The sequence below is a fragment of the Pseudomonas lini genome (assembly GCF_001042905.1).
Taxonomy (GTDB): Bacteria; Pseudomonadota; Gammaproteobacteria; order Pseudomonadales; family Pseudomonadaceae; genus Aquipseudomonas; species Aquipseudomonas lini.
On the sequence record NZ_JYLB01000003.1, the window covers coordinates 399397 to 457067 of the forward strand.

The window sequence follows — 57671 nt, forward strand, 5'->3', positions numbered from 1 at the left end:
GACCGCAACCTGTTCCGCCGCCGCTACGCCTACGATGCCAACGGCAACCTTGCCGGTATCGACGACAGCCGCAAAGGCAACCGCAGCTATCACTACGATCCGCTCGATCGCCTGATCAACGTCCGTGGCACCACCCCGGAAAGCTTCGCCCACGACCCGGCGGGCAACCTCCTCGGCCAAGGCGACCAGCCAACCGCGAACCTGGCCAACATCAAAGGCAACCGCCTGCTCATGCAGGGCGACCGCCACTATGACTACGACGCCCACGGCAACCTGATCCGCGAACGTCGCGGCGCCGGCCAGAAACTCGTCACCGAGTACCGCTACGACTGCCAACATCGCCTGATCGTCGTGAGCCTGCCCGGCGGCAGCACCGCGAGCTACAAGTACGACGCCTTCGGCCGTCGTATCGCCAAAACCGTCGATGGCCACACCGCCGAGTTCCTGTGGCAAGGCGAACGCCTGATCGCCGAAAGCGCCGACAACCGCTATCGCAGCTACATCTACGAACCCGGCAGCTTCCGCCCACTGGCGATGCTCGATGGCGAAGGACCACTGAAAGCCACGCCGTTCTACTACCAACTCGACCACCTCGGCACCCCGCAGGAGCTCACCGACTACAGCGGCGAGATCATGTGGTCAGCGAAATACCGCGCCTACGGTAATCTCGCCGCACTCGACGTTGCCGAAATCGACAACCCGCTGCGCTTCCAGGGTCAGTATTTCGATGCGGAAACGGGCTTACATTACAACCGGCATCGCTACTACAATCCGGGGACTGGACGGTTTTTGACGCCGGATCCGATCAAGCTCGCGGGCGGGTTGAACAACTACCAGTACGTGCCTAACCCTACGGGGTGGGTGGATCCGTTGGGGTTGAGCAGCAAAGTGGCAAACTGCCCAAAAGTAAGGTCTATTGATCCCAATGAAGTGCGTTTCTCCCAGACGTCAGTTTCGTATAACAAGATGGACAGAGATGGAAATAATTATACGTATGATAATTTAGTCACTAGCATGAGAGAAAAAGGCTGGCAAGGTGATCCAATTGATGTCGTACGAATGCCAGATGGTCATCTAACCAGCATGGATAACACTCGTGTAAGGGCTGCACGTGAAGCAGGGATCAAAGTGGAAGCTAGAGAACGTGGATATAACGACGTAGTAACCGAACCAGAACAACAGCGCTTCGCCGTAAAAGGAAAAAAACCGGATACTTGGGGGCAGGCAATCGAGTTGCGAGTAGGTAAACAGTCACCTAAACGTTTCGGAAAAGAAACGCCTTACGGATCACATGAACTGCCAAAACTGAGTGGTAAAGAATGAGCTTTTATCTAAAAATTCAAAATAGACAGGACTTTTCCTACCCGGAAAACTTTATAACCACTATTAGCCTTAGCCCACCTATTGACATCGAGCCTTGGTGGTTTATTGCATTTGAGGATGGAGATGTAAACTATTGGTATCAAGCACTAAAAAAACTTTACCCAAAAAGAGATTTAATACCATTTGCAAAATTTAACGCTAACGACGACATTGCCTGCTTCGATGGTGACGATAGTTCCGGAGAGCCAAAAGTATTAATTATCCACGCTTATGCTTCAGAAGGCTGGGAGTTACACGGAACTTACAACAATTTCAACGAATGGTTCAGTGAGGCAATAAAGACTCACCAAAAATGGGAGAAAGAGGAGTAGTTAGCTACTCCAGCTCAACTTCAGTTATAAACTCTGGTGGCACACAAGTGGTCAACCACACATTATTTTCCGTCTTGAAGAATTTATATCCCTCAACATGCATTGAGCGACTACTGACTTTTAGTATGACTACCTTACCGTATCGCCGACCGACTTCCAGCGCTGAATCTTTATCTTGTGTCAAATGCACATGATGCCTTTCACCCGCATTTAGACCATGCTGACGGATAGAATCCAAGAAGCGTGTCGCTGTGCCATGATATAAAAACAAAGGAGGCTTAAACTCAACATAGTTTCGCCTAACTAGCTTTGTCGAATGCCCTTGTATTGCGCGAACCCTAAGCCCATCACTTGAAATTTCGAAGCGTTTCTTATCACTTAGCGAAACCAACTCTTGCACCTTTGAAGAGTTTATACAAACCCCTTTCTCAGCCGCGCCAGCGATTAGTTCAGCGACCACAGCCCATCCTTCCCTGTCCAACTCCAGCCCAATGCACTCAGGCTTATGACGTAATACATAGCTCAAAAACTTGCTTAAAGCATTGACCTCGTCGCTCACCCCCACCCCCTTAAACCTATTTAATTTTTAGACCAAAGCACCACATTCAAAAAAAACTTAACTCTGCATCAATATTAGCTTAACGCTAAAAACAATAACCCCATGAAACCTTTATACTTTAAGGTATTTTGCACCATATAAACCTAACGTCAATGGCAATACCCCGGAAAGCTTCGCCCACGACCCGGCGGGCAACCTCCTCGGCCAAGGCGACCAACCAACCGCGAACCTGGCCAACGTCAAAGGCAACCGCCTGCTGATGCAGGGCGACCGCCACTATGATTACGACGCCCACGGTAACCTGATCCGCGAACGTCGTGGCGCCGGGCAGAAACTCGTCACTGAGTACCGTTACGACTGCCAGCACCGCCTGATCGGCGTCAGCCTGCCCGGCGATAGCGGTTGTCGGCGCTTTCAGCGATCAGGCGTTCGCCTTGCCACAGGAATTCGGTGGTGTGGCCGTCCACGGTCTTGGCAATGCGGCGGCCGAAGGCGTCGTACTTGTAGCTTGCGATGCTGCCGCCCTTACATCTACGAACCGGGCAGCTTCCGTCCACTGGCGATGCTTGATGGCGAAGGCACACTCAAAGCCACGCCGTTCTACTACCAACTCGACCACCTCGGCACGCCGCAGGAACTCACCGACTACAGCGGCGAGATCATGTGGTCGGCGAAATACCGCGCCTACGGCAACCTCGCCACCCTCGATGTTGCCGAAATCGACAACCCGTTGCGGTTCCAGGGCCAGTATTTCGATGCGGAAACGGGCTTACATTACAACCGGCATCGCTACTACAATCCGGGGACTGGACGGTTCTGACGCCGGATCCGATCAAGCTTGCGGGTGGGTTGAACAACTACCAGTACGTGCCTAACCCTACGGGGTGGGTGGATCCGTTGGGGTTGAATGCAAATTGTCCGGGAAGCAAAGACAAGCCGCCTTCTGGTAAGCAAAGCGAGCCCACACCGCCCGAAGAGTCTCGTAATGGTGCTTTCAAACAAGCGAAGTCCGAAGCTGGAATCCCAAAAACCCAGCAACCCAGCAACCTGACGCCGTTTACGACCCCACGACAGGGAAAACACGTCAATACAAGTATGTGAGAATGACAGACAAGACCGGTGAAAGTATTTTGAACAACGAAGGAAAACCGATACTGACACGAGAGTACCAATACACGCGCGCTGACGGATCAAAGGTGATAGTTCAAGACCACTCTGCCGGGCATCAGTACAATGAACCTGGCAACAAAGGCGACCAGACTGCGCATCTTAATTTAAGACCGATTGAAAACACCAGAACGGGGAAAGTTCCAGGTGCAAAAGATCACTACTACTTTAAGGATTAAGAATGAAATTCTGGAACGATCTCGACGGCAGTACTTTTTTTAACCAGGTATTCACAACCCCCGTAGCCATTAGTACCATCGAGCTTTTCACAGTAAACATCGATAATAGTAGGCCAACTATCATACTGGAATTTGATATTTCCGAACTCCCTGATGCACCTCCTATAAAGTGGAAAAGGTCCGAATTTAATACTTGTCGCATCGGTCTAAATTGCGGCGGAATCAGCGATCTAAAAATAAAAAACATACCCACGAAAGAAAAATTAAACGTAACTATAAGCCAAAACAAAAATCTCTTTACCATTCACGCTTCCAATGAAGAATCACTAATAGAGTTCACAACAAAACTCCCACTCCTTTGCGGCCCTTCAGTATACATGAACGACAAGAGCCCAGAAGCCACCTAAGAAAAGGGGACAGATTTATTTTCTAAGCGTTCATGAAAATAAATCTGTCCCCTTTGGCTGTCAAATAACGACTGGCGAGTCCTCAGCGATCAGCTGAATTTTGGGTCGGAGGATCTGGCCATTTATCTCGTCCGTATAAAACCCGGAGACGCCCGATTCAAATACGAAATGCCGAACGGGAAAGAAAATGGTGCCTATCCAAAAGAGTGGGTTCCCGGCGGAGCAACGAAAAGCGGCACCAAAGAGGCGGCCCTAATAGGCTCTGAGAAAATACAGCATAATAAAAGTGTCGATGAATTATTAAGCCAATTTGAGGACTGGGAAAAACTTCAATGAAAACCAAATTTCAGATCGCACTAGAAAACAATGAGCCCTCGGAGTTTTTTAAAGGTCAAGGACAATATTTTTCCCGAGACCCTGATTGGGGAGATCACCTCTATATCAACAACTGGCAAGGTCTCTGCGGATATCTTAAATCTAAAGAAAGCCCAAACAAAATACTACTTGACGTATTCAGCAAGTATTTAACATCGCTGCAGAGTTGCTACCAAGATGCAGACTCCTTGCTGTTAAATATAAGCTGTTACTATCTAATGCGAAATGATACATCGTTCATGTCCGAAGACAGCTTTGACTTAATAGCGAGCCTTAGCGAAAGAAACAAAAAAACAATCGGCGAACTGTTCAAACTTCTACGCAGAGAGTACGCCAACCAAAATGCTGGCAAGCCTGTGATTAGTCTTGACCAATTTCTGTCTGAAATAAAGGCAAATGGTTGCAATTTTGATCTAGAAAAACTGTAGCTGACATCAAGAAAAAAGGCGAAGAAAAACTACAAAAAAGGGGGTAGGATATTTTCTACGCACTCATAAAAATATATCCGCTCCCTTTTTCCTACTTTTTCCTAAGAAGGCCGCGCTCATAGGCTCCGAGAAAGTCCAACATAACAACGATATCAATACCTTATTGAAGCAATTTGAAGGATGGGAGTAACTTCAATGAAAACAAAATATCAAATTGCACTGGAAAATGGAGAGCTCCCCGAGTTATTCAAAGGCTCCGGACAATATTTCTGGCGAGACCCCGACTGGGGAGTCCATCTTTACATTAACAACTGGCAAGGACTTTGTGGATTCCTGCAATCAAAGAGCGACCCCAACAAAACATTAGAGCTTTCATTTGCCGAATACTTACACTCACTTAAGAATGAATACAACGATGCTGAATCGCTAATATCCAACATCAGCAGCTATTACTCAATGCGCAAAGATTACGAGTTTATGTCAAACAGCAACTACGACCTGATAGAGCAATCAAACAACGGAGAAAAGACCATCATCGGCAGGCTATTCAGGCTACTTCGAAACGAATATGCAACCCAAAGCATAGGAAAGCCCGTTATAACCTTAGACGTCTTGCTATCTAGAATTCGGAACAATGGATGTTCAATCGACCTAGAAAAACTATAACTTAGGCTTCCTAGCAGCAGGAGCCGATAGAAAAGCAGAGAAGAACAGGGACAGATTTATTCCCGGAAAGCCTCAATGAAAACGTCGTTCGAAACAGCTTTAGATCAACATGAAATTTCCGAATTTTTCAAAGGACATGGTATCTATTTCGCTAGAGGATCCGAGTGGGACGATCATCTATACATAAGTAACTGGCAAGAAATGTGCAGTATACTTAAAACCCAAACGACCGCACAAAGTCTACTGACGACCATATTTGAAGAGTACGCAACATACCTCAACGAAAATTACGAAGATGCTGAAGGACTTCTTTCCAATATAGCGGCCTATTACATAGCAAAAAGCATGTTTCCATTTTTATCAACCGACAACTACGACCTAATTGAAAGCATTAACAACAAGAGCAAGGAAAACATAGGCCGCCTATTTAGATTCTTAAGAAAAGAATACGACGTAAAATATAAAGACCTACCAAAATATTCATTTGAACAAGAACTTCAAAAAATAAAAAGAAATGGCTGCACCATCGAACTCGAGGCTCTATAAACATTAAAACCAAAATAAAAAAACCACAAAGGCACCTATTGGTTTTTCACAAATTTATGCAAATTCTCCCCCACTTATTTTGGTAACGAAAACATCAGTTACTTTTTCCGTAAAAATAATCAAATGACGTTTTCTTCATAAAGGACAGGAGTCTGTCACTTGCTTTATTCCTATCTGGAAAACGCTATTCAGCATGCTGAGTTCACCCTCACCGAATTCTCTGATCAACGAGCATACTTCGGCTGTTGGTCGCTGATCGTTGAAGGTAATGGACACACCTATTCGATCGTCCACGAAGGACGAGACGGTTGGCTAATTTTCTATCGTCGGGATGTGTACGGAACGCTCACTGAGCTGGACAAGAAAGAATCGGCCTGTATGGACGACACAGATAAAGCGAGCCAATGCCTTATCTGGCTTTCTGACTATCCTCACTTTTTGGTGTTCAATGATCAGCAACTTTGAAAAAGCGCACAATAAAGACGAGTTCCCAGACTTCTTCAGAGGAACTGGCATTTACTTCACGAAAGACCCTGACTGGGACACCCAGCTAAACATCATTAACTGGCAAGGACTTTGCGGCTTTCTAAAAACACAAAAAAATCCAGAGTCAATACTAAAAAACGCGTTCAAAAAATACGTAACAACTATTAATAACACCTTAGAAGATGCAAACAACCTTTTCGAAAACATAGGTTGCTATTACTATATGCGGAAAAAATTTCCAGCCTTATCCGCAAATGGATTCGACCTAATCCGCGATATATCTAGCACCGAAAAGCAGACAATATCAAATTCCATGAAACTCCTGCGCCAAGAACTGAACAACGTCAACAGTGCACAAAACATCGAACTTTACAATCGGCGCATGACAAAGCTAATCAATGATGGCGGACCAACAGATCTAGAAAACTTGCAAACATACAAGTGATAGATTTACTTTCTATGCGCACAAAAACAGTTCCGTCCCCTTTCATCCACTTTTGCTTCAAAAAACCTGGAAAGTTTATAGCCATAAACGTCGGACCAAACGTACGCTTACAGAATCAAAAAAACAAACGTCATGCTATCTTTATCCATCCGGCCATCTGCACCAAATATTGAGGACAACACGTGAACAAACATCAAATCACTCTTTCAAACGGCTGGATCGCCGAATTTGAAAATCAAGGTGAATTCCGCATGTCGGCAGAAGGTTGGAATTTGGTTTTACAAGGACCACATCAGAAAAGCATCCAATACTTCAAAGACAAGATCGTCGTAGTGAACGATGACGATGGTACTCAGGCAAGATCATGTATTCGCCTTTCAAGCGACGGTGTTTACGGCTATTTGAGTACTGGACTGGATTATGGTTGGGTGATTGATTTTGCGCGGGGCATGATCGCGCCACATCGGGTAAGTATCTTTCACCGTCACGACGGTTACGATGAAAGCATCTCAATGTACGAACAGCCCGCCTTCAAACGTACGCGTGAGTATATAAGCGTGACAGGCAAACATATATATCTAACCTTCCCATTTACGAAGGATGAGGACTTCCCCAAGGTTTGGGAGGAATACCTGCTGATACGTAGACGTCAACTGGATGAACTTTATTTCAGGAACTGATTTGCCTGCATGACTCTGAAAATCAAAAAAATCTCAATGCAAACCAAATTTCAGATCGCATTAAAAATATAATGAAAACTTCTTAATCAACGAGACAGATTTACTGTTGACACACACATAAAAACAAATCCATCTTGGCGATCCAACACGCACCGAACGTTTCTGTACATTTATATTAACTGACAAGCATTGTCCCTTTGCCCCGCTGATGGACTTTTTCCCAAAACCGCCCCCCCAAAAAAACTGGCCATTCGGTCAACTAACACCTCATCGCCTCACCTGAAAACAGCAAAAAACAAAACAATGGTTTTCAACCAACCTTCAAACTATACTTCCGCGCGCAGTATGGAGGCTGTGATTTATGTTCAAACTCAGACGGAAAACATGGGCTTTACTCTTGGTCTACATCGTGGGTGTCAGTGGCTATATCTACTACCTCTACGTCGAGACTCAAGGAAATCTCACTGAAAACATTAATAACAAGCTGCTGCATGCAGCGCTGGGCACTTCGGCCATCCTCGGCGACCGTTACCATGACAATCTGACCGACAAACAGTCCAAATCGGAAGCGCAAGACTGGGATGCCATTCAGCGGCTCTCCAGGTTCAACGAGTCCATGGGAACCGCCTTTGTCTACAGCGTGGTCAAACGCGCGGGGAAGGCTTATCTGGTCAGCTCCAGCGCATCGAAAAAAGAAATTCAAGAGAAGAATTTCGTACGATTCTTCGATCCCTATCCAGATGCCAGTCAGGCTCTGCTCGACAGTTTTGAACGTACCAAACCCACATGGATCGACTACTCGGATCACTGGGGAGACTTTCGCGCCGTCTTCGTCCCAATGAAATCGCAGGACGGTACGATTTATGTCGCGGGCGCGGAGATGACGTTGGCGGACTACCACCGCCAACTTAATCAGGACTCCCTGAACCATATCATCCTGGCCATTCTGGTATTTCTCGCCTTCATCCTTTTACGCATGCGTGCTCATCTTCAGCAACTGCAAGTAAACGAACAGGTATTGAATCGAGCAAAAAATGCCGCCGAGGACGCTGATCGTTCAAAAACCAGATTTTTGGCCACCATGAGTCATGAAATCCGCACGCCCATGTACGGTGTTATCGGCGCGACCGAGTTGCTGGCGAGGTCGGCCCTGAACGCCGAGCAAAGCAGTCTGCTAAGAACGATTAATACAAGTGGACGAGCCCTGCTGTCTCTTATCGACAACATTCTCGACCTTGCAAAAATCGAAGCAGGCAAGCTTGAATTGAAGCCTCGTGTCTTCGAAATAAGAGCGCTGGTTTCATCCAGTATTGAAATGATCCGGCAAAACATTCAGGACAAGCCAATAGTACTTGAGGCCCAGGTATCACCAGACGTACCTCCCTTGGTCAAAACCGATACCAATTGCCTTCGCCAGATATTGATCAACTTGCTGGGCAATGCGGTTAAATTCACCGAAGCCGGAAAAATATCGCTCATGGTCACGACTAGCGGTTACGGCACTCGAGCCCGACTCGAATTCTCCATACGCGATACCGGCATAGGTATTCCCATGGAACGGCAAAACAGCCTGTTCAAGCCCTTTACTCAGTTTAAAGGACTGGCCAGTCAACGCTTTACCGGGAGTGGGCTCGGTCTTTCCATCTGCAAAAACCTGGTCGAGGCGCAGCAGGGGACTTTATCCTTTACCAGTCAGGCCGGGGTCGGATCGACGTTCTCCTTCTCACTCCCCATGGAGCTTTTTTCAGTCTCGGAACTACCCATCCGGGACGACCATGCATGGGTTGGTTTCGACTCATCTTTTGCCGAGGATTACCCGCTCGATATCCTGCTGGTAGAAAACCATCCCGTGAGTCAGAAAGTTGCCATGGCGATGTTACAAGAGCTGGGTTATGCACCCGACCTTGCGTCAGATGGCTTGGAGGCGGTCAATCAGTGCATGACTTCGACTCCAGATATCATTTTTATGGATATCAACATGCCTGTCATGGATGGGCTGGAGGCCATCCGTAAAATCCGCGAACTACCAATGGGCGATATTTGCTACATCGTTGCTTTCACCGCGAGTGCTTTTTCGAGCGAGATAGAGCGTTTCAGGGCCGCCGGTGCCAATGATATTTTGACCAAACCGGCAAATTTTCAAGCCTTGAGCCGAGTGCTTCAGCGTGCAGTCAACTACCGGCAGCAGCTCCAGGCCAGCACTCCGGTAATGGATACAATTTCGGGTTGAAATGGACTCAGGCTACAAACGCCATTACAACTCCCTGGTGGGGTGTCCAACGCCCCCTTTAACCCAGCCAATAAAAATGGGCGACTCCAAGGTCGCCCATTTTTTATATCCAAAACTTTTAAACACCGCCTCCCAAAGAAGGTGTTCGCCCAGTGTAATGGCCTGGCAATCCATGCACCGGTAAAGAGCCCTGACACCGGGCGAACGGGAAGGATTTTAATAGAATTTGGCCGATATGTCCTAGGTATAAACATGAAATTTATGCACGTAATATTTCGTAAGTCTTTGCTAAAAAAACGGATACAAACTTCCAAAACTCACCAGTTCGACCATTAAAACTGATTGTTCTTATACAACTATCCGCACAAGAACAATCAATCCGTACAAGTAATGATCAGCTTGGGTGCTGAGTGGTCACTTTCAGCACGTCGGTATAGGTCACCACAACGCTCTGCCCTACTTTCAGATCTTTCAATTTCGCCTGGACTTCAGGCTTTTCGACGTTGACGGTTTTGGATTGGCCGGCCGGGTTCTGGAAGGTCACCTGGTTTTTCTTCAGGTCGATGTGGGTGATTTTCAGCTGCACCTGCACCTGACGGTAGGCTTCGCCGCCGGGGTTGGGGTTGTCTTTGGTGGCGCGGATTTCGCCGGTGCGTTCGATGGAACCTGGCAGGCCTTTGTCAATGTCGGTATCGAGGTAGGCCGCGACCGAGCGGACGACTTCGATGTTGACCTGATCACCGACTTTCAGTTTGCCGAGGTTTTTGGCCTTGTCGCTGAGTTGTACATGGACCTGCCGACCTTCGGCGCCTTCAAGGACGACCTGGTGGTTGGCGGCGTCGACCGCCAGGACTTTGGTGACGACCTGATCGGCCTCCACGGCGGCGGCCAGTGGGATGTCGGCGGCGACGGCGCTGAGGCTGGCGGTGGACAGGAGGGTGGCGAGGGTGATGGCTTTGGTCAGTGCGTTGAGCTTCATAAGCGGTACGTTCCCTGTGATGGATGGCAGCAGACGGCTCTTAATCCAGGTTCGGGGCCGTCCGTGCCGATGAGCATAGACGCTGATCAGGGAGTGTCCGCAGTTTCTTGCGCGGTGGATTCGCCGAGCTCCTCAGGCTTCGGGATCGTCGACTTCGTGGGCGACGTTCACGGCGGGCGAGTCTTTGTGGGATTGATCGGCCTTGGTTTTGAGGATCTGCCATTGATCAAGGTCGATGGCGCCCTGCCCCAGCAGATCGTCGGCGATGCGCAACAATTCGCTGTAATGCACGTCGGGAGATTGCTGCCAATAGGCCTTGTCGTCGAACAGCCGCTGCCAAGTGGCAAGGGTGGGCGGTTTGAGGTCGTCGCTCATGGCGGGTTCCTGCCGATATTATTACGGTAGAGAGATGGAGGTCTCTCGGAGTTCCTGTGGGTTCGGCGCATTAAGAGCAGGATCAAAAGATCGCAGCCTTCGGCAGCTCCTACACCGACCGAGTACACCTGCGACATTGCGGCGTACGCATAACCGTAGGAGCTGCCGAAGGCTGCGATCTTTTGATCTTAATACCCGGTCATCTCCAGATACCCCTGCCCGCCATGGCTGCCGCTGAGTTGCACCGGCCCTTCCCAATAAGGAATGCGCAAGTCCATCCAGGCTTTGGGGTTGAGGGCGCCGATGGTGATATCGAGGTGCTTGCCGGGAATCTTGATCGACCAGCTCACGGGCATTGCTCGCCCAGCCACGTTGGCGGTGTCTTGGGGTGTGAGGCTGATGTCGTCAGCCTGTAATAACTGCGTCTGCCCATGGGCATCGATCCAGGTGCCGGTGAGGTATGGCGCGCCGTCCTTTTGCCGCATGCGATAGAGCATGACTTGGTCGCCGCTGTCCAGGTGCAGGGCGAACCAGTCCCAACCGGTCTGGTTGGCGGTCAGGGGTTGGCTGCTCCATTCGCGGTCAAGCCAGGCCGGGCCGCTGACGGTGTAGGTTTTGCCGTCGATTTCCAACGTGCCGCTGGCTTGGAAAAACGGCTGGCTGTAGTAGTACGACGCCTGGCCTTGTTCGGATTTCTGGCTGAAGCCTTTGTCGCCCTGAAGTACCAGCGGCCGTGTGGAAGTCAGTCGCAATTGGTAGTTGAAGGCCTTGTCGCGGGCGCTGAGTTGCAGGTCCGCCAGAGGATCTTCATCGGTGGCCTGACTGCTGAAATGCCAATCGTCGATCCATGCCTTGAACGGCGCCAGGCTCACGCCGGCCTGGCCGACGCCGCCTCGGGCGTAGCGTTCGGCGGCATGGTGCACCGTGGCGGAAGTCACGGCCGCATGGCCCAGCCAGATGGTTTGATTGCTCCAGCCAGATTGTTCGGGAGTCGCTTTCAAGGCGCTGCGGAACAGCGTCCATTGCGCGCCGAATTCCTGGCCCTGATCGTCCTTGAGGTTGGCGGTGACGTACCACCATTCGATGCGAAAGCCATCGTGTGGGCCGTGGTCTAGCGGAAAATTGAAGACTCGCCCGGGCACCACCGGGATAAATGCCTCGGCCTGATGGCCGAGGCCGGCGAAACCTTTTTCCGGCTCAGGCGAGTTGTCGCATCCGCTCAGCAGCGCCAGCAGCAACACGCCGACCTTAATCTTCATGAGCAAAGGTCCTCAGCAAATCCGCCGGTTGCGTGCGATACAGCGAGTACAACGGCCACGCCGACGCGAGCAATGTCGCAAGCAACGCCAGGCCCATCAACTGCAACAGTTGCAGCGGAAACACCCGTAACGGCAAGCGCCAGCCGAAGGCCTGAACGTTGATCACCGTGTCCAGGCACCACGCCAACGCGATGCCCAAGGGCAGCGCCAGCACCAGCGTCAGTACCGCCAGCAACCAGGTTTGCCCGAGGTTCAGCAGCATCAATTGGCGACGGGTTACGCCCAAAGCCCACAGGGGCGCAAGTTGCCCGAGGCGGCTCTGGCTTTGGGTCAGCAGGCTGATGAACAGCGCCACGCCCGCGACGCAAAGCGTCAGGCTGTTGAGCGCGGCGGTGGCGGCGAAGGTGCGTTCGAACACTTGCGTGGACCAGCCTTTAAGCCGGGCCTGATCGACGATGCGGCCTTCGTCCAGGGTGAAGCGGGCTTGCAGCGTGGTCAGGAACCCAGGGATCGATGCCGGTTCGATGCGCAGATTGAAACGGTTGGGCGTCAACTGCGGCCAGCCGCGCAGCAGGTGATTGATGTTGACCAGCAGGTGGCCCTTGGGATTGCCGTAGTCGGCGTAGATTCCGACGATCCGTGGCGACCATGGGCCATTCGGCGTCGGGATTGTCAGGTGATCACCGAGCCGTACCTTCAACCGCCGGGCCAGTTGCTCGCTGAGCATCAGCGCATCGTCCTTGGCCAGTCGCTCCCAAGGGTTGTCGCCCAAGGCTTCCAGCAGCGGCCAGTGCTGACGATAAGTCGGGTGATCGATCACGCCAAAGACCTCCGCCGGCCAGCCCTGCAACTGGATCGACACTTGCCAGTTCGGTAGCACCGCGGTGACTTGAGGTTGTTGTTTGAGCCAGGTGTGCAGCTCTCGAGCCTGGGCGGGATTTTGCGGATTAAGGTACAGCTCGGCGGTCAGCCGTTGTTCGAGCCAGTTGCTGAACGTCTGGCGGAAACCGGCGGTCATGCTGCCGGCGCCGATGTTTGCCGCCAGCGCCAACAGCAGCGCCATCAAGGCCAGGCTCAAGGCCGGCAGTTGCTGACGGCAGTCAGCGAGAAACCATTGGCCGAGCACCGAACGACTGCGCCCAAGCACCCAGTCGAGCACCCTATTCAACACCACCGGCAAGGCCAGTGCGGCGCCGATCAACACCGCGCCCATCAACACGAAGCCACTGCTCAGGCTGTCGCCGAAGCTTAAGGCCAATAACGCGATCCCCGCAGCCATCGAGGCGACCCAACCCTGGCGTCGCAACCAGCGCGCGTGGGCCTGATGCCAGGCTTGCGGATTGGCCAGCGCCAGCAACGGCAACCGCGCCGCCCGCAGCAAACTGTTGGCGCCGGCCAGCAAGGCGCCGAACAGGCTCAGGCCGATACCGCTGAACCACCACAGCACACTGAGGTTCAACTGCCCCGGCACTTCGGCGCCGTACAAGCCGCGCAGGCTGGCGGCGACGTCCGGTAACAGCACGCCGGCCAGCAGGTAGCCGCTGACGACGCCGGCGATACCACCGATCAGCGCCAGAGCACCCAGCTCGACGGCAAGGCAGGTAATCAACATGCGCGCACTGACTCCACAGGCGCGTAGGGTTCTGAGCAAGCTTCGGCGTTGCTCCAGCGCCAACCCGATCGCCGCGTGAACGATGAACAGGCCGACCACAAACGACAGAAAGCCCAAGGCATCGAGGTTCAGGTGGAAGCTCTCGGTCAGGCGCGCGAGATTGTTTTCTTCGCCGCTGCTTTTGAACTGAAGTTGGCCCTTGAACTCATCCGGCAGGGTCGCGGTGAAATCCTTGGGCAGCAGCAGGCGCGACAATTGATCCGGCATTTGCAGAATCTGCTGGGCGAAGCCGATGTCCACCAGCAACACACCGGGCGCCATGTCGGTCTGGGCTCGTAGCGGCGGCAAGGTGACTCCGCTCTGGGCCACCGGGGTTTGACCTTCGTGCAAGCCCAACGCCTGCAAGGTCTGCGGCGAGATCCAGGTGCTGCCCGGCGCGGTGAAAAACTCGACAACCTGCTCAATCGCCAACGACCGCCCGGCCACTGCGGAGCCGCTGGGCAATGACACCGGCTCAATGCCCATCAACTGTAAGCTCTGGTCTTCATGGCCCTTGAGCGTCACTCGGCCTCGCAACACGGGTGAAACCGGCCAACCCGCACGACGCAGGTCAACAAACAGTTGCTGAGCGAACACCCCACCGCTTGGCGCACGCAGGCTGGCTTGTGGTTCACCGCCGATCAACTGACTGGCCCGGGCGTAGCTTTCTCGCGCCTGGCTGTTCAGCGCTTGCACGCCGGTCAGCAGGCTGGTGGCGAGCCAGAGCCCGGTCAGCACACTGAAAAATTGCACCGGGTGCTGCCGCCAATGACTGAGCAGCGCCCGCAGCGTCTCGCGAAAAACCCGCACCTCAGCGCTCGTCCGCGCCAGCCAGACGGCCACCGTGCAGTACCACTTTGTCCGCCAACCGCGCGGCGACCCGTGGGCTGTGAGTGACCATCAACAAAGTCGTCGGGCTATCGTCGAGCAGTTCCAGCAACAACTTCAACACCTCATCGCTGGTGGCTTCATCGAGGCTGCCGGTGGGCTCGTCGGCCAACAGCAGTTTCGGTTGCGATGCCAGGGCGCGACCCAACGCAACCCGTTGCTGTTGCCCGCCGGACAGTTGCTCCGGATAGCGCCGCAGTAAATCTCCCAACCCCAGACGTTGCACCAGATGCGCCTGCCAACGCGGATCGTGGCGCCCGGCCAGACGCGCCTGAAACGCCAGATTGTCTTCAACGCGCAAACTGCCAATCAGGTTGAACTGCTGGAACACCAGACCGATTTCGGTCCGCCGCCAGTTCGCCAATTGGCTTTCGTTCATCTGCTCCAGCCGATGTTCACCGCTACGGATGCTGCCGCGATCGACCTTGTCCAGCCCGGCGATCAGGTGCAGCAAGGTGCTCTTGCCACTGCCCGACTCCCCCATCAGCGCCAGGCTGCTACCGGGCTTCAACGTGAGGTCGACGCCTTGCAGCACGGGCAACGGGCCTTGGGGGGTGGCGTAGCTTTTGAAGACGCCCTGGACGTGAAGCATGAAGGGGAAACTCTTTTGATGAGTGGGGGCAAGGGTAGAGAGTACACCCGATAATCTTTGGTTGAACGGTCTAATGCCATCGCGGGCAAGCCCGCTCCCACAGTGTCTGTGTCGTACACAAAACCTGTGAACATCACCGAAACTGTGGGAACGAGGCTTGCCCGCGATGAGGCCATATCAGCCCATCAAAATCTCACTGCCCCACCGCCACACTCGGCACCACCTGCCCCGGCGTCACAATGCTGTTCAGGTCAATATGCTTCCACTCAGGCTTGGCCCCCAACCGCGCATTGAAGCGATAGTTAAAGGTGAAATCGTCCCCCGTCGGCACACTTAACGGTTTGCCATACACCGCCTCGATCCCCGCCAGGTCATAACCCATCACCTGCAGCAACGTCGGGAAGATGTTGTAGTGACTGGAGCGATCCTTGTTGGCCGGCAACTGCGACAGCCAGTCCAGGGTCTTCAAACCGCTGCCCGAAATCACCACCAGGGGCACCAACCCTTCTTCCTCCACCGGATCACCACCGCAGTGAGTATTGAGCCCCGGGTTACCGCGCTCGTGCAGATCCTGCCCGTGATCCGAGGTGTAGATCAGCAGCGCATGACTCAAATCCGCCTGAGCGAAAACCCGTGCAAAGAACTCGCCGACATTCCACAACACAGTATTTTTGTAGGCATTGCGGTACAGCAACCAATCATCTGGCTGACCGTTGAAACCATCGCGTGTGCCCGTGTCCACCACTTCGACAAACTGCCCACGGGGCAATGTCGGGCGGTAAGCCATGAACGCGTCCGGGTATTTGTCGTGCACCGGAAAGTGCGCACCGACCTTGTTGATCACTACCAGCTGCGGCTCACCATCGTTGAGCAGTTCAATCAGCTTGGCCGCCGCGGCCATGTCGCGGTCGCGCACGCTGGTCCGATCGAACTGCACGAACTCGTCGATGTCCTTTTTCTCGGCAGCGTTCATCAGGTTCTGCAAGTTGCCACCGGTGCGTTGGGAGTCGATGTAGACAGTGCGCAACCCGGCCTTTTTTGCGTACTGCCAGATCGACGGCAGCGTGCTGTTGATCCGCATGTAGTCGGCGCGGGTGCCACCGTAGCGCAAGGTGACATTGGTGTCGGCGCTGCAATTGGCGATGGATGCCGCGTAGCCGTAATTGAAAATGTCCACGCCTGGGCGCGGTTCCTTGAGGTTGCTGTGCACACCGAACGGCGTGTTGATGTCCAGATAGTTGCCGGAAATGCTCTCGTCGATGATCAGCACGATGTCGTGCCCCACCGGCTGATCGATGCGCGTCAGGCTCACCGGCTCTCGCGGGCCGACGGTGTTGTGCAGCGCTTCATAAGTGAACAGATTCAAATAGGCCAGCGGCGTGTACATGATCGGCAAGCCACGGGCTCCCTCACCGGCCCGCACGAACAGTACTACGCTGAGCATCAGCACCCCGAGCACTGGCGCCGCCACCAACAGTGCACCCGGTAACGGCGCCCGTCGACGCGGTTTCAGCCCGATACCGAACAGCAGCAACAAACCACTGGCTGTCCCGCTGACGATTGCATCGCGGTACTGGTACGCCGCTTCTTGAATGAACCCACCGGAATACACCAGCGACACAAAACTGCTGTAGGTCATGTAACCGGCAGTCACTTGCGTATAGACGTCGAAGAACACCGCCGAGCCAAACATCGCCAACGCGAACAGATGACGGATCAGCGCCTGGCGGATGTACGCGGTCATGAACAGCGCCACCGTCAGTACGACGAACATTGCGCCATACAGCAACACCGGGTAACCGATGCCCAGAGCAGTGAGGCGATCAAGGTAGTCGTCGTAGTTTTTGAGTAAATACAGAACCAGCAACAGTTCCTTGAGGTATCGGATCATGGTGATTACAGCGTCTCCGTGGCCAAGGGATGATTGGCCATTTTCTGACACTAGCACCGAGCCTTCGAAGCGCAAGAAATGCCGGTTTTTTTCCTAAAGCGTCAAAAAAACGTTGCCTCAAATCTGACACACCCACCGGGCCGTAACCCTTGTATTACAGGGCTTACGACCGTTTATCGCATTCTTCGAATCCTCATAAACCCCTCAAAACCGCGGCAAATCCAGCAGCGGCAAGGACTTGATGGCAAATAGCCCGTGAAATCGGGGTTTTCCCGGTCGAGCTATCCGTCATTTTGCTGACTCGCTTTCCCATGGCTGGGCTATACCCCTTTTGACAGTCTCATTTCAGTTACATCCACCGTTTTACGAGGCACGCCAATATGGACGTGAGCGTATTTGGTACGGGTTACGTCGGTCTGATACAAGCTGCAGCATTGGCCGATGTCGGACATCGCGTGCTGTGCGTCGATATCGACCCCAACAAGATCAAGCAACTGCAACAAGCCGTGCCCCCGATCAGCGAACCGGGACTGTCCAGCACACTGGAAGACAACATCAAGGCCGGTCGCCTGCTCTTCTCCACTCAAGCCAGTGACGCGGTCGAACACGCCGAGCTGATTTTCATCGCGGTGGGTACACCCGCCGATGAAGACGGTTCCGCCGACCTCAGCCATGTGCTGAATGTCGCTCGGCAGATCGCCAGTTTCATGGAGTCCGATCGCACCCTGATCATCAAGTCCACCGTGCCGGTGGGCACCGCGGACCAGGTGGCGAGCGCCGCCAATGAAGAACTGCAACGCCGTGGCAAAGAGGCGTTGAACGTGCGGGTGGTGTCCAACCCGGAGTTTCTCAAGGAAGGCAGCGCCCTGGCCGATTGCATGCGCCCGGACCGGATCATCGTCGGCACCAATGACGATGAGGCGCGCAACCAATTGAGCGAACTCTATGCACCGTTCTGCCGCAACCGCGAAAAGCTCATGTTCATGGACAACCGCAGCGCCGAGCTGACCAAGTACGCGGCCAACGCAATGCTCGCCACCCGTATCAGTTTCATGAACGAACTGGCCAACCTCACCGAGTTGCTGGGGGCCGACATCGAAGCGGTGCGCAAAGGCATCGGCTCGGACCCTCGCATCGGCTACCACTTCATCTACCCCGGCTGCGGCTTCGGTGGTTCGTGCTTTCCCAAAGACCTGCGTGCCCTGCTGCACACCGCCGAACACAACGGCATGCCATTGCGTCTGCTGCGCAGCGTCACCGAAGTGAACGACAGCCAGCGGCACATTCTGTTCAGCAAACTGCAGGCGCTATTTCCCGAGGGACTGGTTGGCAAATCCATCGCGATTTGGGGCCTGGCCTTCAAGCCCAATACCGATGACATGCGCGAAGCCCCCAGCCGTTATCTGATGGAGGCGCTGTGGGCCGAAGGCGCGAGCGTGCAGGCTTACGATCCGGAAGCCATGTCCGAATGCCGGCGCATTTACGGCTACCGCGATGATCTGCACCTGTGCGCCACCCGCGACGACACCCTGGAAGATGCCGACGCGCTGGTGATTTGTACCGAGTGGAAGAATTTCCGTGTGGTCGATTTCGACCTGCTGGCGAGCAAATTGCGCGCGCGGGTGATCGTCGACGGGCGCAACCTCTATAACCCGGAACACGTGGCGGCGGCCGGTTTGCACTACAGCGGCATCGGGCTTCGGCACATCGCTCCCGAGGCGCCACAGCCATGAAACTACTCGTCACCGGAGCGGCCGGTTTCATTGGCGCCCATTGCGTGTTGCGGCTGTTGCGCGACGGGCATGAGGTATGCGGCCTGGATAATTTCAACGACTTCTACGACCCGCAACTCAAACACGACCGCGTGGATTGGGTGCGCAAGCAAGTCGGCGATTTCCAGCTCGCGAAAGTCGATGTGGCCGACGCCACGGCCCTCGACGCGCTGTTCGTTCGTGAGCAACCGGAGGTGGTGATTCACCTCGCGGCCCAGGCCGGGGTGCGTTACTCCCTGGAAAATCCCCGGGCCTACGTCGACAGCAATCTGAGCGGGTTCCTGAACATCCTCGAAAGCTGCCGCCACCACCCGGTCAAGCACTTGATCTATGCCTCGTCCAGTTCGGTGTACGGCGCCAACCAGCACACGCCTTACTCGGTCAAGGACTGCGTCGACCATCCGTTGTCGCTGTACGCCGCGACCAAAAAAGCCAATGAGCTGATGGCCCACAGCTACAGCCATCTGTTCGGCATTCCCTGCACCGGTTTGCGTTTTTTCACGGTGTACGGGCCTTGGGGCCGGCCAGACATGTCGCCGATCCAGTTCGCCCGGGCGATTGCCGAAGGTCAGCCGCTGAAGCTGTTCAACTACGGCCAGCACCAGCGTGATTTCACCTACATCGACGACATCATCGAGAGCATCGCCCGTCTGATCGAGCGCCCCCCCCAAGCAGCACCGGACTGGAACCGTGAACAACCGGACCCGGCCAGCAGCATGGCGCCGTGGCGCATTTACAACATTGGCGGACAACAGCCGGTGGAGCTCAAGGACTACCTGGCGCTGCTGGAAAAACACCTCGGACAAAAAGCCCTCGTCGAGTTGCTGCCCCTGCAACCGGGCGATGTGCTCAACACCTGCGCCGATGCCAGTGATCTGGCCCAGGCCACCGGTTTCCAGCCACGGATCGAGCTGGATGAAGGACTCGGACGATTCATCGCCTGGTTCCGTGACTACTACCCACTGCGCAACGCCCACTCGCCTCTCGCGAAAGGGCTTCAGCGGAGGACTCTATGACTGGACATGAAAAAGGCGTGTTGCTCAATCACATGCAGCGTGACAAACGCCTGGACCCCGAACACCGAATGCGCCTGGACACGGCGATCCACATGCAGGGGCGCGGCTGGATGACCGGTCGCGATGGCGGTCGGCCCTGGACCCTGTCGCGAACCAACCGGGTGGTTGCATGCCTCGGCGCGCTGGTGATTCTGCTGCTGATCTCCCCTGTGCTGCTGGGCCTGGCGCTGGTAATCAAGTTCAGCAGCCCGGGGCCAGTGATGTTCGTGCAGAAACGCACCGGCTACCGCGGCCGCCTGTTCGGCATGTACAAGTTCCGCACCATGGTGGCCAACGCCGAGGAACTCAAGGAGTCCCTGCGCCACCTGAACAAGCACGGTGCCGACGCCATCGATTTCAAGATCGATGACGACCCGCGGATTACCCCCATCGGTAGCTTCCTGCGGCGCAGCAGCCTCGATGAGTTGCCCAACCTGATCAATGTAGTCAGCGGCGATATGCGTTTAGTCGGTCCGCGACCGACCTCGTTCAACGCCTATCGCTACAAAGACAGCCACCTTGCACGTCTGAGCATCTACCCCGGCATGACCGGCCTGTGGCAGATATCCGGGCGCAGCAATATCGACTTCGACCAGCGCGTTGAGTTGGATCTCAGCTATATCGCCGAGCAGAGCCTGTTGCTTGATCTGAAGATCCTGTTGAAAACCCCCTTCAAAGTATTCAGCGGCCACGGAGCGAGTTAAATGGACGGTTCATCGAACAAAAGCCTGACCATCGCCAGCCCGAGCGAGTCCAACCTGACCTCGACCGTGCTCGACCTGGATCTGCGGATCCTCTTTCTGACCGCCGCCAATGCAGGCGCCGGCACCACCACCAGTGCCCTGGCGCTGGCCAGCCAACTGGCGTCGATGAGCAGCGGCCAAGTGCTGCTGGTGGACGCCAGCCACTCGGAGAGCAACCTCACGCAACAACTGGGGCTGACCAAAGAGCGAGGCTTTCGCGACCTCCTGTTCAACGCCTCCCCACCACTATTGCAGGACTGCCTGGTGAACGTCTCCAGCCTGCCCTTCCACATCCTGCCGAACGGGCGGCATATCCGCGGCGCCGAGCACCTGACGACTGAACAGCTGGCCCCGTTGCTCAACCAACTGGGCGATCGCTATCGCTTCGTGGTGATCGACGGCGACGCGGTGTATTCGGCCGCCGACACCTTGGTCATCAGCACCTTGGTGGACGGCGTGATCATGGTGGTGCGCGCCGAAGACACGCGCTGGGAAGTGGCCCAGGCCGCGGTCCAGCGCCTGACTCAGGCTGGCGCAAAACTGGTGGGCAGCGTCTTCAACCGGCGCAAGTACTACATGCCCAAATGGCTCTACAAAAACCTGTAAGCAACCGCAGAAAAGGATGACGCCATGAACGCCAAAATGCTTCTCCTGCTGTTGCTGCCGCTTGCAGGTTGCTCCAGCACCGAAACCCAGCATATGCCGGTGCAGATTCTCACGGCCGAGCCTGCCAATGCCCAGGCCACCGACATGCCCAGGGTCGAACAGACCTTGCGGCCCAAGGACGTGCTGGATGTGATTTATCACATCAGCACCAGTAGCTCGGGGGCTTACCGCATTCAGGCCGGTGACCAGGTCGCCCTGAACTTCACCGCGGCCAGCCAGCTCAACGGCACTCAACTGGTGCTGCCCGACGGCACCATCGAACTGCCGGGGGCCAATACCGCGGTGAAAATCGCCGGGCTGACGGCTGTCGAAGCGCGACAGGAGATCCAGCGCGCTTATGAGCGCAAATCCCTGTTTCAGCCCAATCGCAATCAGGTGACTGTGCTAGTCACCAGCCCGCTGAGCAACGAGCAAAATCTCAAAACCACCCTGAGCCAACCCGGTGCGGGCATGACCCGGGAGATCACCGTGGGCAACGACGGCTATGCGAGTTTCCCGGAAATCGGCTCCGTACCGCTGCAAGGCATGACGGTCAACCAACTGGAAACTTTCCTCAATCAACGTTATGCGCAATTGCCGGGACGGATGAAGGTCAACGTCATGCTCAAGTCCACGTCGGGTAATGAAATCTATGTGCTGGGTGAAGTCGCGCAACCGGGCTCCTACCCGATTCGCCGGCCGGTTTCGGTGCTCGAAGCGTTGACCCTGGCCCGTGGCACCAACGTCAAGGCGCGGCTCGATTCGGTGGTGATCATGCGCCGCACCGGCAACCATGTGCAGGCCGTGCACTACGACGTTGAAAAAGCCTTGTCCGGTGACGCCTCGCAGATTGCTTACCTGCAACCGGACGACATGCTCTACGTGCCCAAGACCAAACTGGCCAGCGCCGGTGAGCTCGCGCGGCAACTGGCGGACGTGGTGTTGTTCCAGGGGGTGGGCTTCGGATTCGCCTACCGCGTCGACAACAAAGACAGCGACAACTAACGCTCAGGTGACCGACCATGAACCCAAAGGAAAACTACCTGCATGAGTTCTTCAGGATTTTCTTCGCCAACAAAAAGTTGGTGAAGCGGGTCTTCCTGATCTTTGCAGTGATCGCCCTGATCTTGCCGCTGATGCTCAAACAGAGCTTCGATATCACCGCGCAGGTGATCGTGCAATCCAAAAAACTCTCCCAGGGAGACGCCACCACGTCCCTGACCCAAGGTGATGCCTCTTTCATTCCACCCTCACTGGCGGACATGGAAACCGAGAGCAATATCCTGCGCTCACCGGCCCTGATCCGTCAGACCATCAGCGACCTTATGGCCAAAGGCGAGTATGCGCCCAACACCGGGGTCCTCAGTAAACTGGTGACCGAACCGATCAAACGCTTTGTGACCACCCCCTTGCGTGAATACGTGGTCAATCCGGTGCGCGATGCGTTCGGGCTTGAGACCGATCCGGTGCGCAATACCGACCTGGATGTCTTCACCCAGCAGGCCACCGAAAACCTGAAAATCGAGACCTTACCGGGCTCCAACGTAATCTCCATTGTCTACAGCTTTGGCGATCCGGCCCAAGGCACCCGGTTTGTCGCGGCGCTGCTGCAAAACTACCTGGTCAACCGTCAGGAACTGCAATCGATCGAACTGCCGCAGAGCTTCTACGAAACCAAGAAGAAGCAATATCAGGTGCGTCTCGATGGCCTGGAAGGCAATCGACTGACGTTGCTCGAAGGGGTGGGTTCTTCCGATCCGAAGGAAGAAATCACCTTCCGCCTCAACGCCATCAACACCGAGGAGCAGGCCCTGAACCTGTATCAGGATCGCCTGTTGCAAAGCCAACGCTGGCTCGACTACCTGAAAACTGCCCTGACGGCCGCCACCAATACGTCCCGGCTCAGCGAGTACACCTTCCCCTACACCTTCACCACCACGGTGGACAACATTGCCTTCGAAGACCGGGAGATCAGACAGCTCGGTGAACAACTGACGACTCAGGTCAGCCGCTACATGAACGACCTGGCGATCTTCAAGCCGGGCAGTGAACCGATGCTGTTGACCCGCGAGCAAATTTCCCGCACCCGCCAGCAGTTCCTGAAAATCGTCAGCAACCGGATTCAGGAGCGGACCAACGACCTGGCGGTTGTCACCTCGGTGATCAACCAGAAAACCGCGCGCATCGCCGAGTTCAAGGACCGCATCCATCAGTTGCAAGTGGCTCAAAGCAAACTGGCGCAAATGGACACCGAGATCAATGCCCTGCACGCAGCGTTCTCCACCTATGCCCAGCGCTTTGCCGAAAGCAGCTCCGCCAGTTTGCTGAACAACGATATGTCCAACGCCCGGGTACTCAGCCCGCCGTACGAGCCGACCGATGCGGCGTTTCCCAAACCGATCCTGATCATTCCGTTCGGGATGCTGACCGGTCTGCTGCTGGCGATTGCCTTCGTCTACGTGCGTGAGTTCTTCGATCACCGCTTCAAACACCCAGCGCAAATCACCCATGAACTGGGCTTGCCGGTGCTGTTGGTGATCAACGAGCAAGACGTCATGCCGAACAACCCGCACAAAAACTGGACCGTTGATAGCTTCGTGCATTGGGTGCGCCATTGAACGGGCCGCTCAGCGCCAGCGCTCTGCCGATCATGCATTTGATCAGCAGCGGCGGCTTCTATGGGGCTGAGCGGATGCTGCTGGACCATTGCCTGGCGACGCCGGGGCAGCACCAAGTGCTGTTTCTCGATGCGCCGCCAGCGCTGATCGCGCGATTTCGCGAGGCTGGGGTCGACTGCCGCAGCTTCACGGGTTTGAGGCAATTGCTGCGTCATTTACGTCAGCGGCGGGCTGAACAACCGCTGATCAACACGCACAATTTCAAGGGTCTGTTATTTGGCTGGCTGGGCGCGACGCTGCTGGACTTGCCGTTGGTGATTACCCAGCACGGCTTCACCCCGCGCAGTCGCAAGCAACGCATTTATGGCTGGCTGAGTTTGCAATTATGTCGCACAGCGTCGGTGCATCGCGTGGTTTGCGTGGCCGAAAGCATCGCCGTGCTGCACCGCAAGGCCTGTATCCGGACGGAGAAACTGCAAGTGATTCCCAATGGTCTGCCAAAGGCCAGCGGCCTGCTCCCTCACAATGCCACACACCCGCGCTGGCTGGCGGGTTACGTCGGTCGGCTGAGTAACGAAAAAGGCCCGGACCTGTTTCTCGATGCCCTGATTCCGCTCTGTCAGCAATACCCGCAACTGGACGCCGTGATGCTCGGCGACGGCCCGGAACAGCAAACCATGCTGGCGCGGATCGCCGCTGCGGGCTTGCACGAACGCATCACCCTGCCGGGCTACCAGACCGACATGAACCGGTGGTGGCAGCAACTCGATGCGCTGGTGATCAGTTCGCGCACCGAGGGCACGCCGATGATTTTGCTGGAAGCGATGCAGGCCGGGGTGCCAGTGGTGGCGTTCAGCGTCGGCGGGATTCCCGATGTGCTGGAGGACCGGCACAACGGCCTGCTGGCGACACCCACCGACAGCGCCGCCCTCGCACGGCAGATCGATACGCTGCTGAATGAACCGGCACTGGCTCGCGAATTGATCGACAACGCAAGACGTACGCAATTGGACCGTTACGACCTGAAGGCTTTGGCCGAACGCTGGTCGCAGCTTTATATCCGTACTGCACGGGAGGCACGCGCGTGATCTTTCCGCTCTCGATCGTCAGTTTGCTCGCCCTGGTCTGCCTCGGTTTGCTGGCCAGTCCTTATCCGTATCTGGCGCCGGGCGCGGTGCTCGGGCTGGTGGCTGTCGCGGTGCTGTACCGAAAACCCGCCTGGGGTTTGTTGGGCATCGCGGCGCTGGTCCCGTTCGAAGGTTTCTTCAAGGGCAGCGCACTGTCGGGCACCAAGTTCATCGGGGCGTCACTGGCACTGATCCTGATGTTGCAACTGGCCATCCACCAGATTCCGTCCGAGCGCCTGCGCAGCAACATCTGGCGCTACCTGATCGGGTTCATGGCGTTGTACCTGTTGAGCATGATCATTACCGACAACCTGGACATGTCCCAGAGCCATCTTCGGGAACTGTCTGTCGGCCTGATTCTGTTTGTGATTACCTTGCTGATCGGCCGTGAGCTGAACCTCGATCTGTTCGCCCGGCTGGTGACCCTCAGCGTCAGCGCGACCTGCGCGCTGGCCATGCTCTCCGCCAAGTATCAGGACCAAGGCCGCGCCTCCGGGCTGCTGGAAGACCCGAACTCGTTTGCCCTGCTGATCGCCTTCGCCGTGCCATTGGCTCTGCTGCTGGTGATCCGCGGCCCGAACCTGCTACACCGATTGTTCTGGGGCGCCTGCTGCATTTTGCTGCTGGGCGGCATGACCAAAACCGATTCCCGTTCCGGGCTGGTGGTGCTGTTCCTCAGTTTGATGATCGGCGCCTGGCACTACCGCGCTCAGTTGCCACGCATCCGTCCGCGCCATCTGGGCTTTGCCATGCTTGGCCTGGTGCTCGTGATTCCGCTGGCCATTTACTCGATGCCGGCCGGTTATATCGCGCGCATCCAGTCCTTGAGCATCTTGAAGGCCGGTGCCAAGAGCCAGGACGAATCCCTTGGCCGCCGCGCGTCATACCTTGTGGTCGGCAGCCAGGTCATTCGTGAACATCCGTTACTCGGTTCCGGCCCCGGCACCTTCCCGCTGCAGTACGCCACTACCGGTTATGCCAAGGCGTTTTCCGCCAACCGCAAGCCGGGCGACCTGTATCGCCGCGCTCACAACACCTACCTGGAAATTTTCAGCGAAGTGGGGATTCCCGCCGGGCTGTTGTTCGTCAGCATGCTGGGTGTCGGGATGTACAACCTGGTCCGCGCCCGACACGCCTGGTTACTGCGACGCAACTGGGAACAGGCCGACCTGATCACGCACCTGGGCATGAGCTATCTGTCGCTGTTGCTGTTCTTGATGTTCCTCAGCGCACCGAATCACAAATACCTGTGGATCATGCTCGCCCTGACTTGCGTGTTGCGCCTCAAGGCTGAAGAACGTCCGCCGACGGAGACCAGGGCATGAGCCGCATCAGCCTCGTCATCCCGATGTACAACGAAGCCCGACACATCGGTCGTACGTTGCTCGCTGCGCAACGCGCCGCCAATGCCGCAGGGCTGGAATGCGAGTTGATCGTGGCCGACAACGGTTCCAAGGATCAAGGGCCGCACATTGCGCGGCAAATGGGCGCGCAGGTGCTGGTTCTGCCGGGCCTGCTGATCGGCGCGCTGCGCAATCGCGGCGCCGCCGTTGCCACAGGCGAATGGCTGGCCTTCATCGATGCCGACATCGAAATGCCCGAGGACTGGCTCACGCTGTTGTTGAGCATCCAGCCCGCCGTTCAGGTCGACGTCCTGGGACTGGACCTGCACACCCCGGCCGAAGCCCCGTGGTATGCCAATGCCTGGCAACGCCGCACGTTGCGCCCGAACGATGAAACGGTGAAAACAGTGCGATGGCTGCCCAGTTCCAACCTGTTGATGCGTCGTCCATGGTTCGACAAGGTCGGCGGCTTCAACGAAAACCTGCGCACCGGCGAAGACAAAGATTTCACCATGCGCCTTTCCCACTCTGGCGCACGCCTGCTGTCCGTCAACCAGAGCGTTGCCCTGCATTGGGGTTACGAGAGCAGTTGGCGCGAATGGATGGGCAAGGAGTTCTGGCGTCAGGGAAGTCACCTGCAATTACTGCGCAGCCACGGCATGAATCTGCGTTTACTGCGTTTCCCGATGCTGTCGATCATCGCCTGGGTGCTGGATTTCATGGCGCTATCCGCCCTGCTCAACGGTTCCCCTTCACTGGCGCTATTCATGCTGTTCATCACCAGCCTGCCAGCGCTCGCCCAGAGCCTGCGCCAGAGCCTGATACACCACGACCCTCGCCTGATGCTGCAACTCTGGGGCCTGCATTGGGTGCGTCTGCACCTGGCCGGTGCCGCGCTCATTCTGAGCCTGTGTCATTGGAATGCCAGGAGGCCGGCCCGTGGCTGAATTCATTTTCTGGTTGTGCCTGCTCTTGCCGGTGTATGCCTGGCTCGGCTACCCGCTGCTGCTGTCGCTGATCGCGCCGTTGTTCCGTGCGCGGCGTCATGCGCCACCCCCCCCCATGAATGTCAGCATCATCATCGCCGCGCACAACGAGGCCCGGCATATCGAAGAGAAGTTGCGCACCCTGCTCGCCCAGGATTATCAGGCGCGTTCGCTACAGATCATTCTGGCCAGCGACGGCTCCACCGACGACACCGTGGCCTGCGCCCACAAGGTCATCGACCCGCGCATCAGCGTGCTCGACCTGCCCCGTCAGGGCAAGGCAGCCACCTTGAATGCCGGCGTCGCCCTGAGCACGGGCGAGATTCTGGTGTTCACCGATGCCGACAACCAATGGTCGACCGACACCCTCGGCCAGTTGCTCGCGCCCCTGGCCGATCCAGAGGTCGGGGCCTGCGCCGGGCACATGCTGATCCCGGTGCCGGGCAAGGGCCTGAGCCTGGGCGACAGCCTTTATCGGCATTACGAAGGCTGGTTGCGCAAGGTGGAAAATCGCACCGGCTGCATGGTCTCCGCCGACGGTGCCCTGCTCGCGCTGCGCCGCGAGTTGTTCCAGCACGTGCCGGCGGAGGTCAACGATGACTTCTTTATCAGCACCTGCGCGCCGGTGGCGTTCAAACGCATCGTTTATGTGCCCCAAGCACAAGTGAGCGACCAGGGTGTCGACGAGATCGCCAAGCAATGGCGTCGTCGCCAGCGCGTCACCGTCGGCGGCCTGCAAAGCCTGGCCCAGCGTCGGGAGCTGCTGAACCCTTGGAGGTATGGCCTGTATGCGATTGCACTGATCAGCCACAAGCTGATTCGACGCCTGGCACCGATCCTGTTGCTGCCGTTGCTGCTGAGCAATTTCTGGCTGTGGAATGTACATGGCTTCTATCGCCTGAGCCTGATCGCGCAACTGCTCGGTTACGCGATGGCCATCGTCGGCCTGTTGGATGTGCAACACCGTTTGCCCAAACCTTTTCGCCTCGCCGCGTTTGTTCTGGTGACCCTTGCCGGGATGAGTATCGGTCTGTGGCAGTTCTTGCGCGGCCAGCGGTACGCGCAATGGAACCCCGAGCAAAATCGTTGAAAGGACCGCGCCATGGCGATCAAACAATTATTAAAACGCACCAGTGGCTGGCTTTATCTCAACTCGCCCGTAGGCCGTCACCAATTGCACGGCGCCGGAGTGATCCTGATGCTGCACCGGGTGCTGGCCAATGACCGCGCCGCCGACCTGCCCCATCGCAATGAATTGTGCGTCGGGCCGAAGGCCTTTGCACACTTGCTGGCCTGGCTGAAAAAACACTTCGATTGCGTGCCGCTGATGGAGATCTTGCAACCCGGCTCCGTCAGATCCGAACGGCCAAAAGTCGCGCTGACCTTCGACGACGGCTGGCGCGACAACGCGCTGAATGCCTTCCCCTTGCTAAAGAAGTATCAGGTGCCGGCGAGCATTTTTCTCTCCACCGATTTCATTGGCAGCCGGCAACGCTTCTGGTGGGAAAGCCTGGGAGAAACCCTGTGGCACAGCCACGGCGAAAAAGCCCGGGCGCATTTGATTGAATGCCTGCAACAGCTTGGGCGACCGTTGCCGGTGCTGCTTGATGATCTGGATGTGCAGCGCCGCAGCCTGGCGCTTTTGCATTTTCTGCAAAGCCTGAAATCCTTGGCCCCGGGCGAACTGAACCGGCTCACTGATCAATGCCCGGAGGAGTCGTTGCCCCAGGCTCTGGACTGGCATCAAGTACGCGCGCTGGAAGCCAGCGGGTTGATCCGCTTCGGCCCCCACGGCGCCAGCCACGCGATCTTCATCGGCCTTGACGATCAACGTCTGGACGAGGAAATCAGTCGCAGCCGCAACGCCCTGCACAACGGTTGCAACCGACCGCTGCCGGTCTACTGCTACCCCAATGGCGACCATGATGCGCGGATCCGCGAACACGTCGCCGATCATGATTTCCCGTTTGCCCTGGGTACCGCTCCCGGAATCTACCGTGGCATCAGCGATCCATTGGCCTTGCCGCGTATCGGCATCAGCCAGCGTACGGCGCGCAATCCGGAGTTGCTGTCCTGGCGCATCTACCGCGGAGCCCGGCCATGAGTCGCAATCGCTATTTCAAACACCTGGCCCTGAGCATGGGCACCAAACTGGCGATGATCGCCCTGCGGCTGCTGCGCAACGTATTGCTGGCGCGGATTTTGGGGCCTAGCGAGCGCGGTCTGTTTGCCTTGCTCAGTACCCTGCCCGATTTGATCAGCGCCGCCACCAGCGGCGGGCTGAATTCGGCGGTGGGGTATCAGGCGGCCAAGCAACGGCCCATGGGATTGTTGCTGAGCCAGGTGTTGGTGTTCGGCTGCCTGCTGGCGGGTTTGCTGACGTTGCTGGTGGTGGCGCTGGTGCGCGAGTTCGGTGGTGAGCTCGACATCACCACGCAACTGGGATTGCTCGCCTGGCTGTTATTGCTGGCGGTGCCGCTGACCGTGCTCAAGAGCGGTCTGCTGACCTTGCACAATGCGTCGGGCGGTGTGGTGGCATTCAATGCCTTGCGGCTGCTGGAATCCCTGGCACCACTGCTGCTGTTTCTGGCTTTGTTCTGGATGTGGAAAGACGCTGCGCTAGAAGCCGCGCTGATCAGTTGGCTGGCCGGCATCAGCCTTGTGGTGCTGGCCGGTTGGTACTGGCTCAAACGCGCTCAGCCCTTGGCGTTGCAATGGGACCGCGCCAGTCAGAATGAACTGCTGCGCTACAGCGCTCGCAGCCATCCGGACCTGCTGTTCCAGCAAGTGATTCTGCGCTCCGATTTCCTGTTCATCGGCGCCCTGCTCGGCAGCACCGCATTGGGTCATTACGCCATGGCCAGCGCCGCCGCCGAGTTGCTGCTGATCGTCCCGGAAGCGGTGACCACGCCGCTGATGAAACGCCTGCTGCAACAGGATGAAGGCATGGATCGCCTGACGCCGTTGGCCCTGCGCCTGACCGCCACGGTGATGCTCGGCGCGTGCCTGACCATGGCGGTGATCGGTGAATGGCTGATCGTCACGCTGTTTGGCGTTGCCTATCAGCCGGCTTACCCGGCGTTACTGGCGCTGCTGCCGGGGCTGTTCGGTCTTTGCTATGCGAGCATCCTGCGCCTGGACTTGCTGGGCAAAAATCGCCCCGGCACGATTTCACTATTGATGGGCCTCGGCGCGTTGCTGAACCTGGCCCTGAACCTGTTGCTGATCCCGATCTACGGCATCGTCGGCGCCGCAACGGCATCGTCCATCGCCTACCTGGCGGTAACCCTCGCGTTGCTGGTGATGTATTGCCGGTTGAGTGGCGTACCGGTCTGGCAAACCCTGATCATCCTGCCCAGCGATGTGGCTCCGATGCTGCAGATGCTGCAAAGGAAATCGGCATGAAACGCCTCATGCTGCTGTTGAGCCTGGGCCTCGGTTTGAGCGCCCAGGCGGCGCCCATGCGCTGGGCTGATATTCGCGACGGCAGCCTGTACCTGCAAACGGATCGCCCCGACACGCTGACTATTCGCTGGGTTCCGGCGTGGCAGGCCGATGCCAACGAAGAACGCCTGTACCTGCTCGACGGCAACGGCAACCTGAAGGGCGAGCGCCTGATCGCTGCCAGTGAAACCCGAGGCAAGCAGAGCTGGCCACTGGCGCCGAGTGCCGCCAGTTATCGACTGGAAATTCCGGGCTACAGTTTCCGCCGCTACACGATCGAACATGACGAGAGCACCGTGGCGTTGTTCGCCCCGGCCAAGGTGCATTTCAGTGCCGAAACCCGCGGTGGCGATGAGCTGTTTTTCAAGGTCGCGCCGGGGGAACACGCCGTACTGGGCGGTAAGTTTCACGGTGGGATCAACGCCCTGCAGGCCCAGCGCGTGAGCGACAACAAACAGCTGTCCCTGGCACTGAAACCTCATCGCGCCTATTGGCAGTTCGATCAGTTGGCATTGCCCGTCACTCAGGACGAACAGGTCTGGCGCCTGCGCCTGCAAGGCAGCGGCAAGGTCGCATTCTGGCTCGATGGCACGGCGAACTTGTTTGCCCAGAAACCGCAGCAACTCAAACCGCTGCGCGAGGACGATGGCCAGACCCGCCTGACCCTGCACAAAGAGATGCTCGGCCCCACCCCGAACCTGGGCATTTATTTGCCTTACGTGCTGCCCCCTCAATCCAGTTTCGCAGCGCTCGACGCCCTCAAGCCTCAGGCGGGCACCTATTACAGTTTCGTTGACGTCACCGCGCAAAATCCGCACCACGAAGATGCGTTCCGCCAGCTCTATCAGAACCGCTTCGGCATCACCCAAGACCTCACGCTATTGGCCGGCAGCAAGCGTCAGGCGGATTTGCGCGCCGACACTCAAAGCAACGCCGGTCTCGATGCCTGGCTCGCCGCCACTCGCGCCCTCGGCGGCACCGGTACGCATTACATCGCGTTCGCCGACGAGCCGAACCTCAACTATCCGAGCTATGCCGACTACCAGGCGATCTTCAACAGCATGGCTCGGCAAGTGCGCAGCGATCCGGCCAATGCCAAGGCGGGTGTGCGCATCGCCATGCCCGCCACTTCGCGCTTCATCAACGGCCCGTTCGCCGACAACGCCGTCGACAAGCGCGGTATCGATTGGGCACGGCGTCTGCTGGCCGAATCCGGTGAGCAGATCGACGCCCTCGCCTGGCACGAATGGATGATTCGCGACCTGCTGGCGACGCGGGTCTACCGCGACAGCGTGCGCCGTGCCGCCGACCTGGTGGGCCTCGATGCCAAGGGCCGGCCACGCAAGGCCTTGCTGCTGGATCAGACCAACCTGTCCAGCGGCTCGAGCCTGAGCCCCTATGATCAGGAAACCCATTTTGCCTCGATGTGGTGGACCTCGGTGGTCATCAACTCGGCGCAGGACGGGTTGCTGGACATGCTCAACTGGTTTCAGGCCGCCGACGAACCGACCTACCCCAAAGGCATGGTGCGGGTGCTGGGCGGCGATCGTTTCGAACTCAAGCCGGTGGGCCTGGCCCAGCAATTCATCCAGCAGCACTGGCTGAAAAACGTCATGCGCCTGGACAACGACGCCTTCGAAGTCGATGTGCTGGCCATGGCCACCGAACGTCAGCGAAGTTTACTGGGGGTCAACAAGGGGGTGCGCTTGCAGCGTATCGATCTGGCCGGGGCGACGTGCCCGCTGGCCAAGGGCGCGCTGGTGTACTTCGGTGCCGACAGCCGCAGCCGTAGCGCTCAATTCAACTGTCACGACGGTCGCGTCAGCTTCGACCTGCCGGGCGAAACCCTGTTCGCCTTGAGCTGGAGCGCCTCATGACTTCCGCTCGATTCGAATGGCGCACGACGTTGTGCGCCCCGGACTTTCCGGCAGCTGCCTATGAGGGGTTGCGCAGGCGCGTGACGGACCATACGCCGTTCAACACCCTCGCCTGGCTGTGCGCATCCGAACAGGCACTGACCGCCGGGGAACGCTTGCACGTTCTGCTTGGCTGGCAAGGTGATGAGTTGGCCTTGTGCCTGCCGCTGGTAGCGTCCGTGGAGCGCTTTGGACAGCTGCCATTTCGGGTCTTGCATCACCTCGGTTATCCCCTCGCCGATCGCCTGGCCCTACTCACCTGCCTCGATACCGACAGCATGCGCAAGGCGCTGGTGATCATCCGCCGCCACTTGCCCCATGCGATGCTGCAACTCAACGAATTGTCCGAACCCATCGGCGAAGAAAGCGCGCTGACCGCATGGATGGCCCACAGCTCGACCGGCGAGCGCCGCCTCAGTTGCCGGGTGCCGGTGCATTTGATCAGCGAGACCGACCGCCAGGAAGTGTCCGGCGACCCACGCTACAAACTGCGTAGGGCGCGTAAACGCATCTTGGCTTATGGCGCCCAGGTCCGACGCATAACCCCTGACGCAGCCACCATCGGGCCTTTATTGCAGGCCCTCAGCGAAGTCGAAGCGCAGAGCTGGAAAGGCGTCGAAGGCGTAGGGATCTTCACCAGCAGCCGTAGACAATGGACCAACCTGGCCTTCACCGCCCTCGCCGAACAGGGGCTGCTGCGGGTGGTGGTGCTGGAACTGGACGGGCGCTGCATCAGCTACCGGCTCGGCTTGCTGGAACAGGGCCGGCTGTTCGACTACAACCTGGCGTTCCTGCCCAAATACGCCGATCTGGGCAGCGGTCGTGTGCTGCTTGAAGAGTGGATTCGCTGGGGCCTGGACGACAACTGGCACTGGATCGACGCTTCGCGGGTCAGCCTGGAAAACTCCAGCCATCAACTTCAGGAACGCATGACCGGGCAACTGGAACACTGGCGCTGGAGCTTCTACTCCTGGCGTCCCAGCGGCCTCGCCTTGGGGCTGACCATGCGGCTCTGGCACCAGCTCAAGCCCTGGTTGAAAAAGTGGCAGGCCTGGCGTGCGGCGGCGCAGGTTGTTCCTGCTTCCACTCCTACACCCGCGCCCACCAAAAAAACCATGGAGGATGAACATGCCTCGCCAAGTCATAGTCAACGCTGACGATTTCGGCCTCAGCCTGAGCGAAAACGCGGTGATTCTCGGTGCCTTCCAGGCCGGGGTTATCAGCTCCGCCACCGCCATGGCCAACATGCCGGCCTTCGAGGAGGCCTGCGTCCTGGCCCGGCAGCCGTTGCTCCAGGGGAGAGTCGGGTTGCACTTCAACCTCACCTATGGCCGGCCGTTGAGCCCGTCGATTCTCACGCGTTCGACATTCTGCGACAGCCAGGGCGTGTTCAATCTCAACCTGCCCCGCCACAGTCTCTGGCTCAACCGCCATGATCGCGACGCGGTGCTGGAGGAACTCCAAGCCCAATGGCAACGCTGCCTGGATAACGGCCTTCTCCCAAGCCACATCGATTCCCATCAGCACGTGCACAACATCTGGCCCATCGGCGAAATCGTCGCGCGTTTCGCCGCCCACCAAGGGGTGCCCGTGCGACTGGCGCGCCATTTGGGAAAGAACCTGAGTGTGCCCAAGCGGGTATTCAAGACGCTGTTCAATCATCGATTGAACCGCTTGGCCGGCGCGACCGCCCAGTACGTATGCACCCCGGTAGACCTGCGCAACGTGGCGATGCCGATCGACGGCCTGTTGGAAATAGTTGTCCACCCGACCCATATCGGGGCCGATTTTGGCGATATCTATTTAAACCCCGAAGAGTCTCTGGCTCGCATGCTGGAGCTGCGTCTTCCGGGCATTCCGAGAGTGTCCTATGCCGTTGTGCCAAAGGCGTTCAAAGAGGGACCGCAGTACTCGACTGATCTACACACGGTGCAACCTTGATTTATCGCCATTGAAAACATTACCCACCCAACCCTGGCTTCAGCCTCGGAGGACTTCATGAGCGCCATCGACAAGCTTCACGAACGCATCAAACAAAAGGGCCTGCTCCACACGCTCCAGACGCTCTGGAAGCGCTATGTGTTCTTCCACCGAGAGCTGTTGTGGTTGGGGCGCGATCTGGTTACCCCGGTGGCACCGCACAATCTGCGACCCTACACAGGCTTGCGCCTGGTCATCATCACCCCGGAAAACGCCACGGCTTTCACCAAGTATTACGGTAACCGCGTCAAGGCCATGGCCGAAATCGCCGCCGAGGGTCATACCGGGCACATGTACGTGGACGAGGAAGGTGATGCCATCGGATTTATCTGGGGCAGCGCCAGGGACTACTTTGACCGGCACTATTACGGCTGCTGGTTCCGGGTCAATCCCGGTGAATTTTTCGAGTTCGGCGGTGAAATGATCCCTCAATACTTTGGCACCAGTCTGTCGGTGGACGCCCAGTTCAATCTCTGGAATGCGATGCGGGCCAAAGGGTGCAACAAGATCGTGGATGTTTGCGATACCCGCAACATCCAGGCCATGAAAATGCACATCCGCATGGACTACCAGGAACAGGGGCGCATCACCCACGTCTACGACCTGTTCGGCCGCTTTCGCTTCTTCCGCGAAACCTATTACAGCGGTTCGCGGCTGACTGAGTTGCGCAAACCTGCGCAGCCGACGACGACTGCGGCGCAGGCGTGATTTTGGCTGGTGGGAGCGATGGTTGTTGCTTGACTGCGGACCGTGTCGCCGCCATCGCGGGCAAGCCCGCTCCCACAGGTATCTGCTTTGACCAAAGGATTTGTGAACGACAGCGATCACTGTGGGAGCGGGCTTGCCCGCGATAGCGTCAGTCAGTGCAACTCATTTTTCAGATCCGAAACTCAGCGCTTCACCGCCACCAACGTGTAACACAACGGCAACTGCGCCTTTTGCTGCTGATACCGATCGTAGAGTTCTTCGCGGTTGGAATGCGGGTATTCCTTGAAGTGGCTGATCTGCAACCCCGCCTCAACGGCACCGGTGAAGATGGCGCCCAGGGTGTGGACGAACCAGTAAGACGCTGAGGCCGGCTGTTCGACTTTGCCTTCGTAGACGATCGGCTGGCTCTGGACGAAAGGTTCGCTGCGAAAATACGAGCTGTCCGGGCGATAGGGATCCGCTGATTCGGGGTCGAACATTTCCAGGAACGGGTGGGTTTCGTACACCACAAGCGCACCGCCGGGCTTGAGGGTTTGCGCGGCATGGCGCAAGAATTCGGAGATGTCCGGCATCCAGTTCAATACACCGATGGTGATCAGTGCCACGTCGAAGCGCTGGTGCAGTTCAGTCGGCAGGTGATGGATGTCAGCCTCGATGAATTCGGGCTCATGGGGCGAACGAGATGCCAGTTCCCGGGCCTGATCGAGAAAGGCCTGCGACTGGTCGACGCCCACGACACGACGGGCACCCAGCGCAAACAGCGAAAGACTTTCGCGTCCATTGTTGCAGCCCAGTTGCACCACATCCTTGCCATCGACGCCGACCTGTTGAAGCAACCCGCTGAGGGTGTCATCCAGGCAGGAAAAATCGCCTTGGCTCACAGCACTCAAACAGGCCTGCCACTCAGGGGTGTCTTTGTGGTGTGGGGCGGAGTCATTCCACGCATCGCGATTGCTGGCGATGGCTTTTTCTTTTGTCGGCATTTCCATTGCACGCTCCAGAATTCGGGCCTTTGATTAGCCGGCACGAGTCTAGATCAGCATCAGGAAAAACCACATCAGGGGTTTGTTGTGATCTTGTAATCACCGGTGGTGCGAACCCTCTTCGCGTTGATTCAACCGCTCACGCAAGAACTCGATCAACGCCTGCACCGGTCGCGAACTCTGGCGATGTTGCGGGTAGACGGCCGACAAGGTCAGCGGCCCGGGGCGCCAATCATCCAGCACCGGCACGAGTCGGCCGTCCTCCAGGGCCGAACCGACGATGAAGGTCGGCAGGTACGTGATTCCCATGCCGGCGATGGCCGCATCCTTGAGCAACTCACCATTGTTGACCCGCATCCGCCCAGTGACGTTAACGCTCAGCGGCTTGCCCCGTCCCTCGAAACGCCATTGCACCTGACGACCGTGGCCGTAAGGAAGGCAATCGTGGGTATGCACATCCTCGGGTTTAAGGGGCATGCCGCGCTCGGCCAGATACGCCGGACTGGCGCAGTACACCCGCTCGATGGAGGCGAGGCGTCGGGCGATCAGTGTCGAGTCTTCCAGCACGCCGATGCGCAATGCCAGATCGTAGCTCTCGCCGAGCAAGTCCACTGGCCGATCGCTCAGGTCGACTTCCACGGTGACCTCGCGATAACGCTGCAAAAATACCGGCAGCAGACTGCCCAGATGTGCGACCGCAAATGACAGCGGCGCGCTCAAGCGAATGGTGCCACGAGGCTCGGTGGTCTGGCCGGCGATGCCCTGCTCCACTTGCTCGACTTCGCTGAGCAGGCGCAGGGCCGATTCGTAATAACTCTGCCCCAGTGGCGTGACGTCCAACCGCCGGGTCGAACGGTTGAGCAGGCGCACGCCGAGGCGCTCTTCCAGTTGCATCAGGCGGCGGCTGACGAACTGCTTGGACAACCCTAATTGATCGGCCGCCGCAGTGAAGCTGCCAGAGTCCATGACCTGGCAAAAAATACGCATATCCTCGAACGGGTTCATTGTCGCGCTCTGGTGGACAGTAAAACGCTTTATAACTGCTTTTTGCGTTTCCGGCGCCCCAAATTCTAAAGATCAAAAGATCGCAGGCTTCGCCAGCTCCTACGGGGGAATTGTGTACCGCCCGGTCGATGGCGGTGCATACCATCATGTAGGAGCTGGCGAAGCCTGCGATCTTTTAAAGCTGCCGACCGAAACCGGCAGCCGTACCCCTTACTTCGCTGTGAACGTCGTGTAGCTGTTGATCAGGTTGCGGTAGTTCGGAATGCGCTGCGATAGCAGGTTGGCCAGGCCTTCCATGTCGTTGCGCCAGTCGCCCTGCAACTCGCACGCCACCGAGAACCAGTTCATCAGTTGTGCACCGGCCGCCGCCATGCGCGCCCAGGAAGCTTGTTGCACGGTGGTGTTGAAGGTGCCGGAAGCGTCGGTCACCACGAACACCTCAAAACCTTCAGCCAGCGCCGACAGGGTCGGGAATGCCACACACACGTCAGTCACTACACCGGCAATGATCAGTTGCTTGCGGCCAGTGGCCTTCACGGCTTTGACGAAGTCTTCATTGTCCCAGGCGTTGATCTGGCCCGGGCGCGCAATAAACGGAGCGTGCGGGAACTGCTCCTTGAGTTCCGGCACGATCGGGCCGTTCGGACCGCTGTCGAAACTGGTGGTGAGGATGGTTGGCAGGTCGAAGAACTTGGCGATGTCGCCCAAGGCCAACACGTTGTTCTTGAATTCGTTGGGCGAGAAATCCTGCACCAACGAGATCAGGCCGGTCTGGTGATCGACCAGCAGCACAACGGCGTCGTCTTTGTTCAGTCGTTTGTAAGGAACGTTGCTCATGTGAAACTCCTCGGATGGTGATGAGGTGAAGCGTCGACCACGATGGCCGACGTCTTGTTGCAAAACTCAGAACGCGAAGCAGGAACAGCCGAAGGCGCCCCAGAAACCGGCGAAGTCACTCACCGGCACGTTCGACATACGGGCCTTCTCATGGCTGTGGGTATGCACGGCGCACGGGCCGCTGCACTGGTGAACTTGCGCCTGCATCGGCGCGTTCGGCCGCCAGTGCCCCGGAACCTTCGCCACCGGTGACCAGTCCGGCAGCACCGGCACGCTGGGAGGCCCCAGTTTTTCGAAGTCGCCGGCGGCGTACACCACCTTGCCGCCGACTACGGTCAACACCGACTCGATCCACTTGATGGCCTCTTCCTCGACACTGAAAAAGTCCGCGCTCAATGCCGCCACGTCAGCCAGTTGACCGACCTTGATCTGGCCTTTCTTGCCCTGTTCGGACGAAAACCAGGCACTGCCATGGGTGAACAGTTCCAGCGCGGTCTGGCGCGTCAAGCCTTCCTCGTATAGCGCCAGGCCACCCACCGTGCGCCCGCTGACCATCCAGTACAGCGAGGTCCACGGGTTATAGCTGGACACCCGCGTGGCGTCAGTGCCGGCGCCAACCGGTACACCTTCTGCCAACATGCGCTTAATCGGCGGCGTGGCTTCGGCGGCCTTGGCGCCGTAACGCTCGACGAAGTACTCGCCCTGGAACGCCATGCGATCCTGAATCGCGATACCACCGCCCAGCGCCCTCACCCGCTCGATGTTCTGCGGGGTGATGGTTTCGGCGTGGTCGAAGAACCATGGCAAACCATTGAAGGGAATGTCGCGGTTGACCTTCTCGAATACGTCGAGCATGCGGCTGATGGATTCGTTGTAGGTCGCATGCAAACGGAATGGCCAGCGCTGCTCGACGAGGTGGCGGACTACCGGTTCCAGTTCGTCTTCCATGGTTTGCGGCAAGTCCGGACGCGGTTCGAGGAAGTCTTCGAAATCCGCCGCCGAGAACACCAGCATTTCCCCGGCGCCGTTGTGCCGCAGGAAGTCGTCGCCCTGATGCAGCTTGACGCTGCCGGTCCAGTTCTTGAAATCGGTGAGTTCTTCCTTGGGCTTCTGGGTGAACAGGTTGTAGGCGATGCGGATGGTCAGTTGCTGGTCCTTGGCCAACTGCTCGATCACCGCGTAGTCGTCCGGGTAATTCTGGAAACCACCGCCGGCATCGATGGCACTGGTCAGGCCGAGGCGGTTGAGTTCGCGCATGAACTGGCGGGTCGAGTTGACTTGATATTCCAGCGGCAACTTCGGCCCTTTGGCCAGGGTCGAGTACAGAATCATCGCGTTCGGCCGCGCCACCAGCATGCCGGTCGGCTCACCGTTGGCATCGCGCACAATCTCACCGCCCGGCGGGTTCGGTGTGTTGCGGGTGTAACCGGCGACGCGCAATGCGGCGCGGTTGAGCAAGGCGCGGTCGTACAAATGCAGCACGAACACCGGCGTATCGGGGGCGGCCTGGTTGAGTTCTTCCAGGGTCGGCATGCGTTTTTCGGCAAACTGAAATTCGTTCCAGCCACCTACCACCCGAACCCACTGCGGCGTCGGCGTGCGGTCGGCCTGATCCTTGAGCATGCGCAAGGCATCAGCCAGGGACGGCACACCTTCCCAGCGCAATTCGAGGTTGTAGTTCAAACCACCGCGGATCAGGTGCAGGTGCGAGTCGTTGAGGCCGGGGATGACGCAACGGCCCTTGAGGTCGATGACTTGGGTGCCCGAACCGCGCAGGGCCATGGCTTCGGCATCGGTGCCGACCGCGACGAAACGGCCGTCGCTGATCGCCACGGCACTGGCGAGGGGTTTTTCCCGGTCAACGGTATGAAACTGGCCATTGAACAGAATCAGATCGGCGTTCATCGCGTTTCCTTAAGGCTGTGTGGAATGGGACCGGCCGGCTTCCAGCCACGGCGCGAACAGGCGCGTGGCCAGCGGCATAAAGACGTACACCACCGACAGCACAATGGTCAGGGTGATCAGGAAAGTGGCGACCACGTAGTTGGACAGGAAGGCATTGAGCTGCAACAGCGGCCCCCAGAGCAGCGGCACCAGCAAGGTGTGCGGCAGGATCACCAACAACGTCACCACGGCCTGCTTCCAGCGCGGCGGTGGCAAACCAGCCTCAGCCAGCGGTGAGAACCAGAATTCATTGACCGGGTTGACCTCGGTCTGGTCGCCGTCGGCCAGCATCGGCGCGGCTTCGTCGACCAGTGCCTGGCGTTGCGGCGAGTCGAGCCAGCGCTGCATTGCCTCGGTCGAGCAAAAACGCAGCACGCAGGTGAACATGTGAAGGCCACCGTTCTTGCCGCGAATCACATCCACGCCCAAATGCCCGTCGCTCTGCCCCGCGACACTGACGATGTTGCGCAGCCAGGCCTCATAAGGGACTTCAAAACCGGCCTTGATCCGGTGCTTGACGATCAGGGTCACGACTTCTTCGAATCGATTGGAATCAGGCATAACGGAAGGCTCCGGCGAAACGGATATTGAGCGCCAGCCGACCGGGCCCGGCGATGAAGATGCTGGTGAAAAGGATCAACAGCAGCCAGCCAAACTGCCCTTCGGCCACACTCCATTGCGGATGCACAATCAACAGCGCCACCAGCAGCACAAACAGAATAGGCAAGCACGCCAGCCGCGCCAGCACACCGGCGACAATCAGCAACGGGCACAGTACTTCGGCGAAAATCGCCAAGCTCAGGGTGAGGTGGGCACCAAGGTGGAAAGGATCTTCGATCAGTTGCAGCTGCGCACTGAAGTCCAGCAGCTTGGGCAAGCCGTGAACCCACAGCAGAAACAGACCGCCACTGACCCGCAAAAACAGCAGCCCGACATCCCGCGCCTGTTCATCCCGTTGCGAAGCGTTCATGGCTCACCCTTGTTCAATCACTGGCCTGAATAGTGCCGCCAAGGGGTGGGGAAAAATTGAATGTACGTGCTCTCTTTGCGAGTGCATTGAACGCCCAAACGACACAAAACCCTGTGGGAGCGGGCTTGCTCGCGAAAGCGGTGGGTCAGGCAACATCAATGTTTACTGTGCCGCCGTCTTCGCGAGCAAGCCCGCTCCCACAGGGTTTTGTGCGTGTTCACTACTGCTCAGGCACAAAAAACGGCCCGAAGGCCGTTTCGTATTGAATCCGGTCAGACGGCCGGGGCTGCCTTCAATTCCAGACTATCCAGCGCCCGACTCACAGCCAGTTCACCCAGCATGATGAGCTGCGCGACGCCCAGTATCGTATTGCGCTGCGGCCCCTCCAGAAACCCGGCACAGTCACTGGCGATCACCTTGGCCGAGGCAAAGGATTCGCTGGCATTGGCCAGTAGCTCTTCGATGTCGATGCCTGGGGCAACGGTATAAATCGTGCTCGGTTTGCGCGCAGTCTTGGAGGCGGACGGTTTGAGGTAGTGATCGAGAGCACGCTCGGCGGCTTCGTTGAGTTTTTTGGGATCGAGGGGATCGTAGGGGGATGTTGGATCGGTTTGCGGCGGGTTCGGTGTTGGTTTGAACATAGTGAATCTCCTTTGGACAATAGCACCACCAGAACCTGTCGCTAAACAAATGAGGGTGGCGACTGTATGCAGGTTAGCGAACCGGTCAAAGGCACCCGGTAGACCCGAGGGTCTCCCGCATACAGCCACCATAACGCAATTGCAGACGTCAAAAGTCGGCAATAAAGTCTGGCACTGATGCACTTTGATTAGTCCGAGTCGCTAAACCCGATCGCTGATTGGCAGCGATGCGGAAACGATAAAGACCAAACCCAAAGCGCACAAGCCGGCGGATTCTGGCGTAGTCGTAGGCAACGGCGCAAGGATCTGTAGCTTTCAGGAAGTAACGCTAAACACTATTAAACACAGCCGTCGAATCAACACACATTCCCCTGTGGGAGCGGGCTTGCTCGCGAATAGGGTGTGTCATTCAACAGTGATGTCGACTGACCCGACGCCATCGCGGGCAAGCCCGCTCCCACAGGGCCTGCGGCGTTTTGAGACCTGTATTTGCAGCCTTAAACCACCGGAATATCCAGCGCCACCGACATGAACTGACTGATCCGCGACCTTAACCAGCGCTCCGCCGGATCATTGTCGTGCACCCCGCTCCAGGCCATCGACAATTGCGCAGCATCGATGGGAAACGGTGGATCTTCGGCGCGCAAGGCGCATCCCTCAACCAACGCGCAGGCCGCGTAATCGGGGACAGTGGCGATCATCTCGGTGCCGGCGAGCAACGCGCGTAACCCACTGAATTGCGGCACCCCAAGTACAACGCGTCGCGTGCGCCCGACCTTGGCCAAATCCACATCGATGTTGCCGGTCAGGTCACCGGAAAACGACACCATCGCATGGGGCCGCGCACAGTAATCGTCCAGGGTCAGTGGTTCTGGCCGGTTGTCGCCGCGCAGTACTTTGCAGGGGATGTCGCGCAGCTTCTTGCGTTTGGCGTTGGCCGGCAGATCGGTGGTGTAGCTGACGCCTACCGAGATTTCGCCGGAGGCCAGCAATGCCGGCATCAGCAGATAATTGGCTCGGCGCACCACGACCACGATTCCCGGCGCCTCTTCTTGCAGTTGCCGGAGCAACGGAGGAAACAGACCAAACTCGGCATCGTCCGACAGCCCGATGCGAAATACATCGCAGCTGGTCGTCGGGTCGAACTCCTTGGCACGGCTGACCGCCCCCGAGATGGTGTCCATCGCCGGTTGCAGCTCCTTGAGAATCGCCAACGCCCGTGCCGTCGGCTCCATCCCGCGACCGTTGCGCAGCAACAACGGATCGTCGAACAAATCACGCAACCGCCCCAGTGCGGCGCTCACCGCGGGTTGGCCCATGAAGAGTTTTTCGGCGACACGGGTCAGGTTCTTTTCGAACATCAGGGCTTCGAAAATCACCAGCAAGTTCATGTCGACGCGGCGCAGATCGTTACGGTTCATGGGCAGGGTTCCTTTGGTGTTCAGCCAGGCGCGAGTCTGTCGGACTTTACTCGATCATCGGCACTTTCGCCGCTCGTTTGTAAGGCCCGTACTCGATGGGTACCCACTGGAAATGCTTGTCCACTGCGGTGATATGGCCGACACCCGGAAACGGCAAATGCGCCGCCGTGACCCAGATCTTGCTGGCCGCCGCATCGCTGAAAACTTTGGCGCGACTCTTGATCGCTTGTTGGCTGTCGACGTCGAAACGAATCGATACCTCGGGATGCTCGAACTGCACCGCCAGGTTATGCACCAGATCGCCCATGAACAGAATACTCTGGCCTTGGGAGTTGAACCGATACGTGGTACTGCCCGGTGTGTGCCCGGCCTCCAGCTCGGCATCGACAACGCCCGGCACTGGCGACTGCCCGGCAGCAAAGGTCTTGAAACGGCCGGCCGCGATATACGGCGCGGTGGAGTCCTGAGCGATCTTGAAAAACTCCTTGGCACCGGCCGGCGCCTTGACCATCGCCTGAGGGTCAAGCCAGTAATCGGCTTCGGCCTTGGCCGCATAGACCGTTGCATTGGCGAACACCGGTTTTTGCTGCCCGTCCACCAACCCGCACACATGATCCAGATGCAAGTGCGTGAGCAGGATGGTATCGACCTGTTCTGGCTGATAACCGGCGGCTTTGATGTTCGCCGACAGCTGACCCGCCGTGGCACCGATGCACTGCCCCGCCCCGGTATCCACCAGGATCAATTGTTTGCCGGTGTTCACCAGAAACGCATTGAAGGCGGTTTGCACCCCCGGTGTTTCAATCGAACGACGAGCCAGTAACGCGCGGATCTGGTTTTGAGTCAGACCGTCGAGCAGTTTGGGCGACAGGTCGTTGTAGCCATCAAACAACGCCGTCACCTCGTAGTCGCCCACCGCGAGCCGGTAATAACCGGGCACCTGAGTGTTCACCTGAGCCGGTGCCTGGGCCAGGCTGGTGCCAGACATCACCGCCAATGCCAAGCCAAGTCCGCCAAGCATGCAAACGTGGGAATGCTTCATGAGATCACCCTTGATCGAGCCAGAAAATTCGGCCCTGTCCAGGCCGCTACACGTCGTCAATCTTGCACGGCCCTGCGTTGGCGCGATTGCAGCGATGTGCTCAGTTGAGGCTTTTTCACGCTTGGCCTGACCGCGGAATTAACAACGTTTAACTCGCAAGCCAAAGCTCCCGCGACCAAGAATGAAGCCCTCTGCGCAGACCTTTTTTTCAGAGGGAACGTGCTGACTTACCGTGCAGCGCACCCGCGCGCGCCCTCCGACACGGACATTGGCCATGGCTCACTTTCAGCAAAACGCGATCAGCGCGTCCTCCACTGAAACGCGAAAAAAACCCACTGGCGGGCTCAGCCCCTGGCGTGAAAATCTGGCCAAGCAGTTGATCCTCGATCACCTCGGTGAAACCCTGGAAGTGACTGAACTGGCACGGGCGTGCGCCCTGTCGCGCAGTCATTTTTCCCGTGCGTTCAAGTGCAGCACCGGCCTCTCGCCGCAGGACTGGATTCGCCGGGAACGCATCGCCCGGGCCAAGCAGTTGATCCAGAACACCGACCTGACCCTGACGCAAATCAGCCTGGAATGCGGCTTCTGCGATCAGGCTCATTTTTCCCATATCTTCACCCGCAGCGAAGGCGTTTCTCCGTTTGCCTGGCGGTGTCGGACCGTGCGCGCTCTGCCCTCTCTCAACAGCAAAAGATCGCAGCCTTCGCCAGCGCCTACAGGAGTTCACTTAACCCTGTAGGCGCTGGCGCAGCCTGCGATCTTTTGATCTCGATCAGCCCTTGATGAACGCCAGCAGATCTTCGTTGAGTTGATCCTTGTGGGTGTCGGTCAGGCCGTGGGGTGCTCCCGGGTAGACTTTCAATGTGGAGCCCTTGACCAGTTTCGCCGCGGCGATGCCGGCGGCTTCGATCGGCACGACCTGGTCGTCGTCGCCATGCACCACCAGGGTCGGCACGTCGAACTTCTTCAGGTCTTCGGTAAAGTCGGTTTCGGAGAACGCCTTGATGCAGTCATACGCGTTCTTGTGGCCGGACATCATGCCCTGCAGCCAGAACCAGTCGATCATGCCTTGGGACGGCTTGGCACCTGGGCGATTGAAGCCAAAGAACGGACCGCTGGCCAGATCCTTGTACAGCTGCGAACGGTCGACCAGGGACGCCTGACGAATACCATCGAACACTTCCAGCGGCAAGCCGCCGGGGTTGGTCTCGGTCTTGAGCATCAACGGCGGCACCGAGGAAATCAGCCCGGCCTTGGCCACCCGACCGGTGCCGTGGCGACCGATGTAGCGCGCCACTTCGCCACCGCCGGTGGAGAAGCCGAACAGCACGGCGTTTTGCAGATCCAGATGCTCGATCAGTTGCGCCAGGTCATCGGCGTAAGTGTCCATTTCATTGCCGAACCATGGCTGGCTCGAACGACCGTGACCACGGCGATCATGGGCAATGACCCGGTAGCCTTTGGAAGCCAGGAAGATCATCTGTGACTCCCAGCTGTCGGCGTTCAATGGCCAACCGTGGCTGAAGACGATCGGCTGACCGGTGCCCCAGTCCTTGTAGTAAATCTCGGTACCGTCTCGAGTGGTAAAGGTACTCATGGTGATGTCTCCTCATGCATGGATTTTGCGGCGGTTAATAAGAGGTGCGGGCCATTCGTTCGGCCAGGCGTGCCACCCGCTCGCCTAGATGCGCGGCGGTGCGGCGGTCTTCGGGCGGCGGTGCAAGGTCGGGAGATTGTTCGACGTTCGACTGCGCCATGGCTCCCAGCGAACTGCCGAGCCGATTCAACTGCCCATCGAACAGGCCCATGCTGCTGCGCGCCGGCAGCAGGTCGAGGCCGACCCAGATCATCGAGTGCTGGGCGGCGAACACGGTCATCTGCAGCAAGGTGTTGAGCTTGTCGCCGCACAGGCAGCCGGAATTGGTAAACCCGGCGGCGAGTTTGTCGCGCCAGGGCTGGGCCAGGTAAAACGATGCGGTGGCTTCCATGAAACCCTTGAAGGCCGACGAGGCACTGCCCATGTAAGTCGGGGCGCCAAAGATGATTGCATCAGCACGGTGCAAACGTTCCCAGTGCTCATCCACTTCCTCGACCGGAATCAGCCGACAGGTGCTGCCCAGGTGCCGTTCCACACCCTGGCCCACGGCTTCGGCCATGACCCGGGTGTGCCCGTAGCCACTGTGATAGACCACCACCACGTTGCTCATTCCGGTTCCTCCAGAAGTGTTCATCCTTTTTTCGGCACGCTTTTTGTTGCAAGAAGGTCAGTGCCTTCGGTTGAACTTGAAGGGATGGATTTTTGAGCGTAGACCGGATGCAGGACGAGTTAAACGTTGTTAATTTTCAATGGTGCGCCAATGGATTTCGCTGCGCCTTCAGCGGCATCGCGCCCAATAAATACGGGACCGGCCGGCACTGGCCTGAATGCAGCGACCGATACGCGCTGCCACCAGGTGCTCAACGCTGCGTTGCGCTGCCGAAAAAACCTGAGGAATATGCCCGGATACCGCGTGATAGACGGCTGCAAGCAGGAGTGACCCGTTGACCCTTTCTCCCGAACAGGCCATCCATTTCGGCCCTTACCGGATCTACCCCGGACAACGCCTGGTGATGGAGGCCGACCAGCCCTTGCGCCTGGGTCGGCGCGCCATGGACATTCTGTTGATCCTGCTGGAACACGCCGGGCAGGTGGTGAGCAAGCAGCAACTGATCGCTCGGGTCTGGCCCAAAAGCGTGGTGGAAGACATCAACCTGAGGGTGCACATGGCGGCGCTGCGCAAAGCCCTCGGTGACGGTCAGGCCGGCCAGCGCTACATCGTCACCGTTGCCCAGCGCGGGTACAGTTTTGTCGCGCCGTTCTCTGTGGAGCACGTCGAGCAAAGCCCGAAAAGCGCCGCAAATGGACCGAGCCGGCATAACCTGCCGATCCGTCGGACCCGCATGATCGGCCGCCAGGCTCTGGTCGACAGCCTGATGGCGCAACTGGCGCGGCAGCGTTTCATCACCCTCGTGGGCCCCGGCGGAATCGGCAAGACCACGGTGGCACTGCGCGTTGCCGAACAATTGATCGGCCGCTACCGAGACGGCATTCGCCTGCTGGACCTGGCACCGATCAACGACCCTTCAATGATCACCACGCACCTGGCAGCGCTGCTAAATTTGTCCTTGCACGACGCCGAACCCATGAACGGTCTCGCCAGGCTCCTGCGCGAACGGCAGATGCTGCTAGTCATCGACAATTGCGAACACCTAATCGACGCCATTGCGTTACTCAGCGAAAGCATCCTGCGCGCGGCGCCCCAGGTGCATATTCTGGCCACCAGCCGCGAGAGCCTGCGGGCCGAAGGTGAGTTCGTGCAGCGCCTGGAATCACTGGACTGCCCGCCGCCCATCGCCGTGCTCGACCGCGCCCAGGCCCTGACGTTTTCGGCGCTGCAGTTATTTGTCGAGCGGGCGATGGCCAGCCACGACTGCTTCGAACTGAGCGAAGCCGAACTGCCGCTGGCGATTGAAATCTGCCGGCGGCTGGACGGCATACCGCTGGCCATCGAACTGGCGGCAGCGCAAGTGGGCAGCCTGGGATTGAGTGGGTTGCTGTCGCAACTGCAAGGCAGCTTTCGCCTGCTCACCCAAGGCTGCCAAACGAATTTTGGCCGCCATCAAACCCTGCGCGCGACACTGGATTGGAGCTTTGAACTGCTCAGCGCCTGCGAGCAAACCTGCCTGCGTCGATTGAGCCTGTTCCGGGGCGGTTTCACGCTGGAATCTGCCGCCGCCGTGATTGTCGGCCAGCACATCGAGCCCGGGATGGTGTTTTCCTCGATCACCCAATTGGTCGCAAAGTCATTGCTGAACGTGGAAGTCGGCGACGAAGAAGTGTTCTACCGTCTGCTCGACACCACACGTGGCTATGCACTGGAAAAACTCGCCCAGGCCCAAGAACTGCCGGATACCCGCCAGCGCCATGCCGAACGCTGCCTCGTGTTGATGCAGCAAGCCCAGAACGACTGGGAGCAGATCTCGAGCGAGCGCTGGACCGAGCGTTACGCCCGCAGCCTGGGAGATATTCGTTCTGCACTCGATTGGGGCTTGAACGCTCAAGGACCACAGCCCTTGGCGATCCGTCTCGCCGCGACCTCGACGCCGCTCTGGCAGGAACTGTCGCTGCTCAAGGAGCACGGCGTGTATGTGCGCAAAGCGTTGGCCTTGCTCGAAGCGACGCATCAGCCCTGCCCGCGTGTGACCATAACCCTCAAGCTTGCCCTCGGCAGCTCCTGCTACCACACCCTGGGCAGTAGCGCCGAAGCGGTCGAAGCGTTCGTCAGCGCCAAACACCTGGCTGAACGCTGCAACGATGTGGCCGGTCAGCTCAAAGCGATTTCCGGGCACTTGGCGGTTGATCTCAGTTGCGGCCACTACCAACAGGCCCTGGAGCAGAGCCGACAATTCGAGCGGTTGGGGTTGCACGGTGACGCGGTGTTGGCCCTCAGCACCCAACGCTTGCGGGTTCTGGCCCTGCACTTTGCCGGGGATCAGCCTCTGGCGCGGGAGAATGTCGAACAGGTCATTCAATGCCTGGCCCAGAGCGGTCACCTCAACCGCTTCAGCTACTGCTTTGGTGTGCATTACGATCAGAGCGTCGCAGCCCTGACGATTCTGGCGCGCATTCTCTGGTTGCAAGGACACCCGGAAAAAGCCTGGCGCACTGCACGACAGGCGCTCGACATCGCGATGCAGATCAATCATGGCACGTCCATCTGCTATACCCTGGCGCTGGCCGGTTGCCTGATCGCTCATTACAACGGCGACACCCCGGTCGCCCGCGAGCTCCTGAACCTGCTGCTTGAGCAGGCGAAGAAACACTCGGTGCTGCTGTTCTACACGTGGGCCAAACATTACGCGCAGGTGATCGACGTTGCCCAGATGCCCGCGTCCCCGCGACCAGACACCGGGTTGATCAAGGAAATCATGGTCACACTGGACAGCCGTTTCATCGATGATGCGTTGCTGGAACGGGCCGAAAATGGCGCGGCGGGCTGGAGCACGGCGGAGATTCTGCGGGCCCGGGCCGACGCGTTACTGGCAGGAGATTGCCCGAGCAGCATCGGCGCGGCCGAGGCGGTGCTGCTCAAGGCGTTAGCCGTAGCAAAAACCCAGGGAGCGCTGGCCTGGGAACTGCGCAGCGCGACATCACTGGCCCAGTTGTGGCAGCGTCAGGGCCATTTCCGGCAAGCCCATGAGCTACTGGCGCCGATTTACCAGCGTTTCACCGAAGGCTTCGCCACACCGGACCTGACAAAAGTCCGGCGGTTACTCGACGAGTTGCAGCGCGACCTGCCCGATTGATGCCCAGTGGGCCCGGCTGATGTAGCGTTCATAACGCAGTTCGAAGGCGCGCAAGTAACCGCTGTGTTCGAGCTTCTCCAGGGCGTAGGCGCGCGTGGTATTGAGGAAACGGTAGCGGGTCACGCCGTTACCCTGCTCCACCGACAGCAGCGATTTATTCGCCAGACTCTCCACCACGTTGACCAGGCTTGCGGGCAGCAGCATCGCGCCACTGATCACGCCAATCGCCGCATCCAGGGTGAACGCCATCTTGAACACCGCCAGCCGCTGCAACACGATCTGCTCCAACGGGCTCAGCTGTTCATAGCTCCAGTCCAAGGCAGCTTTCAGACTCTGATGCCGTGGCAGAGCGGTGCGTCGGCCTTGAGTCAACAACTGCAAACAGTTGCCAAGTTGCGCTTGCAGCCCCACCAGCGCCAACGCATCGATCTGCGCCGCCGCCAGTTCAATGGCCAAGGGCAAGCCGTCGAGCCGCCGACAGATTTCGCGCACGGCCTTGAGATCCTGTTGGCGCAGGGTAAACCCTTGCTGACGGGCTCGGGCGCGGCTGACCAACAGTTGCACCGCCGAATAATCCATGGCCTCGGCCACGCTGTATATCGCTGAGGCTGGCGGCACCGCCAGGGCCGGTAAACGCATCAGCGTTTCCCCCGCCGCTTGCAGTGGTTCGCGACTGGTGGCCAGGATCGATAGCCGTGGCGCCGAGGCCAGCAGATTATCCACCACTGCTCGACAGCATTCGAGCAGGTGATCGCAATTGTCGAGCACCACCAAGGCATGCCGTTGCCCCAGCAGTGTCCCGCCGACATCCAGTTCCAGCGTGCGCGACAGATGCTTGACGAGTTGCGCCGGGTCATCGATGGCCGCCAGATCAACCCTCCAGACACCATCCTGATAGTGCTGCAACAGCAACTCGGCCACGCGCAACGCCACGGTAGTTTTGCCAATGCCGGCGGGCCCCATCAGGGTCATGAGACGTCGAACCGGCAACTGCCGGACCACACTGCCGATGATCGAGTCGCGACCGGTCACCGGGGTGAGCCGCGCAGGCAGATTGTGTTGAGGCTTGTGCTCCGTCTCGACGGGTACCAGCGTGCCTGTCCGGTCGCGTTGTACCGGGGCGATGAAGCTGTAGCCGCGCTGGGGAATATTGACGATGTAGCGCTGCCCGTTCTGGCCATCGCCAAGTGCCCGACGCAGCGCGGCAATGTGCACGCGCAGGTTGATTTCCTCCACCACCGAGGTCGGCCAGACGTGAGCAATCAGGGACTCCTTGCTCACCACTGAGCCGGCGCGTTCGACCAACACCTGCAAAATATCCAGGGCTCGTCCGCCCATGCGCAGTGAGCGATCACCCTCCAGGATCAATCGCTGACGCAGGTGAAACGCGTAGGGCCCGAACCGCAGCACCGCATCGCTATTTATACTTCTGAGGCTGTTCATGCACGTTCATGCGCTGAAAACCTGGCCCGGCTCAAGGTACCGCAAAACCCATCGCGCCCATCCATCCAGGTTCCCGCACCTCCATGGCAAAGAGTTCACGGGTATCTTGGCAGGCATGGGTGTCGGTACAACGGCCACGGGAGGAGCGTCACGGCCATCACGGTGCGCGTGACGGACAACGCCCCTCTAACTGAACTGTTCGCGGTATTGAGTGGGGGTCAGGCCGAGCTTTTCACTGAACAGAAAACGCATATGCCGCACACTGCCAAAGCCACTTTTATAGGCCACGGTCTTGAGCGGCAGGTCGCTGGTTTCCAGCAGATTCCTGGCGCAATCGATGCGCGCGCTTTGCAGAAACTCCATCGGTGTCATGTTCACTTCCCGGGCGAAAACCCGGGCGAAGTGCCGCGCACTCATGTTCACCAGACTGGCCATGCGTTCGATGCTGAACGCTTCATCGAGGTGTTCGAGCACATGGTTCTGCACCCGGGTGATCGGCGTTTCATGGGGCGCGACCGCCGCCATCAAGGGGCTGAACTGCGCCTGCCCGCCCTGGCGTTTCATCACCACCAGCAACACCTTGGCGACATCCTGAGCGACTTTTTTGCCATGGTCTTCGGCAACCACCGCGAGCGCCAGATCGATGCCAGCCGTGACACCGCCGGAGGTGATGAGATTGCGGTCCTGCACGAAAATCTGATCGGTCTCGACAGTGGCCTTGGGAAAGCCTTTGATCAGGCGTTCGGTGTAATGCCAGTGAGTGGTCACGCGATAACCGTCCAGCAACCCGGCATGCCCGAGCACGAACGCGCCGGTGCAGATCGACCCATAACAGTTTGCGCGGTTGACGGCGCCCTGAAGCCATTCGAGCAGCGGTGGATGTTTTTCGTTGTAGGCTCCCGGCCCACCTGGCACCAGTAACAAGTCATAGCGCTCGTTCGCCTGATCGATGTGCAAATCGGCCTGAACCTTGACGCCGTTTGAGGCTCGCAGCGCACCCGGCTCGGTGCCGATGGTCGACAGCTCGTAACGGTCCGCCGAATCCAGATAACGATTGGCGATCGAAAACACCTCCATGGGACCGGCCATGTCGAGCAGAAGAAAGTCGGGGAACAGCACCATTGCCACGGTTTTCATGGATTGGACATCACTGATATCAGAGAAGAAGGAACATAGCGTCAGCAGCGCTGAGCATTATGGCCAAATGTAACAACAAGAATACGTGAACTCGCGTCAAAAACTGTCAACTTGAAAGAGACAGTATTTCAATTTCCATCTACTTATTGCACCAAACGGTAAACATTAACCTTCTCCTCACTCGGACGAATTCATGTCCTGACAGGAGATTTCATCATGCTGACCCTTCGTAAAGCTTCGGATCGCGGCGCGGCCAATCACGGTTGGCTGAAGTCATTCCATACCTTCTCCTTCGCCAATTACCGCAACCCGCGGGAGCAGGGTTTTTCCGACCTGCTGGTGATCAACGACGACCGCGTGGCGGCCGGCAAAGGTTTTGGCCAGCACCCGCACCGCGACATGGAGATTTTTTCCTATGTGCTCGAAGGGGCTCTGGAACACAAGGACACCCTGGGCACCGGTTCGGTGATCCGTCCCGGCGATGTGCAATTGATGAGCGCCGGCAGCGGCGTTGCACACAGTGAATACAATCACTCCACAACACGCCCGGTGCACTTCCTGCAAATCTGGATCGTGCCGGAGGTCAGCGGCGCCAAACCGCGTTACCAGCAAGAGCACTTCAGCACGCAGAAAAAACGCGGGCGCTTGCAGCTGATCATCTCCCCTGACGGGGCCAACGGTTCGCTGAAAGTTCGGCAGGATGCGCGAGTGTATGCCGGCCTGATCGATGGCAAGGAAAGCGCCACGCTGGAACTGGCCAGCAATCGCTACGCCTATGTGCATGTGGCGCGTGGCAGTGTCGAGTTGAACGGCGTGCAGTTGCAGGAAGGTGATGGTGTGCGGGTGCGTGAGGAGCAAGTGCTGACCTTGAGCAATGGCGTGGATGCCGAGGTTTTGGTGTTTGATTTACGGCCGCAGGAGTTGCCGAAGATGCCATAAAGTCTGATGAGCACTAAAGCCCTCCCTGTGGGAGCGGGCTTGCTCGCGAAGGCGGTGTGTCATTCAACATTAATATTGGCTGACCCGACGCCTTCGCGAGCAAGCCCGCTCCCACAGGGGATTGAGGCGCTACCGATAACCACGAGCCTGCACGTTGAACAACTGCGCATAGCGCCCGCCCGCAGCGACCAGGCTGTCGTGATCGCCTCGCTCAAGAATCGCCCCCTGGTCCAGCACGATGATGTGGTCGGCATTGCGCACGCTGGAGAAGCGGTGAGAAATCAGCAACGTCATGCGGCCTTCGGTGTGTTGACTGAAATGCTCGAACACCGCCGCTTCCGCCGCCGGGTCCAGGGCTGAGGTCGGCTCATCCAGAATCAGGATATCGGCGTCGCGGCGCATGTAGGCACGAGACAAGGCGATCTTTTGCCATTGCCCACCGGACAGCTCCTGCCCACCGGCAAACCACCGGCCCAACTGCGTCGCGTAACCGCGATCCAGACGCTCGATGAAGGGCGCAGCCATGCCCTCGGCGGCCGCTTGCTGCCAACGTGCTTGATCGTTGAACGCCAACGTATCGCCCACACCGATGTTCTCGCCCACGGAGAACTGATAGCGAATGTAGTCCTGGAAGATCACGCCGATGCGCCGTCTCAGCGCCTCTTCGTCCCAGGACTGCAAATCGCTGCCGTCCAGCAAAATACGGCCCTGATCGGGGCGATACAGCCGAGTCAGCAACTTGATCAGCGTGGTTTTCCCCGAACCGTTTTCCCCTACCAGGGCGACGCTGCGGCCCGGCAGCAGGTGCAGATCGATGCCCTGCAAAGCGGCGTGGCTCGCCCCCGGATAACGGAAACCAACGTTCTCGAAACGCAAACCATCGCCGGGCATCGCGCCCACGGTAAGACTTCCGCTATCGGCAATAACCGGTTCGGCCAAATACTCGTAGAGGCTCGACAGGTAAAGGCCATCCTCGTAGAGACCACTGATCGCGCTCAAGCTGCTGCTCACGGCCGCCTGCCCCTGCTTGAACAGCACCAGGTACATGGTCATTTGCCCAAGGCTGATGTTGCCGTGAACGGTATCGACCACGACCCAGGCATAGGCCAGATAAAACGCAGCGGTGCCCAGCAGCCCCAGTACAAAACCCCAGCCATCGCGACGCAGCGTCAGGCGCCGGTCTTCGGCATAGAGACGAGCAAACGTGTCCCGATAACGCTTCAACAGCAGCGGCGCGAAGCCGAACAGCTTTACCTCTTTGATATAGCCCTCATGGGAGAGCAGCGTCTCGATGTAATTCTGCTGCCGACTCTCCGGCGCCCGGCGCGTGAACAGGCGAAAGGCATCCCCGGAAAAGTGCGCCTCGGCAAAGAACACCGGCAACGCCCCAACTACCAGCAGCACCAGCGCCCACGGCGAAAAATGCACCAGCAAGACACCGAAGCTGATCAACACGATCAGGTTCTGGATCAGCCCCAGCGACTTCATCACCAGCGCCAGCGGCCGGGTCGATGCCTCGCGCCGCACCCGTACCAGCTTGTCGTAGAACTCCGAATTCTCGAACTGAACCAACGATAACGTCTGGGCCTTCTCCAGTATCATCGTATTGACCTTCTGCCCCAACTGCACCCGCAACAGCGACTGCTGAACCGACAGTGCGCGCTGTGTCCCGGACAGCAATGCAAGCACGCCCGCTTCGAACAACACATATCGCACAACCGGCCATAACGGCGCACTGCCCTGCTGCGTGTGCAACTGCATGGCGTTGACTACGGCGTCGACAATCCGCTGCCCCAACCAAGCCGCCAGCGCCGGCAACACACCGGCAATCAGGGTCGCCAGCACCAACCCCAGAAACAGCCCACGGGATGTTCCCCAGACCAGCAACAAGGCACGTCTCGCCTGGTCGAGCAAAGAGGCAAAACGGGTCAGGACAGGCATAGGGCGATGGACTCGGTGGCGGACGTCAGAGGAGCGCGGCAGGTTCTACAGTACGTGGAATGAGCCATCCACTCTACGGGGACAGGACGCGATAAAGCTGGCCACGCCCATCGTAAAAACATCTAAAAAAACACCCTCACTCGCTACGTTTTAGCGCTTTGATATGGGGAGTCAATGCCCATCGGGATTCGAGGACGAACCTGAACGTCCAGCCGATGTGCCCTCTCCATAATCGGGAGCAAAACATGAAAATCAATCCCTACTTGATCTTCAACGGTGAATGCAAGGCCGCCTTCACGTTCTACGCCAAAAGCCTGCCAGGCCAGATAGAAGTAATGATGACCTTCGGCGAAACTCCGGCTCGCGACCATGTTCCAACGGACTGCCATGACCTGATCATTCATACGCGCCTGCTGGTCGCAGACCAGGCAATCATGGGGTCGGACACCACACCTGATCGCCCCACCACTGGCATGAGCGGTTGTTCGGTTTCGTTGAATGTCGACAGTGTGGCGGAGGCAGAGCGGGTGTTTGCTGCATTGGCGGAAGGCGGCAGTATTCAAATGCCGCTGGAGGCGACATTCTGGGCGGCTCGTTTCGGGATGCTGGTCGATCGGTTTGGTGTGGCGTGGATGATTAATTGCGAAAAGGATCAGTGACAGGGCTCCCCCCGGTTAGTACATAAATTTACTGGCGCTTTAATATCAACTTTGGGAATTTTTTTTCAATAGCCAAACAGAATTACTACACATCACGAATCCCCCCAGACACAAATATTACGAATATAATGCCAAAACACTCAATTAATATAGTCCTCCTCTCATTCGCCCTAAAAAGAGGCAGTCGCTGTACTGATCGCCTCCCCAACGTGCACCTACATCACCCTAGAACACAGTGGAATATCCTTATAAATCAACTCAAATTTTCAAAAATGCGGGCATCCGCACAGTTCATACGCAAGACTTCCTCAGTTGTGCTTCGTTCTGCAGCCAGATGGGCAATTAGCCATCGCGCCTGTATTGCTTATAGAAAAGTCAACCTAAAGAGTCTAGTCCGACTGAAAGGGGCGTACCAACTAAGCCCGATATCACAAAAACAAATGGGCCTAAGCCTCGGCATTTGCCTATGTCATTGAATCAGCTAAAACTACCGAGGATGGAGTGACGTGTGTTCACGACGGGAAATGTTATAAAAAGTCAGATAACGTCAGTATTTTGTGTATTAAGATTGCAACGCCAGCACATATGAGTAATTCACATGATGAGTACTGAGAGCAAAATCGAAAATAGCCAGAGGGGTATTCTCGCTATTGGGCGCACTTGGCGCTCGACAGAGAAACTTCGACAATTATTTGTACCCAATCTCACACATGTTTATACATTAGATTATCCAAACCCGCCAAGCCTGGATATCGAAACACAAACACTCGATACCGTACTGATCGATATTGAAAGCCCCTCGATACTTAATGACTGCCTGGCGCTGATCAAGAAGTTACGCACGAATCCGACAGAACTGGCCATTATTGTTGCAATCAACTATCGCTCTCCGCACGCTAAAATTGAATGCTACCTGGCCGGAGCCGACCACTGCATCAATGTACCTAACGATCAGGATGAAAAAGCCAGGTTACTCTCAGAGTTGCTCGAAACTCCTGAATGGCAACCCAGTGTCAAGTTGACCCTGGACCAAACATGCCTGCACTTATATAACGATGAATACAAACTGGATCTGGCCTATCAGGAAATGAAAGCCCTGGATGCACTTATTAACGCAGAAGGCAATATCCTGCACCATGATAGTATGGCCGAATCCATGGGTTTGAATATAAAACTCTACGACTCACGCGTCTTGGAGAAATCCATAAGCCGGCTTCGAAATAAAATCAAAAAACACTTTGGCATTAACATCATTCACAGTGTTCGTGGTTATGGCTATCGACTGCTTCGAGGAGTCGTATCAGTCAATCAAACAAACTTTCACTCTTAAAGGACTAGGTCATGGAGCCCAGCAGGCAAGCTATCGTGCACGAAAACTTCGCATTGGTATTCTTCAGGCAATCGATTCTGAAACGAAACGATGAACTGTTCGGCAGCGAAATTTATGCCAAAGCGACCAAACAGGAAGCACCGCTGAACAAGGGGTATCAACAACTGCATTCCGATCATCCACTGGCGACTTATTACGA

General features: G+C 57.7%; 54 protein-coding genes and 1 pseudogene (2 of these 55 only partly in view). 34 read left to right on the forward strand and 21 right to left on the reverse strand.

Going from position 1 to position 57671, the window contains the following annotated elements; genetic code table 11:
- A protein-coding gene (locus tag TU81_RS10495) for an RHS repeat-associated core domain-containing protein (protein WP_048394962.1) crosses the window boundary here: on the forward strand, nt 1–1323 show its 3' portion. It extends 3360 nt beyond the left edge of the window; only the last 1323 of its 4683 coding nucleotides appear in the window; its start codon lies beyond the left edge, outside the window; it ends in the stop codon at nt 1321–1323.
- On the forward strand, nt 1320–1694 hold the full coding sequence (locus TU81_RS10500; protein WP_048394964.1) for an SMI1/KNR4 family protein: 375 nt from the start codon (nt 1320–1322) through the stop codon (nt 1692–1694). Before TU81_RS10495 ends, TU81_RS10500 begins: the two co-directional genes overlap by 4 nt.
- Nucleotides 1695–1698: 4 nt before the next feature.
- Here TU81_RS10500 and TU81_RS29500 read toward each other — a convergent pair whose 3' ends face one another.
- On the reverse strand, nt 1699–2253 hold the full coding sequence (locus tag TU81_RS29500; protein WP_082157832.1) for an RNA 2'-phosphotransferase: 555 nt from the start codon (nt 2251–2253) through the stop codon (nt 1699–1701).
- A 145-nt stretch (nt 2254–2398) separates the two neighbouring features.
- Here TU81_RS29500 and TU81_RS31010 point away from each other — a divergent pair.
- The 10 genes and pseudogenes from TU81_RS31010 to TU81_RS10555 form a co-directional block, all read left to right on the forward strand.
- Nucleotides 2399–3599 (forward strand): annotated as a pseudogene (locus tag TU81_RS31010) (RHS repeat-associated core domain-containing protein); the annotation flags it as partial.
- A 2-nt stretch (nt 3600–3601) separates the two neighbouring features.
- Nucleotides 3602–4006 carry an Imm50 family immunity protein gene (locus TU81_RS10520; protein ID WP_048394972.1) on the forward strand — a complete coding sequence of 135 codons (405 nt, stop codon included), beginning with the start codon at nt 3602–3604 and terminating at the stop codon, nt 4004–4006.
- A 168-nt stretch (nt 4007–4174) separates the two neighbouring features.
- Nucleotides 4175–4342: a hypothetical protein gene (locus tag TU81_RS30290; protein ID WP_156877867.1), complete on the forward strand. Its 168-nt coding sequence runs from the start codon at nt 4175–4177 to the stop codon at nt 4340–4342.
- Nucleotides 4339–4809, forward strand: a complete 471-nt coding sequence (locus TU81_RS10525; RefSeq protein ID WP_048394974.1) for a hypothetical protein — start codon at nt 4339–4341, stop codon at nt 4807–4809. The genes TU81_RS30290 and TU81_RS10525 overlap by 4 nt, the downstream gene beginning before the upstream one ends.
- A gap of 195 nt (nt 4810–5004) precedes the next feature.
- Nucleotides 5005–5475, forward strand: a complete 471-nt coding sequence (locus tag TU81_RS10530) for a hypothetical protein (protein WP_038984001.1) — start codon at nt 5005–5007, stop codon at nt 5473–5475.
- Between the two features lie 75 nt (nt 5476–5550).
- Nucleotides 5551–6021: a hypothetical protein gene (locus TU81_RS10535; RefSeq protein ID WP_048394975.1), complete on the forward strand. Its 471-nt coding sequence runs from the start codon at nt 5551–5553 to the stop codon at nt 6019–6021.
- A gap of 159 nt (nt 6022–6180) precedes the next feature.
- The gene (locus TU81_RS10540) at nt 6181–6486 is read left to right on the forward strand and encodes a hypothetical protein (RefSeq protein WP_170287825.1); all 306 of its coding nucleotides are present in this window, start codon (nt 6181–6183) and stop codon (nt 6484–6486) included.
- Nucleotides 6470–6952 (forward strand): hypothetical protein, encoded by a 483-nt coding sequence (locus tag TU81_RS10545; RefSeq protein WP_048394977.1) that lies wholly within the window; start codon nt 6470–6472, stop codon nt 6950–6952. The genes TU81_RS10540 and TU81_RS10545 overlap by 17 nt, the downstream gene beginning before the upstream one ends.
- 182 nt (nt 6953–7134) lie before the next feature.
- Nucleotides 7135–7632, forward strand: coding sequence for a hypothetical protein (locus TU81_RS10550; protein WP_038984007.1), 498 nt, complete (start codon nt 7135–7137; stop codon nt 7630–7632).
- Nucleotides 7633–7993: 361 nt separating this feature from the next.
- Entirely contained in the window at nt 7994–9862 is a 1869-nt protein-coding gene (locus tag TU81_RS10555; RefSeq protein ID WP_048394985.1) for an ATP-binding protein, read from the forward strand.
- A gap of 394 nt (nt 9863–10256) precedes the next feature.
- On the opposite strand, the gene TU81_RS10560 is transcribed toward TU81_RS10555, so the two are convergent.
- The 6 genes from TU81_RS10560 to TU81_RS10585 all read right to left on the reverse strand — a co-directional run bounded on the left by TU81_RS10560 (nt 10257) and on the right by TU81_RS10585 (nt 17497).
- Nucleotides 10257–10841, reverse strand: coding sequence for a hypothetical protein (locus tag TU81_RS10560; RefSeq protein ID WP_038984011.1), 585 nt, complete (start codon nt 10839–10841; stop codon nt 10257–10259).
- A 132-nt stretch (nt 10842–10973) separates the two neighbouring features.
- Entirely contained in the window at nt 10974–11216 is a 243-nt protein-coding gene (locus tag TU81_RS10565) for a hypothetical protein (protein ID WP_038984012.1), read from the reverse strand.
- A 188-nt stretch (nt 11217–11404) separates the two neighbouring features.
- The gene (locus TU81_RS10570; RefSeq protein WP_048394987.1) at nt 11405–12475 is read right to left on the reverse strand and encodes a lipocalin-like domain-containing protein; all 1071 of its coding nucleotides are present in this window, start codon (nt 12473–12475) and stop codon (nt 11405–11407) included.
- A complete protein-coding gene (locus TU81_RS10575; protein ID WP_048395328.1) occupies nt 12465–14936 on the reverse strand; it encodes an ABC transporter permease in 2472 nt (823 codons plus the stop codon). Before TU81_RS10575 ends, TU81_RS10570 begins: the two co-directional genes overlap by 11 nt.
- A gap of 1 nt (nt 14937) precedes the next feature.
- Nucleotides 14938–15606, reverse strand: a complete 669-nt coding sequence (locus TU81_RS10580) for an ABC transporter ATP-binding protein (protein ID WP_048394989.1) — start codon at nt 15604–15606, stop codon at nt 14938–14940.
- Between the two features lie 193 nt (nt 15607–15799).
- Nucleotides 15800–17497 carry a sulfatase-like hydrolase/transferase gene (locus TU81_RS10585; protein WP_038984016.1) on the reverse strand — a complete coding sequence of 566 codons (1698 nt, stop codon included), beginning with the start codon at nt 17495–17497 and terminating at the stop codon, nt 15800–15802.
- Nucleotides 17498–17877: 380 nt separating this feature from the next.
- Between TU81_RS10585 and TU81_RS10590 the strand changes: the two genes are divergently transcribed.
- Genes TU81_RS10590 through TU81_RS10665 form a run of 16 tightly spaced genes read left to right on the forward strand, consistent with a single transcriptional unit; the run spans nt 17878 to nt 35834 of the window.
- Complete coding sequence (locus TU81_RS10590) at nt 17878–19230, forward strand: UDP-glucose dehydrogenase family protein (protein WP_038984018.1); 1353 nt, start codon at nt 17878–17880, stop codon at nt 19228–19230.
- On the forward strand, nt 19227–20285 hold the full coding sequence (locus tag TU81_RS10595; protein WP_038984019.1) for an NAD-dependent epimerase: 1059 nt from the start codon (nt 19227–19229) through the stop codon (nt 20283–20285). Before TU81_RS10590 ends, TU81_RS10595 begins: the two co-directional genes overlap by 4 nt.
- On the forward strand, nt 20282–21028 hold the full coding sequence (locus TU81_RS10600; RefSeq protein WP_038984021.1) for a sugar transferase: 747 nt from the start codon (nt 20282–20284) through the stop codon (nt 21026–21028). The genes TU81_RS10595 and TU81_RS10600 overlap by 4 nt, the downstream gene beginning before the upstream one ends.
- The gene (locus TU81_RS10605; RefSeq protein WP_038984023.1) at nt 21029–21673 is read left to right on the forward strand and encodes a CpsD/CapB family tyrosine-protein kinase; all 645 of its coding nucleotides are present in this window, start codon (nt 21029–21031) and stop codon (nt 21671–21673) included.
- Nucleotides 21674–21697: 24 nt separating this feature from the next.
- Nucleotides 21698–22717, forward strand: coding sequence for a polysaccharide biosynthesis/export family protein (locus tag TU81_RS10610; protein WP_038984025.1), 1020 nt, complete (start codon nt 21698–21700; stop codon nt 22715–22717).
- 17 nt (nt 22718–22734) lie between these two features.
- Nucleotides 22735–24330, forward strand: a complete 1596-nt coding sequence (locus tag TU81_RS10615) for a GumC family protein (protein ID WP_038984027.1) — start codon at nt 22735–22737, stop codon at nt 24328–24330.
- 32 nt (nt 24331–24362) lie between these two features.
- The gene (locus TU81_RS10620) at nt 24363–25418 is read left to right on the forward strand and encodes a glycosyltransferase family 4 protein (protein WP_390176085.1); all 1056 of its coding nucleotides are present in this window, start codon (nt 24363–24365) and stop codon (nt 25416–25418) included.
- The gene (locus TU81_RS10625) at nt 25415–26782 is read left to right on the forward strand and encodes an O-antigen ligase family protein (RefSeq protein WP_038984030.1); all 1368 of its coding nucleotides are present in this window, start codon (nt 25415–25417) and stop codon (nt 26780–26782) included. The genes TU81_RS10620 and TU81_RS10625 overlap by 4 nt, the downstream gene beginning before the upstream one ends.
- Nucleotides 26779–27747 carry a glycosyltransferase gene (locus tag TU81_RS10630; RefSeq protein WP_038984032.1) on the forward strand — a complete coding sequence of 323 codons (969 nt, stop codon included), beginning with the start codon at nt 26779–26781 and terminating at the stop codon, nt 27745–27747. The genes TU81_RS10625 and TU81_RS10630 overlap by 4 nt, the downstream gene beginning before the upstream one ends.
- Nucleotides 27740–28876 (forward strand): glycosyltransferase family 2 protein, encoded by a 1137-nt coding sequence (locus TU81_RS10635; protein WP_048394991.1) that lies wholly within the window; start codon nt 27740–27742, stop codon nt 28874–28876. The genes TU81_RS10630 and TU81_RS10635 overlap by 8 nt, the downstream gene beginning before the upstream one ends.
- 12 nt (nt 28877–28888) lie before the next feature.
- The gene (locus tag TU81_RS10640) at nt 28889–29890 is read left to right on the forward strand and encodes a polysaccharide deacetylase family protein (RefSeq protein ID WP_048394993.1); all 1002 of its coding nucleotides are present in this window, start codon (nt 28889–28891) and stop codon (nt 29888–29890) included.
- Nucleotides 29887–31191, forward strand: a complete 1305-nt coding sequence (locus TU81_RS10645) for a lipopolysaccharide biosynthesis protein (RefSeq protein WP_048394994.1) — start codon at nt 29887–29889, stop codon at nt 31189–31191. The genes TU81_RS10640 and TU81_RS10645 overlap by 4 nt, the downstream gene beginning before the upstream one ends.
- Nucleotides 31188–33107 carry a hypothetical protein gene (locus TU81_RS10650; protein WP_048394996.1) on the forward strand — a complete coding sequence of 640 codons (1920 nt, stop codon included), beginning with the start codon at nt 31188–31190 and terminating at the stop codon, nt 33105–33107. The genes TU81_RS10645 and TU81_RS10650 overlap by 4 nt, the downstream gene beginning before the upstream one ends.
- The gene (locus TU81_RS10655; protein WP_048394998.1) at nt 33104–34303 is read left to right on the forward strand and encodes a GNAT family N-acetyltransferase; all 1200 of its coding nucleotides are present in this window, start codon (nt 33104–33106) and stop codon (nt 34301–34303) included. Before TU81_RS10650 ends, TU81_RS10655 begins: the two co-directional genes overlap by 4 nt.
- Nucleotides 34275–35087 carry a ChbG/HpnK family deacetylase gene (locus tag TU81_RS10660; protein WP_048394999.1) on the forward strand — a complete coding sequence of 271 codons (813 nt, stop codon included), beginning with the start codon at nt 34275–34277 and terminating at the stop codon, nt 35085–35087. The genes TU81_RS10655 and TU81_RS10660 overlap by 29 nt, the downstream gene beginning before the upstream one ends.
- Nucleotides 35088–35144: 57 nt before the next feature.
- Nucleotides 35145–35834, forward strand: a complete 690-nt coding sequence (locus tag TU81_RS10665; RefSeq protein ID WP_038984042.1) for a hypothetical protein — start codon at nt 35145–35147, stop codon at nt 35832–35834.
- Between the two features lie 182 nt (nt 35835–36016).
- Here the strand turns inward: TU81_RS10665 and TU81_RS10670 are convergent, their stop codons facing one another.
- From TU81_RS10670 to TU81_RS10710, 9 genes are all read right to left on the reverse strand, one after another.
- A complete protein-coding gene (locus tag TU81_RS10670; protein WP_048395001.1) occupies nt 36017–36823 on the reverse strand; it encodes a class I SAM-dependent methyltransferase in 807 nt (268 codons plus the stop codon).
- A 93-nt stretch (nt 36824–36916) separates the two neighbouring features.
- On the reverse strand, nt 36917–37822 hold the full coding sequence (locus TU81_RS10675) for a LysR family transcriptional regulator (RefSeq protein WP_048395003.1): 906 nt from the start codon (nt 37820–37822) through the stop codon (nt 36917–36919).
- Between the two features lie 210 nt (nt 37823–38032).
- Complete coding sequence (gene ycaC, locus TU81_RS10680; protein WP_038984047.1) at nt 38033–38659, reverse strand: isochorismate family cysteine hydrolase YcaC; 627 nt, start codon at nt 38657–38659, stop codon at nt 38033–38035.
- Nucleotides 38660–38725: 66 nt separating this feature from the next.
- On the reverse strand, nt 38726–40564 hold the full coding sequence (locus TU81_RS10685) for an amidohydrolase (protein ID WP_048395005.1): 1839 nt from the start codon (nt 40562–40564) through the stop codon (nt 38726–38728).
- A gap of 9 nt (nt 40565–40573) precedes the next feature.
- Nucleotides 40574–41164, reverse strand: coding sequence for an antibiotic biosynthesis monooxygenase (locus tag TU81_RS10690; protein ID WP_048395006.1), 591 nt, complete (start codon nt 41162–41164; stop codon nt 40574–40576).
- Nucleotides 41157–41573, reverse strand: a complete 417-nt coding sequence (locus TU81_RS10695) for a DoxX family protein (protein ID WP_048395008.1) — start codon at nt 41571–41573, stop codon at nt 41157–41159. The genes TU81_RS10690 and TU81_RS10695 overlap by 8 nt, the downstream gene beginning before the upstream one ends.
- Nucleotides 41574–41845: 272 nt before the next feature.
- Entirely contained in the window at nt 41846–42214 is a 369-nt protein-coding gene (locus tag TU81_RS10700) for a DUF6124 family protein (protein WP_048395009.1), read from the reverse strand.
- Between the two features lie 497 nt (nt 42215–42711).
- The gene (locus TU81_RS10705) at nt 42712–43635 is read right to left on the reverse strand and encodes a LysR family transcriptional regulator (RefSeq protein ID WP_048395010.1); all 924 of its coding nucleotides are present in this window, start codon (nt 43633–43635) and stop codon (nt 42712–42714) included.
- A gap of 46 nt (nt 43636–43681) precedes the next feature.
- Entirely contained in the window at nt 43682–44677 is a 996-nt protein-coding gene (locus TU81_RS10710) for an MBL fold metallo-hydrolase (protein ID WP_048395011.1), read from the reverse strand.
- 274 nt (nt 44678–44951) lie between these two features.
- Between TU81_RS10710 and TU81_RS10715 the strand changes: the two genes are divergently transcribed.
- On the forward strand, nt 44952–45416 hold the full coding sequence (locus TU81_RS10715) for a helix-turn-helix domain-containing protein (RefSeq protein WP_048395012.1): 465 nt from the start codon (nt 44952–44954) through the stop codon (nt 45414–45416).
- 33 nt (nt 45417–45449) lie between these two features.
- Here the strand turns inward: TU81_RS10715 and TU81_RS10720 are convergent, their stop codons facing one another.
- Both TU81_RS10720 and TU81_RS10725 read right to left on the reverse strand, forming a co-directional pair.
- On the reverse strand, nt 45450–46274 hold the full coding sequence (locus TU81_RS10720; protein ID WP_048395013.1) for an alpha/beta fold hydrolase: 825 nt from the start codon (nt 46272–46274) through the stop codon (nt 45450–45452).
- A 34-nt stretch (nt 46275–46308) separates the two neighbouring features.
- Nucleotides 46309–46884: a flavodoxin family protein gene (locus tag TU81_RS10725; RefSeq protein WP_038978363.1), complete on the reverse strand. Its 576-nt coding sequence runs from the start codon at nt 46882–46884 to the stop codon at nt 46309–46311.
- Nucleotides 46885–47218: 334 nt separating this feature from the next.
- On the opposite strand from TU81_RS10725, the gene TU81_RS10730 reads away from it, so the two are divergent.
- Nucleotides 47219–50023, forward strand: coding sequence for an ATP-binding protein (locus tag TU81_RS10730; RefSeq protein WP_048395015.1), 2805 nt, complete (start codon nt 47219–47221; stop codon nt 50021–50023).
- Here the strand turns inward: TU81_RS10730 and TU81_RS10735 are convergent.
- Nucleotides 49988–51466, reverse strand: a complete 1479-nt coding sequence (locus TU81_RS10735) for an ATP-binding protein (RefSeq protein WP_048395016.1) — start codon at nt 51464–51466, stop codon at nt 49988–49990. The two genes, TU81_RS10730 and TU81_RS10735, sit on opposite strands and share 36 nt — an antisense overlap.
- A gap of 186 nt (nt 51467–51652) precedes the next feature.
- The gene (locus TU81_RS10740; RefSeq protein WP_048395017.1) at nt 51653–52603 is read right to left on the reverse strand and encodes a GlxA family transcriptional regulator; all 951 of its coding nucleotides are present in this window, start codon (nt 52601–52603) and stop codon (nt 51653–51655) included.
- Between the two features lie 216 nt (nt 52604–52819).
- Here TU81_RS10740 and TU81_RS10745 point away from each other — a divergent pair, with 216 nt between their 5' ends.
- On the forward strand, nt 52820–53542 hold the full coding sequence (locus TU81_RS10745) for a pirin family protein (protein WP_048395018.1): 723 nt from the start codon (nt 52820–52822) through the stop codon (nt 53540–53542).
- A gap of 129 nt (nt 53543–53671) precedes the next feature.
- Here the strand turns inward: TU81_RS10745 and TU81_RS10750 are convergent, their stop codons facing one another.
- Nucleotides 53672–55483: an ABC transporter ATP-binding protein gene (locus TU81_RS10750; protein ID WP_048395019.1), complete on the reverse strand. Its 1812-nt coding sequence runs from the start codon at nt 55481–55483 to the stop codon at nt 53672–53674.
- Nucleotides 55484–55728: 245 nt separating this feature from the next.
- Here TU81_RS10750 and TU81_RS10755 point away from each other — a divergent pair, with 245 nt between their 5' ends.
- The 3 genes from TU81_RS10755 to TU81_RS10765 form a co-directional block, all read left to right on the forward strand.
- The gene (locus tag TU81_RS10755) at nt 55729–56142 is read left to right on the forward strand and encodes a VOC family protein (RefSeq protein ID WP_038978357.1); all 414 of its coding nucleotides are present in this window, start codon (nt 55729–55731) and stop codon (nt 56140–56142) included.
- Between the two features lie 598 nt (nt 56143–56740).
- On the forward strand, nt 56741–57472 hold the full coding sequence (locus TU81_RS10760; RefSeq protein ID WP_038978356.1) for a winged helix-turn-helix domain-containing protein: 732 nt from the start codon (nt 56741–56743) through the stop codon (nt 57470–57472).
- Between the two features lie 11 nt (nt 57473–57483).
- Nucleotides 57484–57671, forward strand: partial view of an EAL domain-containing protein gene (locus TU81_RS10765; protein WP_048395022.1) — the 5' portion only. 568 nt of this gene lie beyond the right edge of the window; the window shows 188 of its 756 coding nt (coding positions 1–188); its start codon is at nt 57484–57486; the stop codon falls past the right edge of the window.

What these genes read in the sequence shown, in the direction of transcription:
- TU81_RS10500 (WP_048394964.1), top strand. Translation starts at nt 1,320, where the DNA reads ATGAGCTTTTATCTAAAAATTCAAAATAGACAGGACTTTTCCTACCCG.
- TU81_RS10520 (WP_048394972.1), top strand. Translation starts at nt 3,602, where the DNA reads ATGAAATTCTGGAACGATCTCGACGGCAGTACTTTTTTTAACCAGGTA.
- TU81_RS30290 (WP_156877867.1), top strand. Translation starts at nt 4,175, where the DNA reads ATGCCGAACGGGAAAGAAAATGGTGCCTATCCAAAAGAGTGGGTTCCC.
- TU81_RS10525 (WP_048394974.1), top strand. Translation starts at nt 4,339, where the DNA reads ATGAAAACCAAATTTCAGATCGCACTAGAAAACAATGAGCCCTCGGAG.
- TU81_RS10530 (WP_038984001.1), top strand. Translation starts at nt 5,005, where the DNA reads ATGAAAACAAAATATCAAATTGCACTGGAAAATGGAGAGCTCCCCGAG.
- TU81_RS10535 (WP_048394975.1), top strand. Translation starts at nt 5,551, where the DNA reads ATGAAAACGTCGTTCGAAACAGCTTTAGATCAACATGAAATTTCCGAA.
- TU81_RS10545 (WP_048394977.1), top strand. Translation starts at nt 6,470, where the DNA reads ATGATCAGCAACTTTGAAAAAGCGCACAATAAAGACGAGTTCCCAGAC.
- TU81_RS10555 (WP_048394985.1), top strand. Translation starts at nt 7,994, where the DNA reads ATGTTCAAACTCAGACGGAAAACATGGGCTTTACTCTTGGTCTACATC.
- TU81_RS10560 (WP_038984011.1), bottom strand. Translation starts at nt 10,841, where the DNA reads ATGAAGCTCAACGCACTGACCAAAGCCATCACCCTCGCCACCCTCCTG.
- TU81_RS10565 (WP_038984012.1), bottom strand. Translation starts at nt 11,216, where the DNA reads ATGAGCGACGACCTCAAACCGCCCACCCTTGCCACTTGGCAGCGGCTG.
- TU81_RS10570 (WP_048394987.1), bottom strand. Translation starts at nt 12,475, where the DNA reads ATGAAGATTAAGGTCGGCGTGTTGCTGCTGGCGCTGCTGAGCGGATGC.
- TU81_RS10580 (WP_048394989.1), bottom strand. Translation starts at nt 15,606, where the DNA reads ATGCTTCACGTCCAGGGCGTCTTCAAAAGCTACGCCACCCCCCAAGGC.
- TU81_RS10585 (WP_038984016.1), bottom strand. Translation starts at nt 17,497, where the DNA reads ATGATCCGATACCTCAAGGAACTGTTGCTGGTTCTGTATTTACTCAAA.
- TU81_RS10590 (WP_038984018.1), top strand. Translation starts at nt 17,878, where the DNA reads ATGGACGTGAGCGTATTTGGTACGGGTTACGTCGGTCTGATACAAGCT.
- TU81_RS10595 (WP_038984019.1), top strand. Translation starts at nt 19,227, where the DNA reads ATGAAACTACTCGTCACCGGAGCGGCCGGTTTCATTGGCGCCCATTGC.
- TU81_RS10600 (WP_038984021.1), top strand. Translation starts at nt 20,282, where the DNA reads ATGACTGGACATGAAAAAGGCGTGTTGCTCAATCACATGCAGCGTGAC.
- TU81_RS10605 (WP_038984023.1), top strand. Translation starts at nt 21,029, where the DNA reads ATGGACGGTTCATCGAACAAAAGCCTGACCATCGCCAGCCCGAGCGAG.
- TU81_RS10610 (WP_038984025.1), top strand. Translation starts at nt 21,698, where the DNA reads ATGAACGCCAAAATGCTTCTCCTGCTGTTGCTGCCGCTTGCAGGTTGC.
- TU81_RS10615 (WP_038984027.1), top strand. Translation starts at nt 22,735, where the DNA reads ATGAACCCAAAGGAAAACTACCTGCATGAGTTCTTCAGGATTTTCTTC.
- TU81_RS10620 (WP_390176085.1), top strand. Translation starts at nt 24,363, where the DNA reads ATGCATTTGATCAGCAGCGGCGGCTTCTATGGGGCTGAGCGGATGCTG.
- TU81_RS10630 (WP_038984032.1), top strand. Translation starts at nt 26,779, where the DNA reads ATGAGCCGCATCAGCCTCGTCATCCCGATGTACAACGAAGCCCGACAC.
- TU81_RS10640 (WP_048394993.1), top strand. Translation starts at nt 28,889, where the DNA reads ATGGCGATCAAACAATTATTAAAACGCACCAGTGGCTGGCTTTATCTC.
- TU81_RS10645 (WP_048394994.1), top strand. Translation starts at nt 29,887, where the DNA reads ATGAGTCGCAATCGCTATTTCAAACACCTGGCCCTGAGCATGGGCACC.
- TU81_RS10650 (WP_048394996.1), top strand. Translation starts at nt 31,188, where the DNA reads ATGAAACGCCTCATGCTGCTGTTGAGCCTGGGCCTCGGTTTGAGCGCC.
- TU81_RS10655 (WP_048394998.1), top strand. Translation starts at nt 33,104, where the DNA reads ATGACTTCCGCTCGATTCGAATGGCGCACGACGTTGTGCGCCCCGGAC.
- TU81_RS10660 (WP_048394999.1), top strand. Translation starts at nt 34,275, where the DNA reads ATGCCTCGCCAAGTCATAGTCAACGCTGACGATTTCGGCCTCAGCCTG.
- TU81_RS10665 (WP_038984042.1), top strand. Translation starts at nt 35,145, where the DNA reads ATGAGCGCCATCGACAAGCTTCACGAACGCATCAAACAAAAGGGCCTG.
- TU81_RS10670 (WP_048395001.1), bottom strand. Translation starts at nt 36,823, where the DNA reads ATGGAAATGCCGACAAAAGAAAAAGCCATCGCCAGCAATCGCGATGCG.
- TU81_RS10675 (WP_048395003.1), bottom strand. Translation starts at nt 37,822, where the DNA reads ATGAACCCGTTCGAGGATATGCGTATTTTTTGCCAGGTCATGGACTCT.
- ycaC (WP_038984047.1), bottom strand. Translation starts at nt 38,659, where the DNA reads ATGAGCAACGTTCCTTACAAACGACTGAACAAAGACGACGCCGTTGTG.
- TU81_RS10685 (WP_048395005.1), bottom strand. Translation starts at nt 40,564, where the DNA reads ATGAACGCCGATCTGATTCTGTTCAATGGCCAGTTTCATACCGTTGAC.
- TU81_RS10690 (WP_048395006.1), bottom strand. Translation starts at nt 41,164, where the DNA reads ATGCCTGATTCCAATCGATTCGAAGAAGTCGTGACCCTGATCGTCAAG.
- TU81_RS10695 (WP_048395008.1), bottom strand. Translation starts at nt 41,573, where the DNA reads ATGAACGCTTCGCAACGGGATGAACAGGCGCGGGATGTCGGGCTGCTG.
- TU81_RS10700 (WP_048395009.1), bottom strand. Translation starts at nt 42,214, where the DNA reads ATGTTCAAACCAACACCGAACCCGCCGCAAACCGATCCAACATCCCCC.
- TU81_RS10705 (WP_048395010.1), bottom strand. Translation starts at nt 43,635, where the DNA reads ATGAACCGTAACGATCTGCGCCGCGTCGACATGAACTTGCTGGTGATT.
- TU81_RS10710 (WP_048395011.1), bottom strand. Translation starts at nt 44,677, where the DNA reads ATGAAGCATTCCCACGTTTGCATGCTTGGCGGACTTGGCTTGGCATTG.
- TU81_RS10715 (WP_048395012.1), top strand. Translation starts at nt 44,952, where the DNA reads ATGGCTCACTTTCAGCAAAACGCGATCAGCGCGTCCTCCACTGAAACG.
- TU81_RS10720 (WP_048395013.1), bottom strand. Translation starts at nt 46,274, where the DNA reads ATGAGTACCTTTACCACTCGAGACGGTACCGAGATTTACTACAAGGAC.
- TU81_RS10725 (WP_038978363.1), bottom strand. Translation starts at nt 46,884, where the DNA reads ATGAGCAACGTGGTGGTGGTCTATCACAGTGGCTACGGGCACACCCGG.
- TU81_RS10735 (WP_048395016.1), bottom strand. Translation starts at nt 51,466, where the DNA reads ATGAACAGCCTCAGAAGTATAAATAGCGATGCGGTGCTGCGGTTCGGG.
- TU81_RS10740 (WP_048395017.1), bottom strand. Translation starts at nt 52,603, where the DNA reads ATGAAAACCGTGGCAATGGTGCTGTTCCCCGACTTTCTTCTGCTCGAC.
- TU81_RS10745 (WP_048395018.1), top strand. Translation starts at nt 52,820, where the DNA reads ATGCTGACCCTTCGTAAAGCTTCGGATCGCGGCGCGGCCAATCACGGT.
- TU81_RS10750 (WP_048395019.1), bottom strand. Translation starts at nt 55,483, where the DNA reads ATGCCTGTCCTGACCCGTTTTGCCTCTTTGCTCGACCAGGCGAGACGT.
- TU81_RS10755 (WP_038978357.1), top strand. Translation starts at nt 55,729, where the DNA reads ATGAAAATCAATCCCTACTTGATCTTCAACGGTGAATGCAAGGCCGCC.
- TU81_RS10760 (WP_038978356.1), top strand. Translation starts at nt 56,741, where the DNA reads ATGATGAGTACTGAGAGCAAAATCGAAAATAGCCAGAGGGGTATTCTC.